The organism is Variovorax boronicumulans, assembly GCF_030812215.1.
Classification (GTDB): Bacteria; Pseudomonadota; Gammaproteobacteria; order Burkholderiales; family Burkholderiaceae_C; genus Variovorax; species Variovorax boronicumulans_C.
The window spans coordinates 1-55595 of sequence record NZ_JAUSSG010000006.1; the positions used below are offsets into that span (position 1 = coordinate 1).

Below are 55595 nucleotides of genomic sequence, written 5' to 3' on the forward strand. Positions count from 1 at the left end.
CGAGGTCGACAGGCTGCTGACCGTGCTGTTCGTGGTGCTCAGGCCCGTGGACAGGCTGGAGATGCCACTGGCCGCAGTGCTCAGGCCGGACGAGGCCGAAGTCGACAAGCTGCCGATGCTGCTGGTCGCCGTGCTCAGGCCGGACGAGGTCGAGGTTGACAGACTGCTGATGCTGCTGGTCGCAGTGCTCAAGCCACTCGAGGCGGAGGTCGACAGGCTGTCGATGCTGCTCGTCGCCGTGCTCAGGCCGGACGACGTGGAAGTCGACAAGCTACTGATACCCGTCGAGGCAGACGTCGACAGGCTGCTGACGCTGCTCGTTGCTGTGCTCAGACCAGAAGATGTCGAGGTCGAGAGGCTATCGATACTGCTCGTCGCCGTACTCAGGCCGGAGGACGTCGAAGTCGACAGGCTGCCGATGCTGCTGGTGGCGGTGCTCAGGCCGGATGACGTGGAAGTCGACAGGCTGCCGATGCTGCTCGTCGCCGTACTCAGACCAGAAGACGTCGAGGTCGAGAGGCTATCGATGCTGCTGGTCGCCGTGCTCAAGCCAGACGATGTCGAGGTTGACAGGCTGCTGATGCTGCTCGTGGCCGTGCTCAGACCACTCGAAGTCGAAGTCGACAAGCTGCTGATGCTGCTCGTAGCCGTGCTCAAGCCGGACGACGTCGAAGTCGACAGGCTGCCGATGCTGCTCGTCGCCGTACTCAGACCAGAAGACGTCGAGGTCGAAAGGCTGCCGATGCTGCTGGTGGCAGTGCTCAGACCACTGGAGGTCGAGGTCGAAAGGCTGTTGACTGTGCTGTTCGTGGTGCTCAGGCCGGTGGACAGGCTGGAGATGCCGCTGGCTGCCGTGCTCAGGCCAGACGATGTGGAGGTTGACAAGCTGCTGATGCTGCTCGTCGCGGTGCTAAGGCCAGACGACGTCGAGGTCGACAGGCTGCTGATGCTGCTTGTTGCTGTGCTCAGACCAGAAGACGTGGAGGTCGAAAGACTATCAATACTGCTGGTCGCCGTGCTCAAACCAGACGACGTCGAGGTCGACAAGCTGGAGATGCTGCTGGTGGCAGTGCTCAGACCGGACGACGTCGAAGTCGACAGGCTGCCGATGCTGCTGGTCGCCGTGCTCAAACCCGACGATGTCGAAGTCGACAGGCTACCGATGCTGCTGGTGGCGGTGCTCAAGCCCGACGACGTGGAGGTCGACAGGCTGCTGATACTGCTGGTCGCGGTGCTCAGACCAGACGACGTCGAAGTCGACAAGCTACCGATGCTGCTGGTCGCCGTGCTCAGGCCAGACGACGTTGAGGTCGACAGGCTGCTGATGCTGCTCGTCGCGGTGCTCAAACCAGAGGACGTGGAAGTCGACAGGCTGCTGATACTGCTCGTCGCAGTGCTCAAGCCAGACGATGTCGAGGTTGACAGGCTGCTGATGCTGCTGGTCGCAGTGCTCAGACCCGACGACGTCGAGGTCGACAGGCTGCTGATACTGCTCGTTGCTGTACTCAGACCAGAAGATGTCGAAGTCGACAAGCTGCCGATGCTGCTCGTCGCAGTGCTCAGGCCAGACGACGTCGAGGTCGACAGGCTGCTGATGCTGCTTGTTGCTGTGCTCAGACCAGAAGACGTGGAGGTCGAAAGACTATCGATACTGCTGGTCGCCGTGCTCAAACCCGACGATGTCGAAGTCGACAAGCTGCCAATGCTGCTCGTTGCTGTGCTCAGACCAGAAGATGTCGAAGTCGAAAGACTTTGGAGACTGCTCTGCGTGGTGCTGGTGACACTGTAGAGCTGGCTACCATTGGTCACGTCCGTGCTGAATTCATTCACCTGACCGGCGGCGACGTTCTGGATGCGGCGTTCGCGGCCTGAATTGCCGACGCTCACCAAGCCCGTGGGCGTTGCGCCCGCGAAGCCGCCGAAAGTGACGCCCCCGACTGTTGCGCTGCCTACGGCGGAAGTACCGGCTGTGTTGCTGGAACTCGCCACGGTGCGGGCGCCATTGCCAAGCGCGACGCTGTTGTTCACGTTTGACACCGAGTCCGCTCCGACAGCAACGGCATTGTCGCTGGAGGCTGCGGCGGACCGACCCAAGGCTACGCTGGCAACGCCGCTGGCCGCCGCCGCAAGCCCAACAGCCGTAGCTCCGACGGCGCTGGTGTTGGCGTTGGTACCCAATGCCGTACCAGCCTGCGCGGTGGAGGCAGCCCCATTGCCGATGACGACGGAGTCCACGGCCGAACCTGAACACCTTGCGATTGCCCCGAAGGTTCCGCTAACGCCGATGACCACGCAACCAGCACCAACTGCCGTCGCACTGCCGATCGAGAAGGTCTGATTGTTCCCAGTGATCGTCGGTTGCCCGAAGGCGTAGGAGGCCATCAGCGAAGGCAGCACTATTGCGCAGACCCACGCAATGGGTCGCACACGCGCGATCTTGATGCGGCTACCGCCCGTAGAGGTGGTCGAAGCCCCGTTGGTCTTCGCGAGTTCGGAAGCCGCTACCCATGCGCCGAGCGCCTGATTCCATACCGTTTGAAAAGTCTTGTTCATTGAAAATCGAAAATCAATCCAGAGGAAAAACGGCGTGCACCGCGGCTGCATCGATCGCAAATGGACAAGAGGAGTGCCGAGAGCGCATATGGAGTCAGCCGTTGCGCTGTGCAGTGCTGAACATCATCCGTAAACAGTTGGCCGCGCAATCGTTCGATGCGCGCATGGCTCTGTTTTGGGGATTTCTCGCACCGGGTGCGAGGCCAAGATCTGCTTCAACCACTCGACTCGCTGACGAGAACCACGGAGCCCGTGGCAGCGATCGAAGGGGGCGAATCTAAATTCGTAAACAGTTGGAGAAGTTCTTCAAATGTCTAGGAAACGACTTTCATATCCGTCGCCGATATGCCAACGTGAACAATTTCCGAATCAATCGCGAGTGCGGAAATGCATGCATTAGCGGGTGAATGCATGAGGGAAACATGTGCTGGCGAACACAGCTCGGCACGACGACGGAATTGATGCAAGCCGTTGTCCGTGCTCACCAGCGCGGAGCAATTTCTAGCCTCGCCATGCCAGGACGGACCGGCGGATTCGGTGGCCAGCTCCCCAACGCTCGACGGGGGCGCTCGCGACGCCCCGCCTGCATGAGGTCTTACAGCGACTGCAGCACCAGTTGAACAGTCACGCCGTACCGATGCGTCAGATTGCAGGTGTGATGGTCGACGATGTTGGTATCGGCAAGTTCGAGATTGAAGAAAGACATTTCCTGCGCATCGAACAACGGCCCGGCATGCCATGTACCGACGTGCAACATCACAGCCACATCGCCCGGGATCAGGAACGCACGGATGTCTTCCAACTGCGGTTCTGCATCGGGCTCGTCCAGGGCGATGGGCGGTGCCACGGCCATCACCCAGTCGAATCCGCCAACGGAGGCCAGCGCCTGGGTCACCGCGCGATGGCGCGTGATTCGATTGAAGCTCAGTCCTCGGCCCGGCAGGCGCATGTTGTAGAAGCGCGGCGTGCCTCTCGAAAGATCCAGCTGCGCATCCTGTGGACCGAAAGGTACACCGTCTTCGGACTTGGAGATGACGGTCCCGAAAGCGGCAAACGCTTCGGCACTCAGCGGCTGCACAGGCAGTTCCATGGTGCGATGGCCGGCAAGGGTGCTGGGGGATGGATGCGGCATGTTCATGGCGATGCAAAGCTCTTCAGAGGGGTCAATGAATGGCTCACCGAAGCGTCGGGAGACGGCAACCAGCAATCGTTTTCGATGCCGTTCGGCAGCACGAGCTCAGGCTCGTCGTAGGCGCGCAGGCCGGGCACGAGTTGGGCGGTCTGGTCCAGAAAAAGCTGCTGGGTCACGCCGCGAACCACGCGCGGCAACGTGTGCTTGTGACCGCTGATCGAGGTGCAGTGCGGCCCGTGGCTGATATGCGAGGCGCTGTTGAAGGCGAACACACGCGACACCCAAGAATCGGCGCTCGGGGCAAGCGGCTGAAACTCGAAGTGGGCACCGAGATAGGGTGCCTCTCCCGCATCCGCCGCAGCCGCCGGCGCATGACGGTCGCGCCAGCGCGAGACAAGCGGAGCCAGGGTCCGCAGTTCCGGGCGGGCCGCCAGATCCAGCGTTTGGCCGGTCGCGCAGATCAGGTGATCGAATCGCAGCGTGCCGTGCGGCGTCTCCACGTCGATCTCCTGCTCCTGCGTCATGCGCACGGTTGTCCACGGACAGGCTGCTCGCATGCGAAAACCCGGCAGCTTCAAGGCCGCATCGAAGCTGCCACGCGGTGGCGGCTGATCGGCGGCGCGGAAATGTTGCGCCACCTGCCAGCGCGTCGCGTCGGGGAGCGCATGAAAGTGCTGCATGAACCCGGCCGTTTCGATATGCCGATGCGGGTTTGCACGCGGCAGCCGGTCGCGGCGAAAGCACAGGTCGACCGATGCGGCTCCTGCGCGCAGTGCAGCCACCGCGTTGTCGAATGCCGACGCGCCGTGCCCGAGGACTCCGATGCGCCGCCCCCGAAGGCGTGCGAAGTCGATGCGATCGGCCGAATGGTTGTAGTGCGTCGATGGCAACGCATCGGAGACGACGGCAGGAACGCGCCAGGCACCCGCGCCGTCAAAGCCCGTGGCCAACACGACCGAGCGCGCCAGGTAGGTCCGCGGGCCGGCCGGCGTCTGCGTGTCGACCGCGATCCATGCACCCGCCGGACGCACGTCATGCACCTGCACCCGGTTGTGCATGGGGAGCGCCAAGGTATGGCGGTACCAACGCAGGTAGTCGGCCCACGCGGTGCGCGGAATGCGATCGATGCGCTCCCAGGCATCGACGCCATGGCGCGCCTGGTACCAGCGCTGCACGCTGAGGCTGGCCAGTCCCAGGTCCATGCCGTTGAGCGTCTTGGGCGTTCGCAATTCGGGCATGCGCGCAAAGTTGTCCCACACGCCTTCGGCCCCTTCTTCGGCCGCATCCAGCATCAGGACACCATCCACGCCATCACGGTGCAGCCGGGCGCTGATCGCCAATGCCGACTGGCCACCGCCAACGATCAGGACATTCAACAAGGCCTGCGTGGCACCGTGTGCTTCCGGCAGGGGCGGGGGCATCACCCAGGAGCGATCCGGATAAGCCAGCAGCGCCATCTCGGCGCGTGCCGTCTGGGCAAGTGCCGCGGTGTTGGCGCACGCGTTCGGTCTCATCTGAAGAGACGATGCGGACGCGTGAGCGGATGGAGAGGGGTTGGGCATGACGCTTGAACCGGGGTTGGGTTGAGAAGCCATCCTTGGTGCGGCCAACGATGGAGATGGAATAGGCCGTCGGTGAGGTCGTCAACGGAATCCTTCATCGCCGCTCCTCCCGCGCACCTTTCATCGGAGTTCGGGAACTGCTGCGAATCTTCACAGCGCAAGAGGCCGCCGAGAAGAAACCAGAAGTCCACGGGGCGTTGCCGTTAAGGCGGCGCTTCGCCAACGCTTTGCCGTACACCGCGAGGCCCCAGAATGCGTGCACTGCGCATTGCGCCGCACGCTTCCCAACCCACTTTCCCGACTGCTCCCGCATGCACTTCCACTGGAACGCGCTCGTCTACTTTCGTGAGTCCGCTCAAAAGAAATCGATGCGCAAGGCCGCCGAATCCCTGGACATCACACCCTCGGCGGTGCATCGCCAGATTCTCAAACTCGAGGAGCAGATGAAGTGCCAGCTGTTCGAGCGCAGCGCCGAAGGCGTGAGCCTCACTGCGGCCGGCGAGACCTTCTACCGGTACGTGCAGCAGACGCATCACGGGCTCGAACGCATGCTCTCGGAAATCGAGGACCTGCGCGGCATACGGCGCGGACACATCAACATCGCCTGCGAGGAAGGCCTGGGCAAGGACTTCCTGCCGCGGATCGTTGCGCCTTTCAGCCAGCAATACCCGGGCGTGAGCTTCAGCGTCAAGGTGACCGACATGCCGACCATCACCGAAGGCACGGCCAAGGGCGACTGCGACATCGGCCTGGCCTTCGACCCGACGCCTCATCCGCAGGTCCAGCGGCGCAAGCAGGTGTCGGTGTCCGTGGGGGCGGTGATGCTGCCCACGCACCGGCTCGCGAAGAACAAGACGGTGCGGCTGGCCGACCTGGTGGGCGAACCCCTGATCGTTCCCGACGCGGGCTACGCGATCCGCCAGATGCTGGACCGCAAGTTCATCAACGAGTCGTCCCGGCACCTGTCGATGCGCGTGGAGTCCAACTCGTTCGAGACCATCAACAGCCTGGTGAAGATGGGCATGGGAACGGCCCTTCGCACACGCGTGGGCATCATGGACGAGATCGAACGCGGCGAACTGGTGTTCGTTCCCCTCGCGGACCCAGGCATGCACACCGACAACGTCGCGATCTGCATCAAGCGCCGACGCCCGCTGCCGGTGGCGGCGTCCATCCTGATCGAACGCCTGGTCTCCGGGCTGGCGGTGCTGGCCGACTGACGGACGACGAGAGTTCCGGCCAGGTCATGCATGTGCGGGGCGGTGCGCGAGACCCGAGCGCGAGTTCACGCGCCTTCCCCACTCACCACTTCACGCGCATGCCCACGCTGGCGTTGATGCCGCTCTTCACGCGCGCGTTGCCGCCCGAGGCGAAGAGCTTGCCCACTTCCGCGTACAGGCTGGTCCGCTCGCCGATGGCCAGGGTGGCGCCGCCTGCAACTTCGGTGCTGGTGCCGCCGGTGCGCGTGCCGATGTCGGTCCAGCCCGCGGGGCCGATGAAGCGCGCCACGTCCGTACCGCTGGAGGTGCGGTAGACGTTCAGCCGCGCATACGGCTGCAGCACGCCGGCCCCGGTGGCGATCTGCCCCTTGACCCGCACGCCCGCGCGAACCGTCCAACCGCTGTCGGTGTCCTGCGAGACGCGGGCGCCGATGAACGTCACGTCGTCCAGGTTCACGCGCTGGTGCACCAGTTGCAGTTGCGGCTCGATCTTCCAGTCGCTGCCGAGCGCGAAGCTCTGGCCCACTTCCAGCGACAGCAGCGTGCTCTTGCCCTTGCCCGAGGCCGACGGCGAGCTGTCGAAGGGACCTGTCGTGTAGCGGTGGCGGCCGCCCTGCAGCACCGCGTCGGCGTAGAAACCGGCGTCGCTCGTGAAGCTGCCGTACAGGCCGAGGTAGTCGCTGCGCAGGTCGTTGCTGCCGACGGCGAGGTCGAACACGCCGCGTGCGAAGCCGCGCGTGCGGGCATCGCCTTCGAGCCGGCCGACATACACGCCGGCGCGCCAGTTGCGGTCGGCCCACAGGTCGGTGCCGGCCTGCAGCCCGGTCAGGCGTCCCTCGCTCCTCGGGCTCACGGTGCCTTGCTGGCTGATGTCGATGTTGGTGCTGATGACGCGGCCCCAGGCACTGCGCAGCGGAGCGCCGGTCTCGTCGCCCGCATCGTTGCGACCGAGCCGGGCATCGTCGTCGCCCGAGCGCACGCGCGAACTGCCCAGCATGGCGAGGTTGCCCTGGCGCAATTGCTCGGGGAGCGCGGCGAGCATCGGGACTTCCGTGCGGTAGGTCGGGATCTGCGTCGTGGGCACGGTGGACCGCAGGTACCAGTTCTCGCCGGCCCCGCTGGCATCGGCCGCATGCAGCCGGTATTCGTAGGCGCCGGCATCGACGTGTCCGCCCGCGAGCGAGAACGCGTCCTTGGTGCTTTGCGCGGTCGTCTTCGCGCCGTTGAGCGCGCTGACGAGTTCGATGCCGTTACCGCTGGTCAGCGCGCCGAGGCCGCCGAGGTTCGTGACCTGCACCGTCGTGCGGCCGCTGGCGCTCGCACCTGCGCCGTCGAGGACCAGCCGGTCGCTCGCGCTGCTGCTGTCGCCCAGCGCGGTGCCCAGACGCAGCGTGCCGTTGTTGCCCACATAGGCACCGGTGATGGTGAGCGTCGTCCCCGGCGCACTGCCGACCAGCGAGACCACACCGCTGTTCGCCAGCGAAGGCAGCTTCTGGCTGAAGCCCGCGAGATCGAGCGTGCCGCCCGTGCCCACGCTGTGCGCCGACGCGCCGCTGAAGGCGTTGACCGCTCCTGCCTTGAGCGTGCCGCCGTTCACCGCGGTGCTGCCCGTGTAGCTGTTCTGCCCGCTCAGCGTCAGCGTGCCAGCGCCGAGTTTTTCAAGGCTGCCTGCATAGACTCGCGTGCTGCGCGCTGCTTCGCGTGCCACGCCGGTCGCGTATTCGCTTCGGTCCGCATCGCTCGCACCGGGTGGCAGGCCTGCGGTCCAGCCGCGCGTCTGCTTCGTCGTTTCCCAGGCGGTGGCCTCGGCGGCGTCCTCGGCACGGCGTGCGCGGATCGCGACATCGGAAATGTCGTTCGACCAGGTGTCGTTCTGCCCCTGCGTGTTGACCGCGAACGGCCCGATGAACTGCCCCGGCCCGTTCATCGCGCGCCGCAGGCTCGGCGTGCCCCAGCCATTGACCACGTCGGGCACCTTCACCTGCTGGCCCGCCTCGGGGTTGGCCATCGTGCCGGTGCCGGCCGCATCGACGATCGTCGCGTTCTGGGTCGCGGTGGTCTTCAGCACGGTGAGCACCTGCTCGTTGGTCATGTAGCTGAAGCGCTCCATGATCAGCGCGAGCGCGCCCGAGGCATGCGGCGCCGCCATCGACGTGCCCGACAGCGAGGCGTAGCCACCAGCCAGCACGGTGCCGTTGATCTGGTAGCCCGGCGCCGTGATGCAGGTCCACTTCGCCACGCCGCACTTGTTGTAGCGCTGCGTGCCCGGCACGTTGACCGAGCCGTCGTCGTTGAAGGTCTGCCCGATATTGCTCAGCGCGGAGACCGCGAGCCAGTTCTTTTCGAGCTCGGGGTTGAAGTACGGCGCGGCCGCCCGCGGGCTGGGGTTGAGCCAGCCGCCGTTGCCCGCGCTGAACACCATCAGCGTGCCGGTCTTCGCGGCATCGAACGCGCCCTGGATCCAGGTGTTGTTGGCCACGTAGTAGCCATTGGCGGTGTGCAGCTGCGCGAGGGTGTTGTACTGCTCGCCGGCCGGCGGGCTGCCCCAGCTGGTGCTGATGATGCGGACGCCCTGCGCGTTCGCCGCCCGGTAGGCATCGGCGATGTGCTGGTTGTCGACCGTGATCACCGGCGAATCGCCGGGCAGCGGCCGGCCGAAGTTGGCGCCGTCGGTCTTGGCCGTGTTGGCGACGAAGAGGTCGGCATTGAAGGCCACGCCGTGCATGTTGGCGGTGGCCGCGCCGCCATCGCGGCTGGCGGCGATGGTGCCGCCGACGTGCGTGCCGTGGCGGTCGTTGTACGCGCCGTCGTAGGCACCGGGAATCGCGCCCACCAGCACGCCGTGATAGCGCGAGGCCGGGAACTCGGGGTGCGAGGCGTCGTAGCCCGAATCGACCTCGCCGATCTTGATGCCCGCGCCGCTCACGCCGGCCGCATACGCGTATTCGGTGCCCATCGCGACGAGGCCCCAGTCGCGCATGAATTCGGCGGTGCGCCAGCTGGCCGGCGCACCGATCATTCCCGGGTCTCCCGCATAGGTCTGGATGGCCCATGCCTGGTGCGTTGCCAGGCCGGCAACGGCCATGGCGAGTGCGAGTCTGTTCATCCGCTTCGAAGTCATTTCGACTTTCCTCCGTGCAGTGTGTTGTTGGAATATTCCGCGTGCGACCCGCTTCCGAAACGCGTGCAAAAAACATTTGCAAGACGCGGACCAGTAGCGAAAAAGTCTGAAGAAAAATGCGGCATCGCGCGGCCACCGAAGCCGTGCGGAAATGCATCGCGGCGCAGTCTAGAAAACAAGTCGCGCGACAAGAACCCCGCGTAAATACCGTGGCGCTAATGCAGCTTTGTTGCATCTGCAGGCTTTCGTCGTACACATCCGCGAGGCTGCGGATAATGGCGAACCTTCGTCATCGCCGTTATCTGCGTAGCAGGATGCAACCATGAACCTGTCCACCTATCTGTTGTTTCTTCCGGCCTGCTTTGCCATCAACATGGCCTTCGGCCCCAACAACCTGCTGTCGGTCACGAACGGTGCGCGGCACGGCGTGTCGCCCGCGGTGATCGCTGCCAGCGGGCGCCTGTTGGCCTTCGCGCTCATGATTGCCGTCGCGGGGCTGGGCATGGGCGCGGTGCTGGTGGCGTCGGAGTTGGCCTTCGATGTCATCAAGTACATCGGCGCGGCGTACCTGGTGTGGATCGGCATTCGCCTGTTGCGCGCACCGGCGCCCACGGCCGACGTCCAGGCGCGCGACGCCGCCGCACCGCCTTCGCTGCGCGCACTGGCGCGGCAGGAGTTCACCGTGGCGGCCGGCAACCCGAAGGCCATCCTGGTGTTCACCGCGTTCTTTCCGCAGTTCGTGGTGCCCGGCGCGTACGCCTCCAGCTACGTGCTGCTCGGCGCGACCTTCCTGGTGTTCGAGCTGGTCGCGATCGCGCTCTACGCGCTGCTGGGTGCGCGCATGCGCCGGCTCGCGAACGGCAGCCGCGCGATGCGCTGGTTCAATAAGGTGAGCGGCAGCATGATGGTCGGCTTCGGGTTGATCCTCGCCTTCACGCGGCGGCCGGCTGCCTGAAGCTTCTCAGGCCTTCAGGTATTCGGCCTTGGTGCCGAGCCAGCGATCGATATGGCGTTGCGCCAATTCGGCGTGCTTCTGGAGCATCACCGGCGCCAGCTCGCGGGCCCAGTCGAGCAGCAGCGTGTCGGTCGTCAGGTCGGCGAAGCGCAACAGCGGCGCGCCGGACTGGCGCGCGCCCAGGAACTCGCCCGGGCCGCGGATCTCCAGGTCGCGCCGCGCGATCTCGAAGCCGTCGCCCGTCTCGGCCATCGCCTTGAGCCGCGCGCGCGCCGCCTCGCCCACGCGGCCGCTGTCGCCCGGCGCGTAGAGCAGCACGCAGGCCGAGGCCGCCGCGCCGCGCCCCACGCGGCCGCGCAGCTGGTGCAGCTGCGAGAGCCCGAAGCGCTCCGCATGCTCGATCACCATCAGCGAGGCATTGGGCACGTCGACACCTACTTCGATCACCGTCGTGCTCACCAGCACCTGGATTTCGTTGGCAGTGAAGGCGGCCATCACCGCCTGCTTCTCGGCCGTCGGCATGCGCGAATGCAGCAGGCCGACATGGATGGCCTCGCCGAGCGTTTCGGCAAGTTCGTCGCGCGTCTCGGTGGCATTGCGCAGGTCCACCGCTTCGCTCTCCTCGATCAGCGGGCATACCCAATAGACCTGCCGGCCCTGCGAAATCTGCGCCTGGATGCGGTCGATGACTTCGTCGCGCCGGTGGTCGGCCACCAGCTTGGTGACGATGGGCGTGCGGCCCGGCGGCAGCTCGTCGAGCGTGGAAACGTCCAGGTCGGCGTAGTAGCTCATTGCGAGCGTGCGCGGGATGGGCGTGGCGCTCATCATCAGCAGGTGCGGCTCGAGGTGGCCCACGGCCTTGCCACGCAATGCGAGGCGTTGCGCGACGCCGAAGCGGTGCTGCTCGTCGATGATCGCGAGCGCGAGGTTCTTGAAGCGCACCTTCTCCGAGATGACCGCGTGCGTGCCGATGACCAGCGCGGCCTCGCCGCTCTCGACCGCGGCCGACATCGCATCGCGCTCTTTCTTCTTCTGGCTGCCCGTGAGCCAGGCCACGCGCAGGCCGCGCTCGGCCAGCAGCGGATCGAGCCAGCCCACGAGCTTGCCGAAATGCTGCGCCGCGAGGATTTCGGTCGGCGCCATCAGCGCGCACTGGAAGCCCGCATCGATGGCACGCGCCGCCGCAAGCGCCGCCACCACGGTCTTGCCCGAGCCGACGTCGCCCTGCAGCAACCGGTGCATCGGGATCTCGCGGCCAAGGTCGCGTGTGATTTCTTCGCCGACGCGCTGCTGCGCACCGGTAAGGCCGAAGGGCAGCACGGCGAGCAACTGCGCATGCAGTGAAGTCGCCACCGGCTCCGGCGATGAAGGCAGCACCGGGGCGCGTTGAGCCGCGCGCTCCATGCGGGCCTGCAACTGCGAAAGCTGCTGCGCGAGGAGTTCCTCGGCCTTGATGCGCTGCCAGGCCGGGTGGCTGTGGTCTTCGAGCGTTGCCATCGCCACATCGGGCGTGGGGTAGTGCAGGAAGGTGAGCGAACTGCGCAGGTCCCAGGCACCGCGCAGGCCGATCTGCACGGGAATCGTCTCGTCGAGCACCGCACGCGCGAGACCCGAGCGCACCTCGCGCCGCAGCACCGGCTGCGCGAGGCCGGCGACGGTCGAATAGACCGGCGTGAGCGCCTCCGGCAGCGAAGTGCCCGCGGCCTTGACCGTGGGATGCATGATCTGCCGCCCCACGAAGCCGCCGCGCATCTCGCCCCGCACACGCACCCGCGCGCCGACCGCAAGCTGCTTTTGCTGCGAGGGATAGAAGTTGAAGAAACGCAGCTGGCAGGTGTCGCTGCCGTCGTCGATGGTGGCGATCAGCTGCCGGCGCGGGCGGTACACCACCTCGCACTCGGTGACCACGCCCTCGACCTGCGCCATGTCGCCGTCGCGCGTGTCGGCGAGCTTCACGATGCGGGTCTCGTCCTCGTAGCGCATCGGGAGGTAGAGGGCGAAATCGATGTCGCGCACGAGGCCGAGCTTGCGCAGGGCGCGCTGCACGAGGCTCAGGCCCGATCCCGGCGCGGCGGGTGCGGCAGCAGGCGCCCCAACGGGCTTTTCAGGGGGCAAGGACTTCGCGGAAGCGGGCATGGGACAATTCTGCCCGGCTCCCGTCTCTTTTTTCTTCTTTCCCATGCCTCCTTGGCACGGGCCCGTCCGGCCCTCAAGCACCATGCGCGCCTTCACGCTTTCCGATTTCGATTTCGACCTGCCACCCGACCTGGTGGCGCAACACCCGGCCTCCGAACGCACATCCTCCCGTCTCCTCGACGGCACGGGCGATGCACCAGCCGACCGCATCTTCAAGGACCTGCCTTCGCTGCTGCGCGCAGGCGACCTGCTGGTCTTCAACGACACGCGCGTGGTCAAGGCGCGCCTCTTCGGCGAGAAGCCGACGGGCGGCAAGCTCGAGCTGTTGGTCGAGCGGGTGCTGCAGGGCCAGGAGATCGTCGCGCACATGAAGGTGAGCAAGAAGCCGCCCGTGGGCACCACGCTCGAGATGGTCGGCGGCTTTCGCGCCACGCTGCTGGGCCGCTGGCCCGAGGAAGACGGCGCGCTGTTCCGCTTCGCCTTCGAGAGCGACACGGGCGAGAACCCCTACATGCTGATGGAGCGCTGCGGCCACGTGCCGCTGCCGCCCTACATCACGCACGCCGATTCGGCCGACGACGAGAGCCGCTACCAGACCGTGTTCGCACGCGTGCCCGGCGCGGTGGCCGCACCCACGGCCGCGCTGCATTTCGACGAGGGCCTGCTGGCCGCGCTGGAAGCCCGCGGCGTGCAGCGCGCCAACGTCACGCTGCACGTGGGCGCCGGCACCTTCCAGCCGGTGAAGACCGAGAACATCGCCGAGCACACGATGCACGCCGAGCGCTACGAAGTGCCCGAGGCCACGCAGCGCGCGATCGCCGAATGCAAGGCGCGCGGCGGCCGTGTCGTCGCAGTCGGCACGACCACCGTGCGCACGCTCGAATCGTGGGCCCAAAGCGGCGAGGCCACGGGCGACACGCGCATCTTCATCACACCGGGCTTCGCGTTCGCGCACGTCGATGTGCTGGTCACCAACTTCCATTTGCCCAAGAGCACGCTGATGATGCTGGTCTCGGCCTTCGCGGGCTACGAGCGGGTGATGGCGCTGTACGCCCACGCCATCGCGAACCGCTACCGCTTCTTCAGCTATGGCGACGCCATGCTGCTGGCACGACAACAAGATTGAAGGCGACCCCCATGCTGAACTTCGAACTCCTCAAGACCGACCCCGACAGCCACGCGCGCCGCGCCACGCTCACGCTCAACCACGGCAAGGTGCAGACGCCGATCTTCATGCCCGTGGGCACCTACGGCACCGTCAAGGGCGTGATGCCGCGCAGCCTCGAAGAGATGGGCGCGCAGATCATCCTGGGCAACACCTTCCACCTGTGGATGCGCCCGGGCCTGGACGTGATGCAGAGCTTCGGCGGGCTGCACCAGTTCGAGAAGTGGGACAAGCCCATCCTCACCGACTCGGGCGGCTTCCAGGTGTGGTCGCTGGGCGCGATGCGCAAGATCAGCGAGGAGGGCGTGAAGTTCGCCTCGCCGGTCAACGGCGACAAGCTGTTCCTCACACCCGAGGTCTCGATGCAGATCCAGACCATCCTGAACAGCGACATCGTGATGCAGTTCGACGAGTGCACGCCCTACGACACCAAGGGCCACATCACGACCGAGGCCGAGGCGCGCATCTCGATGGAGCTGAGCCTGCGCTGGGCCAAGCGCTGCCAGAGCGAATTCGCGCGGCTGGAGAACCCGAACGCCCTCTTCGGCATCGTGCAGGGCGGCATGTTCGAGAACCTGCGCGAGGAATCGCTCGCGGCGCTGGTCGACATGGACTTCCCCGGCTACGCCATCGGCGGCGTGAGCGTGGGCGAGCCCAAGGAAGAGATGCTGCACATCATGGGCCACACGCCGCACCGGCTGCCGGCCAACAAGCCGCGCTACCTGATGGGCGTGGGCACGCCCGAAGACCTGGTGCAGGGCGTGGCCGACGGCGTGGACATGTTCGACTGCGTGATGCCCACGCGCAATGCGCGCAACGGCACGATGTTCACGCGCTTCGGCGACCTGAAGATGCGCAACGCCCGCCACAAGAGCGACCCGCAGCCGATCGACCCGAGCTGCACCTGCCATGCCTGCGCCGGTACGTCGGGCGTGTCGTGGAACGATGGTGGACGCGAAGGCTTCAGCCGCGCCTATCTGCACCACCTGGACCGCTGCGGCGAAATGCTCGGGCCGATGCTGTGCACCATCCACAACCTGCACTACTACCTGAACCTGATGACCGAGATTCGTGCGGCGCTCGACGCAGGCACGTTCACGGAATTCCGCGCACGGTTCAAGTCGGAGCGCGCGCGCGGCGTCTAGGCTCTGCCGGCCTATTTGGCGGCGCCCGGCGGCTTGATCGCAAGGGGCGTGCTGTAAGGCTCGATGCGCAGCAGCTCGTTCCTGAACACGACGATCTGACGCAGCGGCGCCTGCACCAGCGCGCCGCCCTCGCCGTGCTGCGAGGCGTATTGCCAGAGCGTGAGCTGGCCCTTGTCGGCCAACATCGCGGCCAGGCGCTGCACCGGCGGTGCCGTGCCGGCGCCCAACTGGGCCGCCTCGATGCCCACGACGACCTCGTCGCGCGGCGAGACCACCTTGAACAGCAGCACCGGCGCCGCCGCCTGGGCGCGCACCTGCCGCGCCACGATAAAGGCCGGCAAAAGCGCGAAGCTGACGAGGGCGCGGCGATGGAAGGAGTTCATGTCGGCAAGCCTATCCACCCGGAGCCCGCCTGCCCACATGCCGGAAGCCATACGCCGGGTGGAAGCCCGCGTTTCCCCCATGGCGGCCGCATCCGGTACGCTCGTGGCCTGTTTCCATCTTCATCGCCGTCGTCTTCATTCCCATGACCACAGCCACCCCAACCTCCCCCTACACCGCCCGCTATCCGTCGCTGGCCGGGCGCACCGTCTTCATCTCGGGCGGCGCCAGCGGCATCGGCGAATCGCTGGTGCGAGCCTTCCACGCACAGGGCGCGAAGGTCGGTTTCTGCGACCTCGACACGGCCGCCGGCACGGCGCTCGCCGCCGAACTGCAAGGCGAGACGCCCGCGCTGTTCAGCGCCTGCGACGTGACCGATACGGCGGCCCTCGCCGCCACCATCGCCGGCGTGCGCGCCCGCTTCGGCCCCATCGGCGTGCTGCTGAACAACGCGGCCAACGACCGGCGCCACGAGATGGCCGACGTGACCAGCGAGGACTTCGACCGCCTCGTGGCCGTCAACATCAAGCACCAGTTCTTTGCCGCACAGGCCGTGGCCGACGACATGCGCGCGCTGGGCGGCGGCTCGATCATCAACTTCGGCTCGATCAGCTGGCTCATGAAGGGCCGCGGCTACCCGGTCTACCAGGCCTGCAAGGCAGGCGTGATCGGCCTCACGCGCTCGCTGGCGCGAGACCTCGGCAAGCAGAACATCCGCGTCAACACGATCATGCCGGGCTGGGTGATGACCGAGCGGCAGATCAAGCTGTGGGTGAAGCCCGAATCCGCCGCGGAGATCGACGCGGCGCAGTGCCTGCCGGGGCGCGTGATGTCGGAGGACATCGCGGCAATGGCGCTGTTCCTGGCGGCCGACGATTCGCGCATGTGCACCGCGCAGGACTATGTGGTGGATGCGGGCTGGACCTGAAGCCTTCGCCTCCCTTTCTCCTCTTCTTCGAGGCAGGAAACAAGAAAGAGGCAGGAAGCAAAAAAGCCCGGCATGGCCGGGCTTTTTCGTTGGCGTGGTCCGGGGACCGGATCAGTCGCGCAGTTCGGCTGGCAGCGTGCCGCCGTTGGCTGCGATGCGGGTCATCACCTGCTTGTGCAGGCCGATGTTCCATTCGGCCGAACCCGGCTCGCCGTTGCTGTAGAGAATTTCGTTGGCCAGTTCCTTGCGCGCGGCGAGGCTGCTGTCCAGACCCAGCAACTTGAGCAGGTCGACGATCGAGGTGCGCCAGTTCAGGCCGGCGGCACCTGGCATCGCGTCCAGGATGGCTGGCACATCGCCCAGCGGGATCGAGGGCGGCGGTGCCGCAACGGCCGGTGCGCCCGGTGCAGCCGCCGGCGGTGCGGCGACGACTTCAGCGGCGTTGGCCGACGGAAAAATCTTGGAAAAAATCTTGCCGAAAAAGCTCATGGAAGGAGGTCCTCGTCGTGTGTGGTGGAGGCCGGGCGACGCATGAAAGTGAACGCCGGCTGCGTGCGAAATGCAGCGCAGGCCAAGGTTCTAACACTTTGCGGCGACAGCTTCGCCAAAGATGGTCACGCAGCGTGCGGAATACACGCTTGCGGTAGAGAAAGATGCAGCGCCTCCGCGCGCCCTCAGGCCGGCGCGGTGGCGCCACCGGCCCCCGCATGCGCAGAGGTCCCGCAGGCGTGGCAGAACTTCGAAAACGCGCTCTTGCGCGCCTCGCACACGCCGCAGTGATCGAAGAGGCCGATGCCGCAGTGCGGGCAGAAGTCGATCTCGCCGTTCTTCAGGTCCACTGGCCGCTCGCAGCCGGGGCACACACCCTTGCCGAGCCGCGCGAGGGCGACGTCGTAGCTCAGCTCCTCGCGGCGCACCTGGTCGGGCTGCTGCTCCGCGAGCTTCTGGCGCGCAAGGTAGGCGTTGAGCGCAACGATGGCGTAGCGCCCCACGAGCACGGTGAGCACGATGCCCACCACGTAGCGCACATAGCCGCCGTAGCTCGGCAGATAGGGCACCAACTCCACGAAGAACGCGAACAGCGCGAAGAAGATGAAGCCCCAGACGAAGGGCCAGTAGGTGCTCTTGCGCTTCTTCGCGAACAGCCAGCCCGCCACGACCAGCAGCGGCAGCGTGAGCGCCAGGCGATAGGCGAACACGCGCAGCTCGATGCGACGGTACTCGGCATCGAGCTTCACCTGCGCATCGCGCTCCAGTTCCGCGAGCGTCGTGCGGGCGCGCTGCTCGGTCTGGCGCGCGTCGAGCATGATTTTTTGCTGCGCGTTGACCTGGCGCTGGACGACGTCTTCCTTCTGTTTGAACGCATCCAGCGCCTTGGTGCGCGCGATGAGTTCGGTGTCCTGGTCGGGCTGCGCGGTGGCGCGGCGGGTGGCGATCCAGTTGCCGAAGGTCTCGCGCGCATTGGCGCTGGCCTGCTGTGCGGCGTTGAGCTGCAGGCGGATCTGGTCGAGGTCGCGCGCCGCCTGCAGCTCGATGGCCTCCGAGGCCTTGATGGTTTCGCGCAGCGGCTCGGCCGCGCGCAGGTCGATGAAGTCGTCGATGCCGCGCACGCGCTCGACCTGCGGCAGGTCGCCGACAACCGTGCTGCCCAGGCCGATCAGGAAGCTCGCGAACACCAGTGCCACGAGCCAGAGGCCGCGGCGGAACCATTTTTCGGACAGGCGCAATGACTTGCTCATTTCGTTTCCTCTTCCAGGAGTTTTCTTTTCTTCTTACTGCAGCTTGAACGCCACCGGCGCCCCACCCAGCCCCGCGCGCGGCATCCAGGTGAAGACCGAGTCGACCGTCACCGTCTCGATGCGGTCCGAAAACCGTTTCTCGTTCGGGTGATCGTCGAAGGCGATGTTGGCCGAGCCGACACGGCCGCCCAGGCGGGTGAGCGGGCCGAGCTTGAGCGTGGTCGGCTCGTAGCCCTTGAACTGCATCCACGCCTGCGCGTGCGCGCGGGTGTTGATGGTGGCGGGCTCCATGGCCGCGGCCAGCGTCTCGATGGCCCACTGGTTCGACTGCTGGTACTTCTGTCCCCAGGCGTAGCTCACGATGCTGTAGGGCGCCACGTTCAGCCGCACGATGCGCGAGGGCGACTCGTTGAGCGCCGCCAGCAACTGCGCCTGCACCTGCGGCGTGGGAATGACCCAGGCCGCCTCGTAGCGCCAGAGGTCATCGAGGAAGAACTCGCCGAGCCCCTGGCGGTAGACCGCGGCCACGGCGGTGCCGCATTGGTTGAGCTTGTGCACCACGCGCCATGGGCCTTCGTCGGTCTTGTAGGCGATGCCCAGGTGCGAGTAGCGCAAGCCGTATTTGCCCAGGTCCTGCCCCGCACGCGCCAGCAGCACGACACGGGCGCCGCTCGCATCGAGTTGCTGCGACGTGCGCTCGGCCAGCTGCATGCCTTTGACGATGAGTTCCGGGCTCGGCCTGGCCTGCTCGCAGGAGCGGCCGGCCTGCGCCTGCAGCGCCGCGAACGCGAGCAGGCACACCGCAAGCGCGCGCTTCATGACAGCCTCTCGTTGTGCAACAGCGCGCGGCCGATGGCGTTCGGCACGAAGGCCAGCACCTCGCCGGCAGCCGAGAGCACGATGCCGCTGCCGATCACGCTGACCACCACGGCCGTGCCGACCGACGCGGCCGCACCGTTGGCCGCGCGCCCCATCACCTTGACGCTGGCGCGTGCGCCGTCGGACGCGCGTTCCAGCACATAGACGGTGCCGTCAGCCGATGCCTCGACGGCCACCACGGCGAGCGTCGAGCCGCCCACCGACAGCGCCGCAGGCACCGCGACCACGGCGGTGGCGGAAGCACCGACGACAGATGCCGCGCCGATCACCGAGGCAACCGGCATCAGCGAGAGCGCGACCGAAGCATCGCTCTGCGCCTGTGCATGGAGAGGAACCGCGACACCCGCGAACGCGGTGCAGACGGCGAGAGCAAGCGTGGCAATCGACTTTTTCATGACGTTCTTTCGTTGGTTGACGGTGGCTGAAGAATCGGCACTCATTCGGCCGAGGCGGAAGCGGCGGCTTCCTGGCGGGCGGCGCGGCGGCCTTGCAGGCGGGCGTCGATCAGGTCGGCTTCATGGCGGTCGCGCAGCGTCTTGGCCAGCGTGAAGGCCGAGCTGATGAGAAACAGCCAGCTCACACCCAGGAAGGCCTTGTAGGCATCGTTGATCTCCATGCGGACGAGGCCCCAGCCGGTCAGGCCCATCGCGGTGAAGAAGCTGCCCCAGACCACGAGGCGCCACATCGGCACGTCGCGGCTGGCGGCGCCTTCGGCCTGCTGGCTGTCGCGGATGAACTTCGCCAGCATGAAGGCGGTGCTCAGGCAGAACACGTAGCCCATCACCATGAACGCCCGGTCCAGCGCCTCGCCCGGCAGCCAGCTCAAGCCGGTGGCGCAGAGGAAGACGGCGACTGCGAACGACGCCCAGACCTGGAACTGCCAGGCCCGCGTGTCGCGCTGGATCGAAACGGTGGTGGATGAGAAGGGTTGCATGAGTGCCTCGCGGCGTTGTGAAGGTGGGCGAATGATGGTTCGCCACCGCACCGCGGGACTCGAATGCTTCGACCAGTTGCGGTTTTCGCCGCTACTGGTATCTCGTCAGGATACTTTTCAGGCCGTGAGCAATCCGCTCACGCGCTTCTGCAGCGCCTCGGGCTGCACCTCGACCGGCGGCACCGGCAGGCCGACGTTGAGGCCCACGCGGCTGTAGAAACCGCGGCGGAAGGGCTTGGCCATGGCCACCTGCTCGCCGCCGCGCAGCTCGATGCGGCTGAAGTACGAGCCCCAGAGATTGGTCAGCGCCATCGGGATCACCGGCGGTTCGATGCCCTCGGCGCGCGCACTCTCGACGATCTTCATCACCCCGCCCTTGAAGGGCTGCAGGTTGCCGTCGCGCGTGATCGCGCCCTCGGGGAAGATCGCGAGCAGGTCGCCCTCGCGCAGCACGGCCAGCGCCTTGGCGAAGGCCGCTTCGTAGGCCGCCGGATCTTCCTTCTGCGGCGCGATCGGGATCGCCTTGGCCAGCTTGAAGAGCCAGCCCAGCACCGGCACCTTGAAGATGCGGTGGTCCATGATGAAGCGGATCGGCCGCGGGCTCGCCGCCATCAGCAGCACCGCGTCGATGAAGCTCACGTGGTTGCACACCAGCACGGCCGCGCCCTCGGTGGGGATGTGCTCGTCGCCCTTGATGTCGAAGCGGTAGACAAAGCGCGACAGCACCCAGGCCACGAAGCGCAGCAGGTACTCGGGCACCAGCATGAAGATGTAGAACGCCACCACCGCGTTGGCGATGCCGGTGAACAGGAAGATCTGCGGAATCGTGAAGCCCGCGCCCAGCAGCGCGCCCGCGATGACCGAGCTGCCGATCATGAAGAGCGCGTTGAGGATGTTGTTCGCCGCGATGATCCGCGCCCGGTGCGTGGGCTGGCTGCGCAGCTGGATGAGCGCATACATCGGCACGCTGTAGAGCCCCGCGAAGAGCGAGAGCAGCGCCAGGTCGGCCATCACGCGCCAGTGCGCCGCCTGGTGCACGAAGGCGCCCAGGCCCATCTCGGCCACCTTCGGCAGCGCGCGCGAGGCGAAGTACAGATCGATCGCGAACACGCTCATGCCGATGGCGCCCAGCGGCACGAGGCCGATTTCCACCTGCCGGCGGCTCAGCGTTTCGCACAAAAGCGAGCCGACGCCGATGCCCACCGAAAACACCACCAGGAGCAGCGAGGCCACCTGCTCGTCGCCGTGCAGCACTTCCTTGGCAAAGCTCGGGAACTGGCTCAGGAACACCGCGCCGAAGAACCACATCCACGAAATACCCAGCAGCGAGCGGAACACCACCACGTTGCCGTGCGCGAGCTTCAGGTTGCGCCAGGTTTCGCTGAAGGGGTTCCAGTTGATGACCAGCCCCGGGTCGGTGGCCGGCGCCTGCGGAATGGCCTGCGCCACGCCCCGGCCGACCAGCGCGAGCAGCACGCAGGCCACGGCCACGCTCGTGTGGCCGATCTGCGGCACCGCCACCAGCAGGCCGCCCGCCACCTGGCCCAGCAGGATGGCGACGAAGGTGCCCATCTCGACCATGCCGTTGCCGCCGGTGAGCTCGCGCGAATCGAGCACCTGCGGCAGGTAGGCGAACTTGACCGGCCCGAACAGCGTGGAGTGCAGCCCCATGAGGAACACGCAGCCCAGCAGCACCACCGCGTTGGCGGTGACGAAGCCCCAGGCCGCGATCAGCATGATCGCGATCTCCAGGTTCTTGACGAAGCGGATCATCTTCGTCTTGTCGAACTTGTCGGTGAGCTGGCCGGCCGTGGCCGAGAACAGCAAGAAGGGCAGGATGAACAGCGCCCCGATCGCCAGGCCCGCCATGGCCGGCGGCATCCAGCTCAGCTGCAGCTGGTAGGTCACCATGACGGTGAAGGCGAACTTGAAGAGGTTGTCGTTCGCCGCGCCCGCAAACTGCGTCCAGAAGAAAGGCGCGAAGCGCCGCTGCTTGAGCAAGGCGAACTGGTTGGCGTGGGCGTTCGCTTCGTGAGGCGCCACGGGGGTGGCGGCAGCGGCGGGGGTTGTCATTCGAAGAATTCTCCTCAGGCCGTCAAGGCGGCTGCGTCGGGATTGTGCCGCAGCAGATCCTCTTGCCAGCCCTTCTCGAGCGACCTGAGCGCCATCAGAACCGGCAGGCCCGCCAGCGCCGCCGTCAGGTGCTTGAGCGTGTGGCCTGAGACCAGGTGCTGCGTGGCCTCGTAGATCTGCCGGTCGCCCATCTCGAAGGCCTTGGCCAGTGCGTAGAAGAAGATCACCCAGCCCAGCTTGAGCCCCAGGGCACCGCGCATCGGCCGGGCCATCGCCAGCACGAGCACCAGCGTCATGCCGCCGAACTGCACCAGCGCCCAGGGCATGACGTTGCCGGTTTCCTGCGACACCTCGGCCGCCAGCAGGCCCGCCGTCAGGACGAACCACGCGGCCGGCCAGCCGGCGCGCTGGCTCACCCGTTCGCATACCGCGATGCCGATCAGCCCCGCGAAGGCCACGGCCATGCCGGCGCGGTCCGCCGCGAGCCGGGGGGCGTCGGGCATGAGGTGATAGAAGGCCGAGCCGGCGGCCGTGGCGATGAGGCCGGCGAAGAAGAGCCAAGCGCAGTCCAGGGTGTTGTCAGGCGGATCGCTGGCCGGCGGCGCGAGCGGGAATTCGGCCAGCGCCTCCTGGTGCGAACGGTCGATCCGGTTGAGGCGATACAGCCCGAGGAGGCCGATGACCACGAACGGCAGGTTGCTCAGCACATCCATCGCATTGGGCAGCCCGTGCCAGGCCCGGTTGTCTGCGAAGACCGAGGCGAACGCCACGTCGGCAGCCGGCAGCACGGGGCCGAAGAAGGCGAGCAGCGTGAGCAGCGCAAAGGTGAAGAGCAGGGCGCGTTCGCGGCGGCTGAAGGCGGGCAAGAGCATGGCGGTCCTCGGTGGATGGGTAACGAGCCGCGGAATTTAGTTGCCAGCCTCTCTGGAGGCATCGAGAATCGATACGAGGCACTATTTCACACCCAACGGTATCCTTTTTTAATACCCACCCTGCGCCCCGCACCCCTCATGAGCACCACCGTCGACCTCGTACTCGCCCTCAAGAACGAACTCAAGAACGCCCGCATGACCTACGCCGACCTGGCCCGGTCGCTCGACATGGCCGAATCCAGCGTCAAGCGGATGCTGGCCAAGAGCGACATGCCGCTGTCGCGCGTCGATGCCATCTGCCGGGCTCTGAAGATCGATTTCGCCGAACTGGCCCGCCGCGTGGCCGACGCCCAGCCGCTCCTGAAGGAACTCACGCACGAGCAGGAAAAGGCGGTGGTCAAGGACAAGAAGCTGTTGCTGGTGGCCATCAGCGTGCTGAGCCAGTGGACGCTGGAACAGATCGTGGCCGCCTACCGCATCAGCGAGGCCGAGTGCATCGGCTGCCTCGCGCAGCTGGACCGCATCGGGATCATCGAGCTGCGCCCGCTCAACCGGTATCGCCTGAAGCTCGCCAAGACCTTCCGCTGGCGGCCGCACGGCCCGGTGATGGAGTTTTTCCGCGAGAACGTGGTGCTCGACTACTACCGCGGCGGCTTCGACGGCCCGGCCGAGGGCCTGCTGCTGGTGCACGGCTCGATCAGCCGCTCGCTGGCGCCGGCCTTCCTGGAGCGCCTGCAGCGCGTGGCGCAAGACTTCGCGCAGCAGCACCAAACCGACCAGAAGCTGTCGGCCAAGGACCGCGAGGGCTACACGCTGCTGCTGGGGATGCGGAACTGGGAGTTCGAGCTCTTCACCCGGCTTCGCCGAGCCTGAAGCTCAGGGCTTGGCGGCTTCGAGCGCGTCGCGGGTGGCGCGCGCGGCGTTCTTGGCCGCATCCGCGAAGTCTTCGCCCGACGAGGCGTAGATGATCGCCCGCGACGAGTTCACGATGATCGGCGCATCGGCCTTCCAGCCGGCGCGCACCGTGGCGACCGCATCGCCGCCCTGGGCGCCGACGCCCGGGATCAGCAGCGGCACCGTCGGTGCAAGCTCGCGCACCCGCTCGATTTCCGCCGGATAGGTCGCGCCCACCACGAGGCCGAGCTGGCCGTTGAGGTTCCACGGCCCTTGCGCCAGCTTGGCGACGTGTTCGTAGAGGAAGGGCTGGCCCTCGATGTCCGCCAGCCGCTGGCCCTGCAGGTCGGCGCCGCCCGGGTTGCTGGTGCGGCACAGCAGGAAGGCGCCCTTGCCTTCGTGCTTGAGGTACGGCGCCACCGAATCGAAGCCCATGAAGGGCGAGAGCGTCACCGCGTCGGCGCCATAGCGCTCGAAGGCTTCGATGGCGTATTGCTCGGCGGTCGAGCCGATGTCGCCGCGCTTGGCGTCCAGGATCACGGGCACGTGAGGCGCGTTGCGACGCATGTGCTCCATGAGTTTTTCGAGCTGGGCTTCGGCACGGTGCGCGGCGAAATAGGCGATCTGCGGCTTGAAGGCGATGACCAGGTCGGCCGTCGCGTCGACGATGCGCGCGCAGAAGTCATAGATGCTGGCGGCGTCGCCCTTGTATCCCCCGGGGAACCTGGCCGGCTCGGGATCGAGCCCCACGCAGAGCATCGAACCGTTTTTTTGCTGTGCGGCGGCCAGCTTGTCGAGAAAAGTCATGGGGCCCGATTTTAAGGACCCCATTTGGCAGCCTTACTTCGACGATGCCTGCTGGTCGGCGGCGAGGCACAGATCGGCCCAGGCACGCGCCTTGTCGGCTGGGTTTCGCAGCAGATACGCCGGGTGGTAAGTCGCCACCACCGGCACGCCGCCAACCACACCAGGTACCGACGCCAGCGGGACCGCGCGGCCGCGCAGCTTGCCGAGCGGATCGCCGCTCTGCATCAGGCTTTGCGCGGCCAGCGGGCCCATCGCCAGCACGACGCTCGGCGCGAGCGCGGCGGCGTGTTCTGCGAAGGATTCCGCCATCGCGCGCGGACTGCCGGGCTGGCCGGCGGCTACGCCGCGGTGCGTGCGCATCAGGTGCACCGGCGTCTTGCCGTCGTGCAGCTTCAGGGCGCGCAGCATGTTGTCGAGCAGCCGGCCGGCATCACCCGAGAACGGCTCGCCGTGGCGGCCGTCGGCCTCGGGGGGCATGTCGGCCACGACGAGCCAGCCGCCTTGCGGGGAGGCCGGGGTTTCGGCCGCGTCGGCATAGAGGCGGCAGGGCGCTTCAACCAGCACGGCGGCGCCTTGCGTGGCGGGCGTCGTGGCAGGCCGGGCAACCGGGGCGGGAGCCACCGGTCGGACAACGGGCGCGGGCGTTGGCGCGGCGACCGGCGCTTCTGCCACGTACCGCTCGGCGACCGGTTCCGGCGCTGCTGCGACCGCTTCTTCGACCACCGGCGCAGCCTCGGCCACCTCGGCCACTTCAGGCATCGGCCACCAGACCTTCACCCCCATCTCGTCGAGCATCGCGCGCTGGCGCGCATCGAGCTTCAATGTCTGCACGGCGGTCATTACTTCAGGGCTCCCCAGGCGGAGCCTGTTTCGTTCAAACGCAAACTCATCACGACCGCGTCTTCGCGCTTGCCTTCGAACGCCGGGTAGTAGCCCTTGCGCACGCCGACGCTGCGAAAGCCCTGGCGCGCATAGATCTCCAGCGCGCGCCGGTTGCTCTCGCGCACCTCCAGCCAGAGCCACTGCGCGCCCTCGGCGCGCGACCAGCCGGTGAGCGCCTCCAGCATCAGCGGCGCCCAGCCCTGGCGCTGGAAGGCCGGCGCCACGGTGATGTTGAGCAGATGCACCTCGTCCACGCCCTTCATGGCGACGAAATAGCCAATGAGCGTTTCGCCCAGGCTGGTGACCGGCGAGGTCACGCCCTCCGCGAGGCCAGGCGCCAGCAGGCATTGGCAGTGGTAGCCGACGGCCATCGAATCGGTGAAGTTCGCGCGCGTCCAGGGGTGCGTGTAGGCCGTCTGCTCGACTGCGCAGACGGCGTCGATCCGCTCGATGGTGAACGGCTCGAGGCGGGCTTCGACGGGCTGGAGGACAGCGCTCATGCGGTGGTGGGTGGCGTAACGGTGGCAGCAGCCGCCTTGATGGCGGCGCGCTCCTCGGTGGTTTGCGCCACTTTATCGCGAACATAGAGCGGCCAGGCCTGTGCGGCTGGCACGGTCCGCCCGGCGGCAAGCAGCGCGGGCGCCAGCCGCAGCATCGCGGTGGCGGTGGGCAGCGCTTCGCGACGGGCGGCGGCCGTCGCAAGGCGCGGACCGTAGGCGGCAAAGGCGTTGCCGGCGAGCGACCAGCCGGCGGGCACTTCGAGCGCCTCGGGAGACAGCAGCAGCGGCTCGTCGTCGCCGCCGAGCGGGCCGGCCGCGTCGAAGTCGTAGCGCGCGGCGTAGAGCTGGTCCATGCGCGCATCGAGCACGGCGACGACCTGCCGGGCGCCGAAGGCGTGGCGCGCCTCCTCGGCCACGGCCAGCAGCGTATCGACCGGCAGCAGCGGCACGTTGGCGCCGAAGGCCAGGCCCTGCGCCACCGAGCAGGCCGTGCGCAGCCCCGTGAACGACCCGGGTCCGCGGCCGAAGACGATGGCATCGAGATCGCCCAGCGCCAGCCCGGCATCGGCCAGCAATTGCTGGATCAGCGGCAGCAGCGTGGTCGAGGCCTGTGCGCCGCCGACGCCGTTGTGTGCGAGCAGCTGCTCGCCGTTCTGCACGGCCACCGACAGGTGCTCGGTGCTGGTGTCGAAGGCGAGGAGGCGGGACGCGATGGGCATCCCCCGATTATCGAGGGCGCCCCGAGGCGATGTCCGCGCGGGGATGTATCAGCCGGCCCCCGGATCGTCGCTCCGCAGAATCGCGAGCCCCGCGTTGCGCAACGGCGCCAGCGCCTTCGCGGGCGCGTCCGGCGATACCAGCAGGCTGGTCGCCGCGGTGACGGGGTTGATCACCCAGGCCGACGCCGCGCCGAGCTTTTCGGACGAGGCCAGCACCACGGTCTCGGCCGACGCGGCCATCAGCGCGCGCTTGATCTCGGCCTCCTCGATGTCGCCGGTGGTCAGCCCCGCCTCGGCATGCACGCCCGCGACACCCATGAAGTACGTGTCGGCGTGCACGCGCGCGATGGCGCCCATGGCCGCGGCGCCCACCGCCACCAGCGAATGCTTGAAGAGGCGACCGCCGATCAGCACCACCTCCAGCTGCGTGTGCGAAACCAGCTCGATCGCCACCGAGGGGCTGTGCGTCACCACCGTCGCCTGCAGGTTCCTGGGCAAGTGGCGCGCGAGCTGCACGGCCGTGGTGCCGCCGTCGATGAAGACCACCTGCCCGGGCTTGACGAGGCGCGCGGCGGCGCGGCCGATGGCCACTTTCTCGTCGGGCGCGAGCTGCTGACGGCTCGCGAAATCGGTGTCGGCCGGCGCAATGGGCAGCGCGCCGCCGTGCACGCGCTGCAAAAGCCCTTCGGCCGCCAGTTCGCGCAGGTCGCGGCGGATGGTGTCTTCGGAAAGCGCGAGTTCTTCGCTGAGCGACTTGGCGACGACATTGCCGTCACGCTGCAGGACCGAGAGGATGTGTTGCTTGCGCTGGCGGGTGAGCATCGGCCGATGGTAGCTGGCTTGCACGCTTTCTGCACGAATTTTCTTGTTATTGCACGAATCTGCATTCGCACCTATGCTCACCGCCATGACCCTCCAAGACCGCGTCCGGGTGCACGAAGTCACCCTCCTTTCCGACAACTGGTACACGCTCAAGACCACGCGTTTCGAGTGGCGGCGCAACGACGGCCAGTGGCAACGCATGGACCGCGAGACCTATGACCGCGGCAACGGTGCGACGCTGCTGCCCTACAACCTCGCGCAGCGCACGGTGCTGCTGACGCGGCAGTTCCGCTACCCAGCCTTCGTCAACGGCCACGACGACCTGCTGATCGAAGCCGCCGCGGGCCTGCTGGACAACGCGGCGCCGGAGGAGCGCATCCGCGCCGAAGTGGAAGAGGAGTTGGGCTACCGGCTCGGCACCGTGCAGAAGATTTTCGAGAGCTTCATGAGCCCGGGCTCGGTGACCGAGAAGCTGCACTTCTTCATTGCGCCCTACGAGCCCGCGATGCGCATCGGCGACGGCGGCGGACTGGCCGAGGAGGGCGAGGACATCGAGGTGCTCGAACTGGGCATCGACGAAGCGCTCGCGATGGTGGCGGACGGCCGCATCGCCGACGCCAAGACGGTGATGCTGCTGTATCACGCGAAGCTGCACGTCTTTGCCACCTGAACGGCAGATGAGCGGCAGATGAGCGGCAGGCACGCCCGGGATAATCGCCGGATGCCCTTCGCCCCTCGCCTGATCCCCTCCCTCTTCGTCTCCCTCGCCACGCTGGCTGCGGCCAGCGCCTTCGCCCAGCAGGCCCTTCCCACCGGCATGGATGCCGCCCTGGCGCGCGCCAAGGTATCGCGCGAGACGGTGACGATGCTGGTGGTCGATGCCGACGGCACCCGCCCGCCGCGCCTGGCCTGGCGCACGCAGGTGCCGGTGAACCCGGCATCGATGATGAAGCTGGTCACCACCTACGCGGCGCTCGACCTCCTCGGCCCGGCCTACAGCTGGAACACGCCGGTGTACGTCGAGGGCACGGTGAACAACGGCGTGCTCGACGGCAACCTCTACATCAAGGGCCAGGGCGATCCGAAGCTGGTGCTCGAGCGCGTGTGGCTGATGCTGCGCCATGTGCAGGGCCTGGGCATCACCACGGTGAGCGGCGACATCGTGATCGACCGCAGCGCCTTCGAGAACACGGCCGAGAACGACCCGAGCGCCTTCGACGGTGAGCCGCTGCGGCCCTACAACGCCTCGCCCGATGCGCTCTTGATCAACTTCAAGTCGGTCAACATGACCTTCGCGCCCGACCGCGCCGGGCAGATCGCGCGCGTGAGCTACGAGCCACCGCTCGCGAGCGTGGCGATGCCGGCCACGGTGCCGCTCGTGCCCGGCGAATGCGGCGACTGGCGCACCGCGTTGCGCACCGATTTCAGCGACGTCAACCGCATCCGCTTCAACGGCGGCTTTCCGGCCGCCTGCGGCGAGAAGAGCTGGGCCGTGGCCTACGGCGATCCGCGCACCTACAGCCTGCGCGCGCTCGGCGGCATGTGGGCCGAGATGGGCGGGCGCGTCGGCGGGCAGATGCGCGAAGGCCGCGTGCCCGCGGGCCTGAAGCCAGCCTTCGATTTCGGCTCGCCGCCGCTCGCCGAGGTGATCCGCGACATCAACAAATACAGCAACAACGTGATGGCGCAGCAGGTGTTCCTCACCATCGGCCTCACGCAGAAGAACCGCGGCACTTTCGAGGCCTCGCGCAGCGCGCTGGGGCAATGGTGGCGCGACCGCATCGGCACTGGCGAGGCGCCGCCGGTGTTCGAGAACGGTTCGGGCCTCTCGCGCGACGAGCGCATCAGCGCGGCCGCGCTCGGCAAGATGCTGCAGGTGGCGTGGCGCTCGCCGGTGATGCCGGAGCTGATGTCCTCGCTGCCCGCCTCGGGCGTCGACGGCACGCTGAAGAAGCGCGCGCTGCGCTCAGGCGGCGCCGCGCACCTGAAGACCGGCACGCTGCGCGACGCCTCGGGCGTGGCCGGCTACGTGCACGGTGCGAGCGGCCGGCGCTACGTGCTGGTGGCCATCGCCAACGGCGAGAACGCGGGCGCCACGCGCGCCGCGTTCGACGCGCTGGTCGACTGGGCTGCGCAGGACAACTGACCTGGCGGATGCACGGCCGCACATCACGGGCCGTCTATTGAGATCTCTTGTTGACAATTGCCGGCTTGCGCGCGGCCAGGGCGCCGAACAGAATCGGACGGTCGTTCTATTCCAAACAGGTCCATAGGGATCATCCAACGCAGGAGACACGCCTTGAAGAAGCCCCAATTTCCCTCGCCCAACCCGATGCGCAAGACGGCCGCCCTGACGGCGCTCGCCGGCGCAACCTTGTTGCTGCTCGCCGCCTGTGGCGGCGGTGGTGACGGCGGCGGGGGCATAGGCGTGATCATTCCTCCCCCGCCCGCGCCCGACAACGGCCGGGGCTCGGTGGTCACCAGCCCGCCGGAGCAGACCGCCAAGCTGTCGGCCGACCAGTTCCGCGCCAGCCTGCAGGCCAGCGACCAGGGCAAGGCGCTGCTGCAGGTGGCGGGCACGCCCAAGTGCGGCGTCGACCTGCGCTACCTCGAATACCGCACCGTCGGCGGAAAAAGCGAAGCCACCAACGCCACCGCCGCGATCATGGTGCCCACCGGTTCCGACACGGCCTGCAGCGGCCAGCGGCCCGTGGTGCTTTACGCCCACGGCACCACCGCCGCCAAGAGCTACAACCTGGCCAAGTGGACCGACACCTCTCAGCCGGCCGCCGGCGAGGGCCTGATGGTCGCCGCCATGTTCGCGGCGCAGGGCTATATCGTGGTCGCGCCCAACTATGCGGGCTACGACAAGTCGACGCTGCCCTACCACCCGTACCTCAACGGCGACCAGCAGGGCAAGGACATGGTCGATGCGCTCACCGCGGCGCGCAAGACCTTCTCGGACATCGGCGCGAACGCCGCCAGCTCGCTGTTCATCACCGGCTACTCGCAGGGCGGCTACGTGGCGATGGCGGCGCACCGCGAGATGCAGGCCACGGGCAAGACCGTGACCGCCTCGGCGCCGCTGTCGGCGCCCTCGGCCATCAGCCTCCTGACCGACTACACCTACCAGGGCTGGCCGGCGCTGGGCGCGACGCTGTTCGTGCCGCTGCTGTCGACCAGCTGGCAGCAGCAGTTCGGCAACGTCTACAACGCCACCAGCGACGTGTACGAAGCGCAGTACGCCACCGGCATCGACACCCTGCTGCCGAGCCCCACGCCGGGCACGCTGTTCTCCAGCGGCAAGCTGCCGCAGCTGGCGCTGTTCCCGGCGAACGCCACGCCGGGGCCGGTGAGCCCCGAGCTGTCGATCTTCTACGGCGCGAACAACCTCATCAAGCAGAGCTTCCTCACGCAGGCGGCCGGCGATATCCAGGCCACGCCCTGCCCTGGCAATGCGCTGCCGGCCACCCCGGCGTCGCTGGGCTCGGCCTCGCCGCTGGACTGCAGGCCGGCCACCGGCTTCCGCAAGGCGGCATTGGCCAACGACCTGCGCAACTGGGTGCCGACCCGGCCGATGCTGATGTGCGGCGGTGCCAACGACCCAACGGTGAACTTCGTGAGCACCCGCGCCACGTCCGGCTATTTCCGCGCCAAGGGCGTGCCGGCCGCCGCGCTGGCGGTGGTGGACCTGGAAGATTCGGCCGCGATCGACGCCTACTCGGCCGCCCGTGCCGGCTTCGCGCAGGCCAAGGACCTGCTGGCACAAAGCACGCCCGGCAGCGCGGCCGACAAGGCACAAGCGGTGACGCTCGCCTACCACGGCACGCTGGCGCCGCCGTTCTGCCTCGCGTCGGCACGCGGCTTCTTCCAGGGTGTGTTGGCTTCCGGGGGCTGAGGCCAAGGCTTGCCCCAGGCTGGGCGGCACCTCGTGTCCGCTTCGCCCTCCCCCTGCCTCGGGGGGCAACACCTGAGGCCCGGCAAAGCCGGTGCCTCGGTGTTCCGGATCAGGCGGCCGAAGCTCGCTGAAGGCGGTCGCGCACGCCTTCCCATTCGGGCGTGTCGGGCGGCGTCTCGACCCAGATCAACTTGACGCCCTGCGCGTCGAACTCGCGCAGTACCGCGAACAGCTGGTGCGCGCTGGCGGCCGCGTCGTCGGGCATGCGCCGCTGCAGCACGCGCTGCGAACGGCAGCGCAGGCTGGTGCGCGACCAGACGGCGATGTGCGCGGCATTGGCGCCGAGCACGTCGAGGCCCGTCTGCAGCGCCTTGGCATCCATCAACCGCACCTTGGCGTTCGGCGCGTAGTGCGCCTCCAGCGTGCCCGAGGCGCGCGGGTCGGGAGTTTCGAGCACGTCGCGGTCGCTGAGCTTTTCGCCGCAGGCCGCTTCGATCTGGGCGCGCGTGATGAGGCCGGGGCGCAGCAGCACGGGCGCGCCGCGGCTGCAGTCGACGATGGTCGATTCGATGCCGACCTCGCAGGCGCCGCCATCGACCACCGGCACCGCCTCGCCGAACTCCTCGTACACATGCTGGGCAGTGGTCGGGCTCACCCGGCCGAAGCGGTTGGCGCTCGGCCCCGCGACGCCCGGCACGCCCTGCTCGGCGCAGGCTTCGAGCAGCGCCTGGGCCACGGGATGCGAGGGGCAGCGCAGGCCGATGGTGTCCTGCCCACCCGCCGCCGCGGCGCCCACGCCGGGCTGGCGCGTGACGATCAGCGTGAGCGGACCGGGCCAGAAGGCCTGCACCAGCTTCTGCGCGAAGAGCGGCAGCGGCTGGGCAAAGCGCGAGAGCGCCTCGGTGCCCTTGATGCCGGCCGCGACATGCACGATCAGCGGATGGTCGGCCGGCCGCCCCTTGGCCTTGAAGATCCCGGCCACGGCCATGTCGCTGCTCGCGTCGGCGCCCAGGCCGTAGACGGTCTCGGTCGGGAATGCGACGAGGCCGCCCGCGCGCAGCACGCGCACGGCCTCGGCAATGGCTTCGGGGGATTGGCCGTCGAGGATCATGCGAGGCCGGTCACTTCCACCGGCGGCAGTCCCAGCAGCAGCGCAGCCTGCGAGGCATTGGCGCGTACGCTCTCCAGCGTGGCGCCGGTGAGGGTCAAGTGGCCCATCTTGCGGCCGGGCCGCGGCTCGATCTTTCCGTAGAGGTGCAGGTGCACGCCGGGCAGCGCGAGCACGTCGCTCCAGCGCGGCGAGACCGGCTTTTCTTCACCCGAGGTGAACCACAGGTCGCCCAGCAGGTTCAGCATGATCGCGGGGCTGTGCTGGCGCGGCGCTGCGAGCGGCAGCCCGGCGAGCGTGCGCACCTGCAGCTCGAACTGCGACACGTCGCAGGCTTCCATCGTGTAGTGGCCGCTGTTGTGCGGGCGCGGCGCCATTTCGTTAACGACCAGCGAGCCGTCGGCCAGCGCGAAGAACTCGACGCACAGCACGCCCACGTAGCCCAGGCCGTTGGCGATGCTTTTCGCGGAATTGACCGCGCCCTGCGCCACCGTCTTGGGCATGTTCAGCGCATGCACCTCGGTGACGGCCAGGATGCCGTCGCGGTGCAGGTTGCGCTGGGGCGGAAAGTGCACGACCTGCCCGTCGCGCCCGCGCGCGAGGATCACCGAGCACTCGAATTCGAGCGGCAGCAGCTTCTCGAGCACGCAGGGCACGCAGCCGGTGGCCTGCCAGGCCTCGACCAGCTCGGCGCGCGTCTTCACGCGCTGCTGGCCCTTGCCGTCGTAGCCCAGCCGCGCGGTCTTCAGGATGCCGGGCAGGAGGTGGTCTTCGACGGCGGCGAGCTGGGCCGCGGTCTCGATGGCCGCATAGGGCGCGCAGGGCACGCCGCAGCGGGTGAAGTGCGCCTTCTCGGCGATGCGGTTCTGCGCGATGGCGATGGCCGAGGCGTTGGGCGACACGGGACGCGCCACGGCCAGGTGCTCCAGCGAGGGCGCGGGCACGTTCTCGAACTCGGTCGTGACCGCATCCGCCAGGCCGGCGAGACGGGCGAGGCCGTCGACATCGGCGTAGTCGGTGTGGATGTGGTGGTGGCTCACCCGGCCGGCAGGGCTGTCGGCGTCGGGGTCGAGCACCGCGGTGAAGTAGCCCATGCGCTGGGCGGCATGCGCGAACATGCGGCCCAGCTGGCCGCCCCCGAGCACGCCGAGCGTGGCGCCCGGGAGGATGGGCAGGTCGCCGTTCTTGGTCACAGGGCACCTCCGCCTTGCGGCGAGAAAGGGGAAACCGCAGGGGCCTCGCCGGCGGGGGCCGGCGGCAGCGTCATGGCTTCGGCGGCGGCCGTCTGGGCCGTGCGGAAGGCGTCGAGCTTCGCGCGCAGCGCCGGGTTGTTCACCGCCAGCATCGCCACCGCGAACAGCGCCGCATTGGCCGCGCCGGCGTTGCCGATCGCAAAGGTGGCCACCGGCACGCCCTTGGGCATCTGCACGATGCTGTAGAGGGAATCGACGCCCTGCAGGTGGCGGCTGGCGACCGGCACGCCGAGCACCGGCACCGTGGTTTTCGAGGCCAGCATGCCCGGCAGGTGGGCCGCGCCGCCCGCGCCCGCGATGATCGCGGTGAGCCCGCGCCCGGCGGCGCTTTCGGCGTACGCGAACAGCGCATCGGGCATCCGGTGGGCCGAGACCACCTTTGCTTCGTGCCCGATTCCGAATTGCTGGAGAATCTCGACCGCGTTGCGCATCGTCTCCCAATCGGAGCTCGAGCCCATCACTACACCGACCTGAATGGTTTCGTTCATGGTTTCAATTTTACGTTTCACCCCCAGTTGGTTCCGATGATCGACATCACTCTCGAAAATTTCCAGGCCGAGCTGATCGAAGGCTCCGTCGCCACGCCGGTGCTGCTGGACATCTGGGCCGAATGGTGCGGCCCCTGCAAGCAGCTCGGACCGGTGCTCGAAAAGCTCGAGGTCGAGTACGCCGGCCGCTTCACGCTGGCCAAGCTGGACGCCGACAAGGTGCCCCAGATTTCGTCGCAACTCTCCGAGATGTTCGGTGTGCGCAGCATCCCGTTCTGCGTGATGTTCAAGGACGGCCAGCCGGTCGACGGCTTCGTCGGCGCCATTCCGGCCGAGAAGATCCGCGAATTCCTCGACAAGCACGTGCCCGGCGCCGACGAGGCCGAAGCCGCTTCGGAAGAAGCCGCTGCGCAGGAAGCGCTGGCCGAGGGCGACACCGAGGGCGCGCTCGAGAAACTGCAGCATGCCGTGGCCACCGATCCGGCCAACGACGACGCCCGCTTCGACTACATCAAGCTCTTGCTGCAGGAAGGCCGCGTCGATGACGCCAAGGTCGCCTTCGCGCCGGTGATCGCCAAGACCGGGCTGGTGCGCCGTTTCGATGCGCTGCAGCGCTGGATGGACGCCATCGATTTCGCGGTGCCGGTTTCGGGCCCTGCGCCCGCGATCGCCGAGTTCGATTCGAAGATCGCCGCCAACAAGCGCGATTTCGACGCCCGCTTCGGCCGCGCCCGCCTCCTGATGGCCGAACAGCGCTGGACCGACGCGATGGACGAGCTGCTCGACATCCTGATGCGCGACAAGACCTGGAGCGAAGACCTCGCCCGCAAGACCTACATCGCGATCCTCGATGTGATCGAGCCTCCGAAGGTGAAAGTGGCCGACGGGCAGATTCCGCCGGACGATCCGGTCGTGGCCACCTACCGCCGCCGTCTCAGCAGCGTGGTGCTGAGCTGAAAGTAGAAAATGCGCAGCTTGATGCGCATTGAATTTAAAAAGCGACCTAAGGGTCGCTTTTTTATTGCCTGTTTATCCCCAAATAGATAGCATTGCTACTCAATCTGAAGAAAAAGCGTACGCCAATGCTCCAACTCACCGAAGAACTTGAAAAAGCCCGCAAGGCCGGCGGCCTGAGCCAGGAAGCGCTGGCCACACAGGCCGGCCTCTCGCGCATGACGGTGCAGCGCATCGAAAGCGGCCAGATCGATCCGCGGCTCTCGACGTTGCTCGAAATGGCGCGCGTGCTGGGGCTCGAGCTGATGCCCGTGCCCGCCACCTTGCGCCCGCAGCTCGAAGACTTCGTGCGCTCGGGAGGCCGCCTGCTCGGGCAGCCGGCAGGCGTGGGCGCACCGCCCTCCATCGCGCAGAGCCTGGCCGACGAAAGCCGGTGAGCACCCGCGCCGCTTTCAACACCGGCATCCGCTACCTGCGGATGCATCTGCATGCGCCTAACGGCGGGCGGCGCGCCATCGGCTATCTCTCGCAGTACGGCGACATCCTGCGCGTGTCGTTCGACGAGGCGTACATCGCCGACGCCGGCCGCCCGACGCTGTCGCTCGCCTACCGCGGTGCGGATGAAGCCGCGACCCGCGCGATCCTGGCCTCGGCGCGCGACGCCCGCGTCTCGCGCAGCGACGGCCATTGGCCGAGCTACTTCCAGAACCTGCTGCCCGAAGGCCACAACCGCGAGCGCCTCGCGCAGCAGCGCGGCTGCGCGGCCGACGACGAGTTCGAGCTGCTGGCAGCAGCCGGCCACGACCTGATGGGTGCGCTCGAGGTCGAGCCGGTGCCCACGGCCGAAGGCATTCCCGACACCGTGCGCCACTGGCACACGGCGCTCGGCCTGGACGTGCTGGAGCCCGGCTTCGTCGAGATGCCGGTGGAAGACGCCGCCGCCATTCCCGGCGTGGTGACCAAGTTCTCGGCCGTGCAGGACGGGCGGCGCTACGTGGTACGCCGCCACGGGGCAGCGGGCTCTTTCATCCTCAAGCTGCCGAGCACGCGGCATCCGGACCTGGTCGACAACGAATTCACCGGCTATCGCCTCTGCGGCGCGCTGGGCCTCGATTGCGCCGAAGCCAGCGTGATCGGCCGCGCCGACGCCGACCTGCCCGAGCAGGTGCGCTTCGAGCAAATACTCGCGGTGCGGCGCTTCGACCGTACCCCGGAGGGCGGGCGCATCCACATGGAGGAGTTCGCGCAGGTGCTGCAGTACGAGCCCCGGCAGAAATACGGCCGGGGCCTGGCGGTCGACTGGCCCGCGATGCTGCGCGTGCTCGACCGGCTCTCGCCCAACCCCGTGGCCGACGTGCGCGAGTGCGTGCGGCGCATCGTCGCCTTCATCCTGCTAGGCAACAGCGACGCGCACCTGAAGAACTGGGCGCTGCGTTACCCCGATGGCGTGGCGCCGGTGCTGGCGCCGCTGTACGACCCGGTCTGCGTGGCCGCCTTCTTCGAGGATGTGCCGGCCGGCGACTACGCCGTGAACCGCGCGATCGACGCGAAGCTGTGCGCCTTCGACTGGCCGGCGCTTGACGCCTTGCTGCGCTCGGCCGGCTTGCTGCGCCCCGCGCGACTCATGGCGATTGCCCGCGACACGGTGCGCCAGGCACAAGCCGAATGGCCCGCGCTGCTCGCCCAGGACGGCACGCCGGCCAGCGTGCGGCGCTGCGTGGAGGCCCGGCTGGCGGGCGGTGTGGCGCTGGCGTCATTGGCGAGCTAGGCCACCTCGCATACGATGGCGCCCGATTCAACTTGTTGCAGATGCAAAAGGAAAGACTGGCCATGCGTTCCTTCGCCCGCCACATTGCGCTCCCCGTTCTTGCAACGGCCGCGCTGCTGACCACCTTGACCGGCTGCGGGAGCGGCATCAGCCTGGACGAACCCATCGAAGGCCCGGTGTGGCGCCTCGCGCAGCTGGGCGACGAACCCATTGCGCCGGGCGGCGATGCGCAGATCCAGTTCGACCGCAGCAGCGGGCGCGTCAGCGGTTCGGGAGGATGCAACCGCGTGTCGGGCACTTTCACGCGCAGCGGCATCACGCTGAAGATCGGGCAACTGGCGTCCACGCGCATGGCCTGCGCCGACCCGGTGCGCGGCGCCAACGAGGCGCAGTTCCTTTCGGCCCTGCAGAGCACGACGAGCTACAGCCTCGCGCCGGGGCGGCTGGCGCTGCTGGATGCGGGCGGGCGGACCGTGGCGACGTTGAGCTCGGGGACGCGCTGAAGAAGATCAGCCCGTGAGGCGCTCCAACGCCTCGCGGTACTTGGCCGCAGTCTTTTCGATCACCTCGGCCGGCAGGCGCGGCGCCGGCGGCGTCTTGTCCCAGGGCTTGCCGTTGATCTTGGTGGCCTCGAGCCAGTCGCGCACGAACTGCTTGTCGTAGCTCGGCGGGTTGGTGCCGGCGGCCAGCGCGGCCTCGTAGCCTTCGACGGGCCAGTAGCGCGAGCTGTCGGGCGTGAGCACTTCGTCCATCAGCACCAGCGTGCCGGCTTCGTCCAGGCCGAACTCGAACTTGGTGTCGGCAATGATCATTCCCTTGGTGAGGGCGATCTGCGCGGCGGTTTCGTAGATGGCGATGCTGGTCTCGCGGATCTGCTGCGCCAGCTTGGGGCCGACGATCTCGACCACGCGGTCATAGCTGATGTTCTCGTCATGCTCACCGGCCGCAGCCTTGGCGGCGGGCGTGAAGATCGGGCGCGGCAGCTTGCTCGCGTTGGTCAGGCCCTCGGGCAACGGCACGCCGCAGACCGAGCGCGATTCCTGGTATTCCTTCCAACCACTGCCGGCCAGGTAGCCGCGCACCACGGCTTCGACCGGAATCGGCTTCAGGCGCTTGACCAGCATCGAGCGCTTGGTGACCTGGGGCACTTCCTCGGCGGTAACCACGCTCTCGGGCGCATCGCCGGTCAGGTGGTTGGGGCACAGCTGGCCGAGCCGCTCGAACCACCACAGCGCCATCTGCGTGAGGATCTCGCCCTTGCCGGGAATCGGCTCGCCCATGATCACGTCGAAGGCGCTTAGCCGGTCGCTCGCGACCATCAGGATGCGGTCCTCGCCGACGGCGTAGTTGTCGCGCACCTTGCCGCGCGCAAGCAGGGGCAGGCTCTGGATGGAGGAGGTGTGGACGGTGGTCATGGAAACAGAGGGAAAGAGAGGCTGTGGGGAAACGGGTGACGGGAAAGCGGATTGTGCGCGCAGAAAAAAGCCACCGCGAACGGTGGCCTTCGAATCGCGGGAGAAGTTCCTAGACGACTTCCTGGGCCAGTTCGCCCTTGGCGTACTTGGCAGCTACGACCTGCAGCGTGTCGCCCTTGATCTTGGCGCCCTGGCCTTCGCAGCCGAACTCGATGTAGCGCTGCTTGCAGATCAGCTTGGCGGCTTCGCGCGCGGGCTTGAGCCACTCGCGGGCGTCGAACTTCTCGGGGTTCTCGGCCAGGAACTTGCGCACCGCGCCGGTCATGGCCAGGCGGATGTCGGTGTCGATGTTGATCTTGCGCACGCCGTGCTTGATGGCTTCCTGGATTTCCTTGACCGGCACGCCGTAGGTTTCCTTCATGTTGCCGCCGTACTGGCGAATGATTGCCAAGAGCTCCTGCGGCACGCTCGACGAGCCGTGCATCACCAGGTGGGTGTTGGGAATGCGGCGGTGGATTTCCTTGATGCGGTCGATCGCCAGGATGTCGCCGGTGGGCTCGCGGGTGAACTTGTAGGCGCCGTGGCTGGTGCCGATGGCGATGGCCAGCGCGTCGATCTGGGTGCGCTTGACGAAGTCGGCGGCCTGCTCGGGGTCGGTCAGCAGTTGCTCGCGCGTCATGGTGTCGTCGGTGCCGTGGCCGTCTTCCTTGTCGCCCTTCATGGTTTCGAGCGAACCGAGGCAGCCGAGCTCGCCTTCGACGGTCACGCCCAGGCGATGGGCCATGTCGGACACCTTCTTGGTGACGTCCACGTTGTAGTCGTAGCTGGCGATGGTCTTGCCGTCGGCTTCGAGCGAGCCGTCCATCATGACCGAGCTGAAGCCCAGGTCGATGGCGCCCTTGCAGACGTCGGGGTTCTGGCCGTGGTCCTGGTGCATGACCAGCGGGATGTTCGGGTACTGCTCGATCGCGGCCTGGATCAGGTGCTTGATGAAGGCTTCGCCTGCGTATTTGCGTGCGCCTGCACTGGCTTGCAGGATGACGGGCGCGCCGGTTTCCTTGGCGGCCTCCATCACGGCCTGGACCTGTTCGAGATTGTTGACGTTGAAGGCCGGAATGCCGTAGCCATTGGCTGCGGCGTGGTCCAGCAGTTCGCGCATCGAGACGAGTGCCATGAGAAATACCTCGCGGGAATTAGGGGAAAAAGAAGGCTGAAAGACGAGAAAAACTGCCGTAATTCTACCGAGCCCCCTTGTGGGACAGGACTGACGCCAACCCGAGGAAGTCCATGACCGGCGGCAGCACCGGACCACCCAGCCACTGCAACGGCTTGCCGAACGCGCCGATCAACGTGACGTGGCTGAGGTTGTCGAACAGCTGCACCTGCACCGGAACCCCGGCGGCGCGCAGTGCCGCGGCCATCTGGCCGGTGTTGCGGTCGGGGTAGACGAGGTTGTCCCTGGACGCCGCCATGAGCAGTGCGCGGGGCGACGCGGCGCTTGCATGCGCGAGCGGCTGCGAGTCGCGCGGCGTGTTCGGCCAGTTGAAGGCGGCTTGCGCCCGCGGGTCGCCGATGGGCAGGAAGTCGTAGGGGCCGGCCAGGCCGATCCAGCCCGCGAGCTGCCCCGGGCTCGCGCCGAGTTCGCCGAGCCAGCGATCGTCCAGCGCCACCATCGCGGCGTTGTAGCCGCCCGAGCTGTGGCCCATGACGTAGACCTGCTTCGGGTCGGCGCCGAGCTGTGCGGCGTTGTCGAGCGCCCATTTGACGGCCAGCGCGCTGTCGCGCACGAAGACCGGGTAGGTGAAGGCGGGCGAGAGGCCGTAGTCGGGAATCACGACCACCGCGCCGCGGGCGGCCAGCGCCTCGCCGACGAACTTGTAGCTGGCGCGGTCGCCGGTGGTCCAGGTGCCGCCGAAGAAGAACACCACCAGCGGACGGCTGCCGCGGGCCGGCGGCGTGGCGGGCAGCGGCTGGTAGACGTCGAGCTGCTGCCGGGGCGCGGCGCCATAGGTCATGCCGCCCTGGAACTGGTAGGTGTCTTCCGGCACCAGCCCGTTGAGCACCTTGATGGGGGAGCAGGCCGACAGCACGGCGGCTGCGGTGACCGTGAAGGCGGTGGCAATGGCGCTGCGGCGCCGGCGCAGGGAAGCGAAAGTGGGAAAGCTCATCGCATCAGTACGCACGCAGACGAGCCGCGGTTTCGTCAGATGGGAAGCTGCGTCGTCGACAGCACCTGCTTCAGGACCACGAAGGTGCGGATCTGCCGTACGCCCGGCAAGTACAGCAATTGCTCCGCGTGCAGACGGTTGAAGCTGTCGTTGTCACGGGTGCGCACCAGCATGAAGTAGTCGAACTCCCCCGAGACCACATGGCATTCGAGACAGCCCGAGACCTTCTGCGCGGCCTTCTCGAAGTCGGCAAAGGAGTCTGGTGTGGAGCGGTCGAGCACCACGCCGATCATCACCAGCATGCCGACCTCCAGCGCGTCCGGATCGAGCAGCGCGACGATGCCCTTGATGAACCCGGCCTCCTTCAGCCGCTCGACGCGGCGCAGGCACGCGGGGGCACTGAGATTGACCTTGGCGGCCAGCGCCACATTCGACACCGAGGCATCGCGCTGCAGCGCGCGCAGGATGGCGCGATCGGTGCGATCGAGCTCCATCGAGGGACGCAACTTTGTTGTGCTCATCGACCAATCCTTGAACTGAAAGTCATCCAACGGCATATCTTGCCTTCTTTTTTCAAGAAATTACCTTGAATTTCGCAAGCACGTTGCAGCCCCTTCTTTCTACGATCAATGGCTTCAACCCCCTCGGAGCCGCGTCGATGAACCTGAAGAAATTTCCCCGCCACGCCCTGACCTTCGGCCCCACGCCGATCCATCCGCTCAAGCGCCTGAGCGCGCACCTGGGCGGCAAGGTCGAGCTCTACGCCAAGCGCGAGGACTGCAACAGCGGCCTCGCCTTCGGCGGCAACAAGACCCGCAAGCTCGAATACCTGATCCCCGAGGCGCTCGAAGGCGGCTACGACACGCTGGTGTCCATCGGCGGCATCCAGTCGAACCAGACGCGGCAGGTCGCCGCGGTGGCGGCGCACCTGGGCCTGAAGTGCGTGCTGGTGCAAGAGAACTGGGTCAACTACTCGGACGCGGTGTACGACCGTGTCGGCAACATCGAGATGTCGCGCATCATGGGCGCCGACGTGCGCCTGGACGCAGCCGGCTTCGACATCGGCATCCGCAAGAGCTGGGAAGACGCGATGGAAAGCGTGCGCCAGGCCGGCGGCAAGCCTTTTCCGATTCCGGCGGGTTGCTCCGAACATCCGAGGGGCGGCCTGGGCTTCGTGGCCTTCGCCGAAGAAGTGCGCCAGCAGGAAGCCGAACTCGGCTTCAAGTTCGACTACGTCGTGGTTTGCGCCGTGACCGGCAGCACGCAGGCCGGCATGGTGGTCGGCTTCGCGGCCGATGGCCGCGCCGACCGCGTGATCGGCATCGACGCCTCGGCCAAGCCGCAGCAGACCTTCGACCAGATCCTGCGCATCGCCAAGAACACGGCCGAGCTGGTCGAACTGGGCCGCGACATCACCGAAAAAGACGTGGTGCTCGACCGCCGCTTCGGCGGGCCGGAATACGGACTGCCGAACGAAGGCACGCTGGAGGCGATTCGCCTGAGCGCGCGCTTCGAAGGCATGCTGACCGACCCTGTGTACGAGGGCAAGTCGATGCACGGGATGATCGAGAAGGTGCGACTCGGAGAGTTTCCGGCCGGATCGAAGGTGCTGTATGCGCACCTGGGCGGTGTGCCCGCCCTGAACGCCTACAGCTTCCTGTTCAGGAACGGCTGATCGATCAGCTCGCGCGGCAAATCTTGAGCATGTTGGTGCCGCCCGGGGCACCCATCGGCTCGCCGCAGGTGATCGCGTAGACGTCGCCGCTCTGCACGATGCCGCGCTTCTTCAGATGGTTCTCGGCCTGCTGCAGCGCGGTGTCGCGATCGCTTTCCGAATCCATCAGGAGCGGGCGCACGTTGCGGTACAGCGCGAGCTTGCGCTGCGTGGCCAGGCGCGAGGTCAACGCGTACATCGGGATGTGCGCGCGGTGGCGGCTCATCCAGAGGATGGTGGAGCCCGATTCGGTCAGCGCCACGATGGCCTTGGCGCCCAGGTGATGCGCCGTGAAGAGCGCCCCCATGGCGATCGACTGGTCGATGCGGCTGTAGGTCTTGCCGCTGAAGTCGGCATCGAGCGTCTTGTCTTCCGCGGCTTCGGCGGCTTCGCAGATGCGGCTCATCTCCTGCACGGTTTCCAGCGGGTAGCGGCCCGAGGCGGTTTCGGCGGAAAGCATCACGGCATCGGTGCCGTCGAGCACGGCGTTGGCCACGTCGCTCACCTCGGCGCGGGTGGGCACGGGGTTGGTGATCATCGACTCCATCATCTGGGTCGCGGTGATCACCACCTTGTCCATGTCGCGCGCCATGCGGATCATCTTTTTCTGCAGCGCGGGCACGGCGGCATTGCCGACTTCAACGGCGAGGTCGCCGCGGGCGACCATGATGCCGTCGCTGGCGCGCAGGATCTCTTCGAGCTTCGGAATGGCTTCGGCGCGCTCGATCTTGGCGATCATGCCGGGCTTGTGGCCGTATTCGGCGGCCGCCACGTTGCACAGCTGGCGGGCCATTTCCATGTCGGTGGCATTCTTCGGGAAGCTCACCGCCACGTAGTCGGCCTGGAAGCTCATCGCGGTCTTGATGTCTTCCATGTCCTTGGCGGTCAGCGCCGGGGCGGTGAGGCCGCCGCCCTGCTTGTTGATGCCCTTGTTGTTCGAGAGCTCGCCGCCCAGCTTGACGACGGTGTGCACCGCCTCGCCCTTGACGGCTTCGACCGTCAACACGATGAGGCCATCGTTCAGCAGCAGCTTGTCGCCAGGTTTCACGTCGCGCGGCAGGTCCTTGTAGTCGAGGCCCACGGCGTCGACGTCGCCCAGTTCGGTGCGCGAGGCGTCGAGCACGAACTTGGCACCTGCTTCGAGCAGCACCTTGCCCTGCGCGAACTTGCCCACGCGGATCTTCGGACCCTGCAGGTCGGCCATGATGGCCACTTCGCGGCCCGCCCTGCGGGCGGCTTCGCGCACCATGGTGGCGCGGTCGATGTGGTCCTGCGCGGTGCCGTGGCTGAAGTTCAGGCGCACCACGCTGACCTTGGCCTGGATCATCTTTTCCAGCAATTCGGGGGTGCTGGACGCCGGGCCGAGCGTGGCAACGATCTTGGTGGCGTGGCGGGGGATGCGATCCGTGCTCATGAAGTTGGTCTCCGTTTTGTATTCTCTACTGTATACACTTTGTGTGTCTGACGGAAGTCACCCTCACGAGATTCCCCGCCGCCGAGGTCAACCGGCCGCGCGTTTGCTGAGGATTTCGAAGGCCGGCAGGGTCTTGCCCTCCAGCACTTCGAGGAAGGCGCCGCCGCCGGTCGAGATGTAGCCGACCTGCTTCTCGATGCCGTACTTGGCGATGGCCGCCAGCGTGTCGCCGCCGCCGGCAATCGAGAACGCGCTGCTCTCGGCGATCGCCTGCGCGATGGCCTTGGTGCCGCCCGCGAAGGCATCGAACTCGAACACGCCGACCGGCCCGTTCCAGACGATGGTGCCGGCTTCGCGCAGCTGCGCCGAAAGAATGGCGGCCGTTTTCGGGCCGATGTCCAGGATCAGGTCGTCGTCGGCGACGTCGCTCGCGTCCTTGACGGTGGCGGGCGCATCGGCCGCGAAGGTCTTGGCCGTGACCACGTCCACGGGAATCGGCACATCGGCGCCGCGCGCGCGCATGGCTTCGATCACCGCCTTGGCCTGGTCGACCAGGTCGGGCTCGGCCAGCGACTTGCCGATCGAAAGGCCCGCGGCCAGCATGAAGGTATTGGCGATGCCGCCGCCGACGATCAGCTGGTCCACATTGGCCGACAGGCTCTTGAGGATGGTGAGCTTGGTGCTGACCTTCGAACCCGCCACGATGGCCACCAGAGGCCGCTTGGGCTGGGCCAGCGCCTTGGTGATGGCGTCGATCTCGGCCGCGAGCAGCGGGCCGGCGGCTGCGATCTTGGCGAATTGCGCGATGCCGTAGGTGGTGGCCTCGGCTCGGTGGGCGGTGCCGAAGGCGTCGTTCACGTAGATGTCGGTGAGCGCGGCGAGCTTGCGGGCCAGGCCCTCGTCGTTCTTCTTCTCGCCCTTGTTGACGCGGCAGTTCTCGAGCAGCACGACCTGGCCAGGCTTCACGTCGACGCCGTCGACCCAGTTGGCGACCAGCGGCACGTCGCGGCCCAGCAGCTCGCCCAGGCGCTTGGCCACGGGGGCGAGCGAGTCTTCGGGTTTGAACTCACCCTCGGTCGGTCGGCCCAGGTGCGAAGTGACCATCACGGCCGCGCCGGCGTCGAGCGCCAGCTGGATGCACGGCACCGAGGCGCGGATGCGCGTGTCTTCGGTGATGTTGCCTTGGTCGTCCTGCGGCACGTTGAGATCGGCGCGGATGAAGACGCGCTGGCCGGCGGCCTTGCCCTGCGCGCAGAGGTCGGTGAATCGAATGACGTTCATGGGTCTCTGGAGATAGTGGAAAACAGGTCGTCTTGCATTGTAGGTATCGCCCCAGGGCGGCTCTATGCGCCTCTTGCAGCGTTCCGATGCTTTTCAACCCTTCGGCTGCGCCTTGGCGAAGCGCTCCAGGAGCTCGACGAAGCTCGCCGCGGCCGGCGAGAGCGCGCGCCGCCCCGCGCTGTAGACGCACACCTCGCGGTGGAAGTCGGGCGACTCGAGCCGCACCATCTGCAGCCCGTGGGCCCGCACCAGCGGCGCGGAGTACGTCGGGCACACGGTGAGCCCCAGCCCCGAGGCGACCATGCCGAGCGCGGTGGTCATGTACGACACCTCCTGGGTGCCGGGGCGCAGCATGATTTCGCGCTCGGCAGGGGCCAGTTCGGGCAGCACGCGCTGGCGGAAGTCGCGCGTGGGCGCGATGAAGGTGTAGGGGCCGAGCTCGTGCCAGCGCACCTTGCGGCGCCTGGCGAAGGCGTGGTCGGGCGAGCAGATCAGCCAGTGCCGGTCGCGAAACAGCGCGCGGCGCTCGATGGCGCCGTCGACCGCCACGTCCTGACCCACCGCGAGTTCCACGTCCCCGGCCGCGACGCCGGCCAGCAGGTGCTCGGGCAGCGTGTCGGCCAAGCGTACATCGACATCGGGGTATGCCTGGCGGTAGGCCGCGATCACGCGCGGCATCAGCGTGCAGGCCATGAGCTGCGGCGCCGCAAGGCGTAGCACGCCTTTCTTCTTGTCACGCAGATCGGTCACGCCAGCCACGGCATTCGTCAGGTCGCCGAGCAGCCGGTGCACCGAGGGCAGGAATTCGCGCCCCGCCTCCGAAAGCTGCACGCGACGCGTGTGGCGGTCGAGCAGCTGCACGCCCATCTCGCGTTCGAGCTCGCGCACCAGCACGCTGAGTGCCGACTGCGTGAGATGCAACTGCTGCGCCGCGGCAGTGAAGCTGCCGGCTTCGGCGACGGCGGCGAAGGCGCGCAGCTGGCGCAGGGTCAGATTCATATGGCTATTTCATCAATCGATGAATTAATTTCGATTGCATCATAGGACTCGGCATCGCCCAATCACGGCTTACAGGAACCAAGCCATGCCGACGACTGCCCCACCCATCCGCGGACTGCACCACTTCGCCTGGCGCTGCCGCGACAGCGAAGAGACCCGCCACTTCTACGAGGACCTGCTGGGCCTGCCGCTCGCGCACATCATCCAGAGCGACCACGTGCCCAGCACCGGCGAGTACTGCCCCTACGTGCACATCTTTTTCCAGATGCGCGACGGCTCGTACATCGCCTTCTTCGACCTGGGCGACGACACCGCCGCGCTGCCTTCGCCGAACACGCCCGCATGGGTGAACCACATCGCGCTGCGCGTCGATTCGGTGGACGACCTGTTGGCCGCCAAGGCGCGGCTCGAGGGCGCGGGCGTCGAGGTGCTGGGGGTGACCGACCACCACATCATCGAGTCGATCTACTTCTTCGACCCGAACGGCATTCGCCTCGAACTGACGACGCCGACTGTGCCGCAGGCCGAGATGGATGCGCATGCGTTGCGCGCGCGTGCGGACCTGGATGCATGGACCGCGCGCAAGGCAAAACTGCGTGTAGCAAAGGATGCGTCGCATGCCTGAGTTGCAACTCGCCGTCATCGACGTGAAGCCCGGCGCGGCGATGGAAAGCCAGTCGGGCCTGCAACTGCTGCGCCCGCGCATCTACGGCGCCTTCCGCGCGCCACCGGGTCCGAAGAAGGTCGCGGCCATCGTGATGCATCCGACCAGCAACTTCATGGGCCACTACCTGATCGGGCCGCTGGCCGAGCGCGGCATCTGCTGCATGGGGTTGAACTCGCGCTATATGGGCAACGACACGGTGCTGCTGATGGAGCGCGCCATCCAGGACCTCGGCGCCGGCGTGCAGTACCTGCGCGCGGCCGGCTACGAGAAGGTGCTTCTCGTCGGCAACTCCGGCGGCGCGGCGCTTGCGGCCTTCTACCAGGCGCAGGCCGAGCAACTCACCGCCACGCACCTGCCCGACGGCGACCCGACGCACCTGCACGCCAGCGACCTGCCGCCGGTGGACGGCATCGCGCTGTGCGCCGCGCACCTGGGCCGCACGCGGTTGATGCGCGACTGGATCGACCCGTCGGTCACCGACGAACACGACCCGCTCTCGGTGGACCCCGAGCTCGACATGTACGACCCGCGCCATCGCGTGCCTTACGACCGCGACTTTCTCGCGCGCTTCAGTACAGCGCAGAAGGCGCGGCTGGATCGCATCGAGCAGTGGTGCCTCGGCCGCCTCGCGCTGCTGCGCAGCACACCGGGCGCGCCGCGCGACCAGACCTTCGTCGTCTATCGCACGCATGCCGATCCGCGCTGCGTGGATTTGTCGCTCGATGCAAACGATCGCTTGCCCGGCAGCGTGTGGGGCGACGCGCGCCAGGTGAACTACGCGGCGAACGCGATGGGCCGCACGACCTCGCTCACCGCGTTCCTCTCGCAATGGTCGTCGCGCTCGCAGGCCGACGGGCCGACCAACCTCGCGCGCACCACGGTTCCCAAGTTGCTGCTGACCTACACGGGCGACCAATCGACTTTCCCGAGCACACGCGATGCGTGGATGACGGCGGGCGGCGCGCGCATCCGCAATGTCGACATCGTGGGCGGCAACCACTATCTGGCGGGGCAGCCCGAATTGATCCCGAAGGCAGCCGACGCCATCGCCGAATTCGCCCACGTGCTGTAGGTGCGCAGCAGGCGCGCCGTGGAAATCGCCGCGCTACCAGCCCAGCCAGAGGTGCAGCGGCAGGTACACCGCCATGCCCGCCAGCATCGTGCCGAGCACGCCACGACGCCAGAAGTAGTAGGCGCCGCCGACCACGGCCGCGTACAGGCGCGCATCGTGCAGCGTGGTGATCAGGTGGCCCTGCGTCATCACGATCTCGGGCGCGATCACGCCGGCCAGCGCGGCAGCCGGCGCGTAGTGCAGCGCGCGGTGCGCCCAGTCGGGCAGGCCCCAGGGCCGGTCGAGGATGAAGAAGAAGCAGCGCGTGAGTACCGTGACGAGTGCCAGGCCGGCGATCACGCCCAGCGTCCAGAGGTCCGTGCCCCTCACTTGTCGTCCTCCGTGTCGGGGTCGAGCCCGAACTGCTTCTCGAGCCAGAAGCACAGCAGCACCGCGGCGCCGATGGCCACGACGATGTTGAGCTTGAGCGGCAGCGCATAGGCCGCGACCGCGGTGGCGCCGGCAATCAGCGCGGCCAGGATGCGCAGCGGCGTCGTCGCCATCGAGCAGACGATCGCCACCAGGCTCAGCACGCCGGCGAAACCCAGGCCCCAGGTCTGCGGGATGAGGTTGGCAAGCGCGATGCCCAGGAGGCTCATGCCCATCCACGAGCACCAGGTCACGAAGTAGTTGCCGGTGAGGTAGGCCTCCTGCGACTGCTGCTCGGCGACGGTCACGGGCGGCACCGGATACTGCTTCGTGAAGAGCGCGTAGCTCAGGTCCGCCGTCAGGTAGCCGTGCGTGAGGCGCCGCCACCGCGGCATGTGCATGAGGTAGGGCCGCAGGTGCAGGCTGAAGACCACGAAGCGCAGGTTGACGCAGAAGCCCGTCGCCAGGATCACCCAGGCCGGCGCACCCGCGAACAGCAGCGGAATGGCCGCGAGCTGGGAGCTGCCGGCGTAGACGAACAACGTCATGGCCACCGCCTCGACCACGCTCATGTTCGACTTGACCATGGCCACGCCGGTCATCAAGCCCCAGGCGCCGATGCCCAACGCGGCCGAGGACATGTCGCGGATGCCCTTGCGGAATTCGGGGCGCTCGCGGATTGCCGATGAAAGAAACATCAGCCGAACACCTGCCCGGGCTTCAGGTCGAAGCCGCGCAGGAAATCGGCCACGGGCAGGCGCTTGCCGCCCGGACGCTGGAGCTCGGTGAGCATCACGCCCGCATCGCCGGCAGCCACCTCGACGCCGGTGTCCGAGACGGCCAGGATCGTTCCGGGCGCGGCGGACACGCCGGCGGGCACCGCGTGTGCGGTCCAGAGCTTGATCGTCTCGCCGTCGAGCGGGCTGTTGGCGCCCGGGAACGGGTCGAAGGCCCGAATGCGCCGCACGATGGCGTCGGCGGGCTGGGCCCAGTCGATCAGGGCTTCGTGTTTTTCGACCTTGTTGGCGTAGGTGACGCCTTCGGCGGGCTGCGGCGTGCGCACGAGCTTGCCGATGTTCGCCAGCGCCTCGACGATCATCCGGCCGCCGAGCGCGGCCAGGCGATCGTGCAGGCGCGCGGTGTTGTCGGCGCCGATGTCCACCGCTTCGCGCAGCAGCATGTCGCCGGTGTCCAGGCCCGCGTCCATCTGCATGATGGTGATGCCGGTCTCTGAATCGCCGGCCTCGATGGCGCGATGGATCGGCGCCGCGCCGCGCCAGCGCGGCAGGAGGCTCGCATGGATGTTCAGGCAGCCGTGCGCCGGCAGGTCGAGCACCCACTGCGGCAGGATGAGCCCGTAGGCGGCGACCACCATCACGTCAGGCCGGGCCTGCAGCAGGGCATCGCGGCCGGTGGCGGCTTCGTCCGGGTACTTGCCGTCCAGGCGCAGGCTGCGCGGCTGCGCCACCGGCCAGCCATTGGCGACCGCGCACTGCTTGACGGGGGAAGCCTGCAACTTCATGCCGCGGCCCGCGGGCCTGTCGGGCTGGCTCAGCACCAGCACGACCTCATGGCCGGCGCCGGCAATGGCCTCCAGGGCGACGCGCGCGAACTCGGGCGTACCCGCAAAAGCGACCTTGAGCGCGCTCAATCCCGGATCCGTTCGAATTCGAGGTCATCCCCCGTGTGATAGCGACGGACCACGCCGGTGGGGTCGATATAGATATAGAGCATGCGGCGCTCGTTCACGGCCTTGTAGCGCCAGGTCCAGACCACGCCGTCGAAGGAACTGACGCGGTCGATCTGATAGGGCCGGCCGTAGAACGCCAGGACATCGTTCTGACGCCACTGGTCGACCTTGATGTCGTAGCCGAAGCGCGCTTCGCTCAGCACCTGGGTCACTGAAACGACCTTGCCGGCGGCGTCCACGTCGATGTCGGTGACCTCGAAGCCGGCCGGCATGCGCGAATACTGGAGGCGTTCACCGCCGTTGTTGAGCGGATAGCGGCCGGTCGGCGCACCCAGGCGCTGCAGGGTTTCGGCGGCGCTGGTGCCGGGCTGGATGCGGGTGGGTTCGGCCGCGCAGCCGGCGAGCACCGCAAGCGCCGCCGATGCCGCGAGGGGACCGAGGCTGCGCAAGGTCATGGGGTTCATCAAGCCCGCTCGCGCGTTTCTTCGCGCTGTTGCTTGAGCAGCTTGCTCTTGATGCGGTTGCGCTTGAGGGGCGAGAGGTATTCGACGAACACCTTGCCGAGCAGGTGATCGAGCTCGTGCTGGACGCACACGGCCAGGAGGCCTTCGGCCTCGATGGTGCGCATTTCGCCGTTTTCGTCGAGCGCCTGGACCTTGACCGAGGTGGAACGCATCACGCCGTCATAGATGCCCGGCACCGAGAGGCAGCCCTCTTCATTGAGCACCTTTTCGTCGCTGGCCCAGGTGATTTCGGGGTTGATCAGCACGATCGGCTGGTTGCGCTCTTCGGAAACGTCGATGACCACCAGCCGCTCGTGCACGTCGACCTGGGTCGCGGCCAGGCCGATGCCATTGGCGTCGTACATGGTCTCCAGCATGTCGGCGACCAGGGCCTTGACGCGCGCATCGACGCCCTGCACCGGCTTGGCCACCGTGTGCAGGCGCTTGTCCGGGTAACTCAGAATGATTCGTTTGGCCATGAAATCGGGGGGAAGTTGTGGCTATTTTCGCCAATTCCGCGACGCGAGGCCGCCTCCGGGCCCGAAAACGTTGCCCTCTCAAGGGCTTCGGGCGCAGAATTCGTAGCAAATTGTGAGATTCGTATGCGCAACGATACGTCGTGCGCTCACCCATCCAGACATGAAAAAGCTCAGATCCACCGAACGCCAGCGCCCCAATCTCCTCGCCACGCTGACCGCCCTGGCGGTAATCGGCAGTTGCGGCGCCACCACGGCCTGGGCTCAAAACTACCCCGTCACGCCGCAGCAGCGCGCCACGGCCCAGCAGACCGCCCAGGCGGGCGTGCCGTTGAGCGAGCTGTCGCCAAAGGCGCCCGACGAGTACACGGTCAAGCCTGGCGACACGCTCTGGGCCATCTCCCGCCTCTACCTGCTGCGCCCCTGGCGCTGGCCGGAGCTGTGGGGCATGAACATCAACGAGATCGCCAACCCCCACCGCATCTACCCCGGCCAGGTTCTCTACCTGGACAAGAGTGGCGGCCGGGCGCGCCTGACCACCCGTCGCGGTGGCGTGAGCGGCGACGGCGGCACCATCAAGCTCTCGCCCCGCACCCGTTTCGACTCGCTGGCCGGCATGGCCCTGCCCACGCTCAACCCAAGCCTGATCGAGCCGTTCCTGAGCGAACCGATCGTGGTGGACGCCAACACGCTCGAAAGCGCGCCGCGCATCGTCGCCGGCAACGACAGCCGCGTGCTGCTGTCGCGCGGTGACCGGGCCTACGCCCGCGGCAACCCCGAGTCGCCGCTGGTCGAAGTGCCGGGTCCGATCCAGAACTTCCGCATCTTCCGCAACGCCACGCCGCTCAAGGACCCGGGCACGGGCGAAATCCTCGGCTACGAGGCGCAGTACCTGGGCAAGGCCCAGCTGCAGCGCGGCGAATCGACCACCATCGAGACGGTCGAGGACAAGGACATCATCACGGTCGTTCCCGCCAGCATCGACATCGTGGCCTCGCGCGAGGAAATGCGCGCCGGCGACCGCCTGCTGCCCGAACCGCCGCGCCAGCTGCTGAGCTACGCGCCGCGCGCACCTTCGACGCAGGTCGACGGCCGGATCATCTCGGTCTACGGCAACGCGGTGCAGTTCGCGGCGCAGAACCAGGTGGTCGCCATCAACAAGGGCACGCGCGACGGCATCGACAGCGGCCATGTGCTGGCCATCCTGAAGAACGGCGAAACCATCCTCGACCGCACCGGCGCGCGCAAGGAAACCATCAAGCTGCCGAACGAACGCATCGGCCTCCTGATGGTGTTCCGCACCTTCGAGAAGGTGTCCTACGCCCTGGTGCTCGAGATCAACGACACCCCGAAGGCGGGCGACTTCCTCGTCAACCCCTGACCGGCTTTCCGGCGCTCACGTCCTCGCCCGCACCCGTTTGGAACGCGCAGAACTCGCAGGCTGGCTGCGGCTTTCACTGACGCCGGGCATCGGCGACGGCGCCGCGCGCAAGCTGCTCGCGGCCTTCGGCCTGCCCGAAACGGTCTTCGCACAGACCGACGCCGCGCTGCGCCAAATCGTCAGCCATGCACAGGCGGAGGCGCTGCAGCAAACGCCCCTGGCCCTCCAGGCATCGGTCGACCAAACCTGGCAATGGCTGCAAGCGGCCGAGGCCAATGGCGTGAGCCGCCGCCTCGTCACGCTGGGCGATGCCGGCTACCCGGCGTCGCTGCTCGAAATGGCCGACCCACCGCTGATGCTCTACGTGCTCGGCGCCTCCGACTTCGACCTGACGCAGTTGCGGAACAGCATCGCCGTCGTCGGCAGCCGCAATCCGACGCCGCAAGGCGCCACCAACGCGCGCAGCTTTGCGCGGGCGCTGGGCGATGCGGGCCTGCCGGTGGTGTCCGGGCTCGCGCTGGGTGTCGATGGCGCAGCCCACCAGGGCGCCCTCGATGCAGCCGGCGACGCACGGCGGCTCGCCACGGTGGCCGTGGTCGGCACAGGTCTCGACCGCGTGTACCCCGCGCGCCATCGCGACCTCGCGCACCGCATCACCTTGCAGGGGCTGATCGTGAGCGAGCTGCCGCTCGGCACGCCGCCTCTCACGCAGAATTTTCCGAAGCGCAACCGGCTCATCGCGGGGCTGGCGCGCGGCACGCTGGTGGTCGAGGCCGCCTTGGCGTCGGGTTCGCTCATCACCGCGCGGCTCACCTCGGAGCAGGGCAAGGAAGTGTTCGCCATTCCAGGCTCGATCCACTCGCCGCAATCGCGCGGCTGCCATGCATTGATCCGCCAGGGCGCGAAGCTGGTCGAGTCGGTGGCCGACATCCTCGAGGAGCTGCCGCCGCTGCGCACAAGCGGTACAGCCAACGCCGCGCTGTCGAACGGCCAAGTCGGCAACGACGCATCGGCCTCCGAAGACCCGCTGCTCGACGCACTCGGCTTCGAGCCCGTGAGCCTCGATGCCCTCAGCGCCCGCACCGGATGGAGTGCCGCGGCGTTGCAGGCCAAGATGCTCGAGCTTGAACTGGACGGGCACATTTCACGCCTGCCCGGCGGCCTGTTTCAGCGAACGGCATCTACCTAGCCGGCCTTGCACATTCGTGGGCTATATTGGGCCCATGTTCGAAGTGCTTGTTTTTGTCTACGAAAACTATTGGCGCGGCGATGCCTGCCCCGAACCCGAACAGCTGGGCCGCAAGCTCAGCGCCCACGGTTTCGAGGCAGACGAGATTCGCGATGCCCTGCACTGGCTCGACGGCCTGAGCCTCGCAACGCAGGGCATGCAGCTGGAACTCGACGCCGACGACGATGCCTCCGCAACGGTCACCTTCCGCGGCGCACCCGAAGCCTCGCTGCCCCAGTCGGACGACGCCATGCGCGTCTACTCCCAGGCAGAGCAGGAACACCTGGGCGCCGAATGCCTTGGCTTCATCCGCTTTCTCGAATCGTCGAACGTGCTGCCGTGTGGATTGCGCGAGATCGTGATCGAACGCGCGATGGCGGCACCGGGCGATCCGGTGGCGCTCGACGAACTCAAGATCATCGTGCTGATGGTGCACTGGAGTACCGGCATCGAGCCCGATGCCTTGGTGCTCGACGAGCTCTGCGAGAGCCGCGAAGGCCGCATCGCGCACTAAGCTCACCCCCACCAGGCTGCGCGCACGCACTTCGTGTCGCTGCGCCACCCCCCTTCCGGGGGCAGTGCCTGCGGCCCGGCGAAGCCGGTTCCGCGGCACTCTCGAAAAGGGAACCGCAGCGCGCTAGTTCAGCAAACGCTCGGGGTTGGCATCGAGCTTTGCCAGCGCCTCGCGCGTGGCGCGCACCGTGAGCGTTTCTTCCTCGGCCGGCACCAGGAGGCCCGCCTGCAGGTACGTTGCCAATCGCCCCGCCTGGATCAGGAAGCTTCGACCGTCCGCCGTAGCGAACAGATGCAACTGCTTCCTGTCGCTGCGCCAGACGAACTGCACCTGGCTCACGCGGTCGTTGTGGTCCAGCATGAACCAGTTGCCCACCTGCAACTCGTGCGCCCAGGCCAGCATGTCCTCGGGCACCTGCACGCCCGCAGCATCGGGCACCACCTCGATCGAGGCCGCGTCTACGCCCAGCAGCAGTTCGATGCTGTGGGCATCGAGCGGCAGGTCGGCGGTGCCGCCGATGTCGCTCACGAAATCTTCCAGGTGCGCCAGGCGCTCGGCCATGGCTTCGATCTTGGCCTGCGGGATGGCCTCGGTTTTCGACAGGAAGGCATCGGACAGCGTGGCGCCGATGGTCTTGATGTGCGCCTCCTGCGGCTCGTCGACGATGCCCAGCAGCGCCATGCCCTGGCGCAGGCGCTGCAGCAGTTGCGGCAGGTCTTGAATCACGCGCGCGCGGTCGGTGCGGTTGGGCTTGGCGCTCGCGGCCCAGACCAGTTCGGAGGCCACGCGCTTCAACATCACGGTCTGCTCGCCCTGCGCGCCGTAGCGCAGCGCGGCGATCGCCAGCACCTCGGCCCAGACCTTGAACAGGAATTCGCGGATCTCGTCGCGCACCGGCATGTCGTTGAGCATCTTGCGCAACTCGATGGTGTACTGGATCGCCATCGTTTCCTTCTGCTCGACCTGCTGCGCCACGCTCATCACGCGCTGCGTGGTGTCGCTCTGCGTGAGGTAGCGGTTGAGGAAGGCGACGAACTCGTCGAACACCAGCTTGAACACGCGCTGGCCGGTCTCGGGGTATTGCTCGATCACCTGCACCACGCGGCGGATCTCGCCTTCGAGCGCGCTGCCGGTGATGGCGGCCGCATCGAAACCCATCACGCAGGAGCCCATGCGGTCGATCAGCATGCGCGCGGGGTGCTGCAGCGTGCCGAAGAACTCTGGCTCGGCGATGGCCACGCGCAGCACCGGCATCTGCAGCCGTGCGAACCACACGCGCGCCGAGAACGGGATGCGCTCCTCGGCCAGGATGGCTTGGAACATGAGCGCGACGATTTCCACGGTGGCCTTGTCGGCCGTGGTGGGCGCGCGCTTCTTGAGTTCGGTGCTGCGCCGGCGCAGGTCGACTGCCGTCTGCTGGATCACCGTGGCCTGCTCGCCCGACGCGTCCATGTACTGCGTGGCGGCCATGCGGTAGGCCGCCTCGGCTTCGGCGATGACGCCGGCAAAGGTCCGGGAGAACTGCCGCGGGGCGGTGTTGCCGCCAGTGCCCGGCGTGCCGCCGCCGGGACCCGTCGCGCGGCCCATCGGCGCGGTGCCGGTGATCGAATTCTGAGCGGCGACGGTGGTGGTGGTGTCGCCGCCAATGCGCGCCGTGACGAATCGCTTGAGGCTCAGCAGCGCGGTCTGGGCACGCTGCCGCGCGATCATCAGCGGCGAGCCGCCGATCGTCGACGTGGCGGCGGGCATCGGCACGGATGCTTGCGGTTGCGACTGC

Annotated in this window: 53 protein-coding genes (1 of these 53 running past the window's edge); 19 read left to right on the forward strand and 34 right to left on the reverse strand. The window is 67.5% G+C overall.

The window, feature by feature from the left end; translation table 11 throughout:
• From J2W23_RS16645 to J2W23_RS16655, 3 genes are all read right to left on the reverse strand, one after another.
• A partial coding sequence (locus J2W23_RS16645) for an ESPR domain-containing protein (RefSeq protein ID WP_307649792.1) occupies positions 1-2604 on the reverse strand: 2604 nt, incomplete at its 3' end.
• Positions 2605-3148: 544 nt separating this feature from the next.
• The gene (locus J2W23_RS16650; protein WP_307649510.1) at positions 3149-3643 is read right to left on the reverse strand and encodes an ureidoglycolate lyase; all 495 of its coding nucleotides are present in this window, start codon (positions 3641-3643) and stop codon (positions 3149-3151) included.
• 44 nt (positions 3644-3687) lie between these two features.
• Complete coding sequence (locus tag J2W23_RS16655; protein ID WP_307649511.1) at positions 3688-5199, reverse strand: SidA/IucD/PvdA family monooxygenase; 1512 nt, start codon at positions 5197-5199, stop codon at positions 3688-3690.
• Between the two features lie 359 nt (positions 5200-5558).
• Here J2W23_RS16655 and J2W23_RS16660 point away from each other — a divergent pair, with 359 nt between their 5' ends.
• A complete protein-coding gene (locus tag J2W23_RS16660) occupies positions 5559-6467 on the forward strand; it encodes a LysR family transcriptional regulator (protein ID WP_176661344.1) in 909 nt (302 codons plus the stop codon).
• 82 nt (positions 6468-6549) lie between these two features.
• Here J2W23_RS16660 and J2W23_RS16665 read toward each other — a convergent pair whose 3' ends face one another.
• Positions 6550-9573 carry an autotransporter outer membrane beta-barrel domain-containing protein gene (locus J2W23_RS16665; RefSeq protein ID WP_307649512.1) on the reverse strand — a complete coding sequence of 1008 codons (3024 nt, stop codon included), beginning with the start codon at positions 9571-9573 and terminating at the stop codon, positions 6550-6552.
• Positions 9574-9910: 337 nt separating this feature from the next.
• Here J2W23_RS16665 and J2W23_RS16670 point away from each other — a divergent pair, with 337 nt between their 5' ends.
• Positions 9911-10543, forward strand: coding sequence for a LysE family translocator (locus J2W23_RS16670; RefSeq protein WP_176661342.1), 633 nt, complete (start codon positions 9911-9913; stop codon positions 10541-10543).
• A 6-nt stretch (positions 10544-10549) separates the two neighbouring features.
• On the opposite strand, the gene recG is transcribed toward J2W23_RS16670, so the two are convergent.
• Positions 10550-12679 carry an ATP-dependent DNA helicase RecG gene (recG, locus tag J2W23_RS16675; protein WP_307649513.1) on the reverse strand — a complete coding sequence of 710 codons (2130 nt, stop codon included), beginning with the start codon at positions 12677-12679 and terminating at the stop codon, positions 10550-10552.
• A gap of 82 nt (positions 12680-12761) precedes the next feature.
• Between recG and queA the strand changes: the two genes are divergently transcribed.
• Together queA and tgt are read left to right on the forward strand one after the other, a co-directional pair.
• On the forward strand, positions 12762-13805 hold the full coding sequence (gene queA / locus J2W23_RS16680; protein WP_307649514.1) for a tRNA preQ1(34) S-adenosylmethionine ribosyltransferase-isomerase QueA: 1044 nt from the start codon (positions 12762-12764) through the stop codon (positions 13803-13805).
• Between the two features lie 11 nt (positions 13806-13816).
• The gene (tgt, locus tag J2W23_RS16685) at positions 13817-14989 is read left to right on the forward strand and encodes a tRNA guanosine(34) transglycosylase Tgt (RefSeq protein ID WP_307649515.1); all 1173 of its coding nucleotides are present in this window, start codon (positions 13817-13819) and stop codon (positions 14987-14989) included.
• A gap of 11 nt (positions 14990-15000) precedes the next feature.
• Here tgt and J2W23_RS16690 read toward each other — a convergent pair whose 3' ends face one another.
• Positions 15001-15372, reverse strand: coding sequence for a hypothetical protein (locus J2W23_RS16690; RefSeq protein ID WP_307649516.1), 372 nt, complete (start codon positions 15370-15372; stop codon positions 15001-15003).
• A 143-nt stretch (positions 15373-15515) separates the two neighbouring features.
• On the opposite strand from J2W23_RS16690, the gene J2W23_RS16695 reads away from it, so the two are divergent.
• Positions 15516-16298: an SDR family NAD(P)-dependent oxidoreductase gene (locus J2W23_RS16695; RefSeq protein WP_307649517.1), complete on the forward strand. Its 783-nt coding sequence runs from the start codon at positions 15516-15518 to the stop codon at positions 16296-16298.
• Between the two features lie 111 nt (positions 16299-16409).
• Here J2W23_RS16695 and J2W23_RS16700 read toward each other — a convergent pair whose 3' ends face one another.
• The 7 genes from J2W23_RS16700 to J2W23_RS16730 form a co-directional block, all read right to left on the reverse strand.
• Positions 16410-16787, reverse strand: a complete 378-nt coding sequence (locus tag J2W23_RS16700) for a DUF3597 domain-containing protein (protein WP_307649518.1) — start codon at positions 16785-16787, stop codon at positions 16410-16412.
• 185 nt (positions 16788-16972) lie between these two features.
• Complete coding sequence (locus tag J2W23_RS16705) at positions 16973-18037, reverse strand: zinc ribbon domain-containing protein (RefSeq protein WP_307649519.1); 1065 nt, start codon at positions 18035-18037, stop codon at positions 16973-16975.
• Positions 18038-18070: 33 nt separating this feature from the next.
• Positions 18071-18856 carry a DUF2145 domain-containing protein gene (locus tag J2W23_RS16710; RefSeq protein ID WP_307649520.1) on the reverse strand — a complete coding sequence of 262 codons (786 nt, stop codon included), beginning with the start codon at positions 18854-18856 and terminating at the stop codon, positions 18071-18073.
• Positions 18853-19311: a hypothetical protein gene (locus J2W23_RS16715; RefSeq protein ID WP_307649521.1), complete on the reverse strand. Its 459-nt coding sequence runs from the start codon at positions 19309-19311 to the stop codon at positions 18853-18855. Before J2W23_RS16715 ends, J2W23_RS16710 begins: the two co-directional genes overlap by 4 nt.
• 41 nt (positions 19312-19352) lie before the next feature.
• The gene (locus J2W23_RS16720) at positions 19353-19850 is read right to left on the reverse strand and encodes a YiaA/YiaB family inner membrane protein (protein WP_307649522.1); all 498 of its coding nucleotides are present in this window, start codon (positions 19848-19850) and stop codon (positions 19353-19355) included.
• Positions 19851-19967: 117 nt separating this feature from the next.
• Positions 19968-21923, reverse strand: a complete 1956-nt coding sequence (locus tag J2W23_RS16725) for an MFS transporter (protein WP_307649523.1) — start codon at positions 21921-21923, stop codon at positions 19968-19970.
• A 14-nt stretch (positions 21924-21937) separates the two neighbouring features.
• Positions 21938-22795: a hypothetical protein gene (locus tag J2W23_RS16730; RefSeq protein WP_307649524.1), complete on the reverse strand. Its 858-nt coding sequence runs from the start codon at positions 22793-22795 to the stop codon at positions 21938-21940.
• A gap of 138 nt (positions 22796-22933) precedes the next feature.
• Between J2W23_RS16730 and J2W23_RS16735 the strand changes: the two genes are divergently transcribed.
• Entirely contained in the window at positions 22934-23668 is a 735-nt protein-coding gene (locus J2W23_RS16735; RefSeq protein ID WP_176661327.1) for a helix-turn-helix domain-containing protein, read from the forward strand.
• Positions 23669-23671: 3 nt separating this feature from the next.
• Here J2W23_RS16735 and pyrF read toward each other — a convergent pair whose 3' ends face one another.
• From pyrF to J2W23_RS16760, 5 genes are read right to left on the reverse strand one after another with little or no spacing between them, the layout of a single operon-like run.
• Entirely contained in the window at positions 23672-24496 is an 825-nt protein-coding gene (gene pyrF, locus J2W23_RS16740) for an orotidine-5'-phosphate decarboxylase (RefSeq protein ID WP_176661326.1), read from the reverse strand.
• Positions 24497-24529: 33 nt separating this feature from the next.
• Complete coding sequence (locus J2W23_RS16745; protein ID WP_307649525.1) at positions 24530-25336, reverse strand: uracil-DNA glycosylase family protein; 807 nt, start codon at positions 25334-25336, stop codon at positions 24530-24532.
• Positions 25336-25878: a ribosomal protein S18-alanine N-acetyltransferase gene (rimI, locus tag J2W23_RS16750; protein WP_176661324.1), complete on the reverse strand. Its 543-nt coding sequence runs from the start codon at positions 25876-25878 to the stop codon at positions 25336-25338. Before rimI ends, J2W23_RS16745 begins: the two co-directional genes overlap by 1 nt.
• Positions 25875-26597, reverse strand: a complete 723-nt coding sequence (gene tsaB, locus J2W23_RS16755; protein ID WP_307649526.1) for a tRNA (adenosine(37)-N6)-threonylcarbamoyltransferase complex dimerization subunit type 1 TsaB — start codon at positions 26595-26597, stop codon at positions 25875-25877. The genes rimI and tsaB overlap by 4 nt, the downstream gene beginning before the upstream one ends.
• Before the next feature lie 48 nt (positions 26598-26645).
• Positions 26646-27419, reverse strand: a complete 774-nt coding sequence (locus tag J2W23_RS16760; protein ID WP_307649527.1) for a DeoR/GlpR family DNA-binding transcription regulator — start codon at positions 27417-27419, stop codon at positions 26646-26648.
• Between the two features lie 85 nt (positions 27420-27504).
• Between J2W23_RS16760 and J2W23_RS16765 the strand changes: the two genes are divergently transcribed.
• The 3 genes from J2W23_RS16765 to J2W23_RS16775 all read left to right on the forward strand — a co-directional run bounded on the left by J2W23_RS16765 (position 27505) and on the right by J2W23_RS16775 (position 31317).
• Positions 27505-28089 carry a GDP-mannose pyrophosphatase gene (locus tag J2W23_RS16765; protein ID WP_307649528.1) on the forward strand — a complete coding sequence of 195 codons (585 nt, stop codon included), beginning with the start codon at positions 27505-27507 and terminating at the stop codon, positions 28087-28089.
• Positions 28090-28140: 51 nt separating this feature from the next.
• Positions 28141-29565, forward strand: coding sequence for a D-alanyl-D-alanine carboxypeptidase/D-alanyl-D-alanine endopeptidase (dacB, locus tag J2W23_RS16770; RefSeq protein WP_307649529.1), 1425 nt, complete (start codon positions 28141-28143; stop codon positions 29563-29565).
• Positions 29566-29751: 186 nt separating this feature from the next.
• Positions 29752-31317, forward strand: coding sequence for an alpha/beta hydrolase family protein (locus tag J2W23_RS16775; protein WP_307649793.1), 1566 nt, complete (start codon positions 29752-29754; stop codon positions 31315-31317).
• A 109-nt stretch (positions 31318-31426) separates the two neighbouring features.
• On the opposite strand, the gene J2W23_RS16780 is transcribed toward J2W23_RS16775, so the two are convergent.
• Genes J2W23_RS16780 through purE form a run of 3 tightly spaced genes read right to left on the reverse strand, consistent with a single transcriptional unit; the run spans position 31427 to position 34166 of the window.
• The gene (locus J2W23_RS16780) at positions 31427-32428 is read right to left on the reverse strand and encodes an L-threonylcarbamoyladenylate synthase (RefSeq protein WP_176661320.1); all 1002 of its coding nucleotides are present in this window, start codon (positions 32426-32428) and stop codon (positions 31427-31429) included.
• A complete protein-coding gene (locus tag J2W23_RS16785) occupies positions 32425-33618 on the reverse strand; it encodes a 5-(carboxyamino)imidazole ribonucleotide synthase (RefSeq protein WP_176661319.1) in 1194 nt (397 codons plus the stop codon). Before J2W23_RS16785 ends, J2W23_RS16780 begins: the two co-directional genes overlap by 4 nt.
• Positions 33615-34166: a 5-(carboxyamino)imidazole ribonucleotide mutase gene (gene purE, locus J2W23_RS16790; RefSeq protein ID WP_206176169.1), complete on the reverse strand. Its 552-nt coding sequence runs from the start codon at positions 34164-34166 to the stop codon at positions 33615-33617. The genes J2W23_RS16785 and purE overlap by 4 nt, the downstream gene beginning before the upstream one ends.
• Before the next feature lie 36 nt (positions 34167-34202).
• Here purE and J2W23_RS16795 point away from each other — a divergent pair, with 36 nt between their 5' ends.
• The 4 genes from J2W23_RS16795 (at position 34203) to J2W23_RS16810 (ending at position 37391) form a co-directional block, all read left to right on the forward strand.
• Positions 34203-35123: a tetratricopeptide repeat protein gene (locus J2W23_RS16795; RefSeq protein WP_307649530.1), complete on the forward strand. Its 921-nt coding sequence runs from the start codon at positions 34203-34205 to the stop codon at positions 35121-35123.
• 125 nt (positions 35124-35248) lie between these two features.
• Complete coding sequence (locus J2W23_RS16800; RefSeq protein WP_013544157.1) at positions 35249-35557, forward strand: helix-turn-helix domain-containing protein; 309 nt, start codon at positions 35249-35251, stop codon at positions 35555-35557.
• A gap of 41 nt (positions 35558-35598) precedes the next feature.
• Positions 35599-36888 (forward strand): type II toxin-antitoxin system HipA family toxin, encoded by a 1290-nt coding sequence (locus J2W23_RS16805; RefSeq protein ID WP_307649794.1) that lies wholly within the window; start codon positions 35599-35601, stop codon positions 36886-36888.
• 62 nt (positions 36889-36950) lie between these two features.
• On the forward strand, positions 36951-37391 hold the full coding sequence (locus tag J2W23_RS16810) for an META domain-containing protein (RefSeq protein ID WP_307649531.1): 441 nt from the start codon (positions 36951-36953) through the stop codon (positions 37389-37391).
• 6 nt (positions 37392-37397) lie between these two features.
• Here the strand turns inward: J2W23_RS16810 and J2W23_RS16815 are convergent, their stop codons facing one another.
• From J2W23_RS16815 to J2W23_RS16830, 4 genes are all read right to left on the reverse strand, one after another.
• Entirely contained in the window at positions 37398-38303 is a 906-nt protein-coding gene (locus tag J2W23_RS16815; protein ID WP_042577435.1) for a phosphoribosylaminoimidazolesuccinocarboxamide synthase, read from the reverse strand.
• Between the two features lie 109 nt (positions 38304-38412).
• Entirely contained in the window at positions 38413-39477 is a 1065-nt protein-coding gene (gene fba, locus J2W23_RS16820; protein ID WP_013544161.1) for a class II fructose-bisphosphate aldolase, read from the reverse strand.
• Positions 39478-39541: 64 nt separating this feature from the next.
• A complete protein-coding gene (locus tag J2W23_RS16825; protein WP_307649532.1) occupies positions 39542-40471 on the reverse strand; it encodes an alpha/beta hydrolase in 930 nt (309 codons plus the stop codon).
• Positions 40472-40506: 35 nt separating this feature from the next.
• The gene (locus J2W23_RS16830) at positions 40507-40992 is read right to left on the reverse strand and encodes an Lrp/AsnC family transcriptional regulator (protein WP_307649533.1); all 486 of its coding nucleotides are present in this window, start codon (positions 40990-40992) and stop codon (positions 40507-40509) included.
• A 137-nt stretch (positions 40993-41129) separates the two neighbouring features.
• Here J2W23_RS16830 and J2W23_RS16835 point away from each other — a divergent pair, with 137 nt between their 5' ends.
• Entirely contained in the window at positions 41130-42146 is a 1017-nt protein-coding gene (locus tag J2W23_RS16835; RefSeq protein ID WP_307649534.1) for a 1-aminocyclopropane-1-carboxylate deaminase, read from the forward strand.
• Positions 42147-42150: 4 nt separating this feature from the next.
• Here the strand turns inward: J2W23_RS16835 and pyk are convergent, their stop codons facing one another.
• The 3 genes from pyk to J2W23_RS16850 form a co-directional block, all read right to left on the reverse strand.
• Positions 42151-43599: a pyruvate kinase gene (gene pyk, locus J2W23_RS16840; RefSeq protein ID WP_176661311.1), complete on the reverse strand. Its 1449-nt coding sequence runs from the start codon at positions 43597-43599 to the stop codon at positions 42151-42153.
• Positions 43600-43686: 87 nt separating this feature from the next.
• Positions 43687-44880: a phosphoglycerate kinase gene (locus J2W23_RS16845; protein WP_307649535.1), complete on the reverse strand. Its 1194-nt coding sequence runs from the start codon at positions 44878-44880 to the stop codon at positions 43687-43689.
• A gap of 93 nt (positions 44881-44973) precedes the next feature.
• Entirely contained in the window at positions 44974-45879 is a 906-nt protein-coding gene (locus tag J2W23_RS16850; protein ID WP_307649536.1) for a LysR family transcriptional regulator, read from the reverse strand.
• Positions 45880-45964: 85 nt separating this feature from the next.
• Here J2W23_RS16850 and J2W23_RS16855 point away from each other — a divergent pair, with 85 nt between their 5' ends.
• Entirely contained in the window at positions 45965-46504 is a 540-nt protein-coding gene (locus J2W23_RS16855) for a VOC family protein (protein WP_307649537.1), read from the forward strand.
• Entirely contained in the window at positions 46497-47618 is a 1122-nt protein-coding gene (locus J2W23_RS16860; protein ID WP_307649538.1) for an alpha/beta hydrolase family protein, read from the forward strand. Before J2W23_RS16855 ends, J2W23_RS16860 begins: the two co-directional genes overlap by 8 nt.
• Before the next feature lie 33 nt (positions 47619-47651).
• Here J2W23_RS16860 and J2W23_RS16865 read toward each other — a convergent pair whose 3' ends face one another.
• Genes J2W23_RS16865 through def form a run of 5 tightly spaced genes read right to left on the reverse strand, consistent with a single transcriptional unit; the run spans position 47652 to position 50698 of the window.
• Positions 47652-47987 carry an AzlD domain-containing protein gene (locus J2W23_RS16865; protein WP_176661306.1) on the reverse strand — a complete coding sequence of 112 codons (336 nt, stop codon included), beginning with the start codon at positions 47985-47987 and terminating at the stop codon, positions 47652-47654.
• A complete protein-coding gene (locus J2W23_RS16870; RefSeq protein WP_307649539.1) occupies positions 47984-48724 on the reverse strand; it encodes an AzlC family ABC transporter permease in 741 nt (246 codons plus the stop codon). The genes J2W23_RS16865 and J2W23_RS16870 overlap by 4 nt, the downstream gene beginning before the upstream one ends.
• Positions 48724-49677, reverse strand: coding sequence for a methionyl-tRNA formyltransferase (fmt, locus tag J2W23_RS16875; protein WP_307649540.1), 954 nt, complete (start codon positions 49675-49677; stop codon positions 48724-48726). The genes J2W23_RS16870 and fmt overlap by 1 nt, the downstream gene beginning before the upstream one ends.
• Positions 49674-50171 (reverse strand): hypothetical protein, encoded by a 498-nt coding sequence (locus tag J2W23_RS16880; RefSeq protein ID WP_307649541.1) that lies wholly within the window; start codon positions 50169-50171, stop codon positions 49674-49676. Before J2W23_RS16880 ends, fmt begins: the two co-directional genes overlap by 4 nt.
• 8 nt (positions 50172-50179) lie before the next feature.
• Positions 50180-50698: a peptide deformylase gene (def, locus tag J2W23_RS16885; protein WP_307649542.1), complete on the reverse strand. Its 519-nt coding sequence runs from the start codon at positions 50696-50698 to the stop codon at positions 50180-50182.
• A 160-nt stretch (positions 50699-50858) separates the two neighbouring features.
• Between def and J2W23_RS16890 the strand changes: the two genes are divergently transcribed.
• The 3 genes from J2W23_RS16890 to J2W23_RS16900 are packed head-to-tail and all read left to right on the forward strand — an operon-like array spanning position 50859 to position 53818.
• Complete coding sequence (locus tag J2W23_RS16890) at positions 50859-52076, forward strand: LysM peptidoglycan-binding domain-containing protein (RefSeq protein ID WP_176661301.1); 1218 nt, start codon at positions 50859-50861, stop codon at positions 52074-52076.
• A 37-nt stretch (positions 52077-52113) separates the two neighbouring features.
• On the forward strand, positions 52114-53265 hold the full coding sequence (gene dprA / locus J2W23_RS16895) for a DNA-processing protein DprA (protein WP_176661300.1): 1152 nt from the start codon (positions 52114-52116) through the stop codon (positions 53263-53265).
• 34 nt (positions 53266-53299) lie between these two features.
• The gene (locus J2W23_RS16900; protein WP_176661299.1) at positions 53300-53818 is read left to right on the forward strand and encodes a DUF494 family protein; all 519 of its coding nucleotides are present in this window, start codon (positions 53300-53302) and stop codon (positions 53816-53818) included.
• A gap of 123 nt (positions 53819-53941) precedes the next feature.
• Here J2W23_RS16900 and J2W23_RS16905 read toward each other — a convergent pair whose 3' ends face one another.
• Positions 53942-55595 carry the 3' portion of a DUF1631 family protein gene (locus tag J2W23_RS16905; protein ID WP_307649543.1) on the reverse strand. The gene runs 815 nt beyond the window's last position, so 1654 of the gene's 2469 nt are visible here — the last part of the coding sequence; its start codon lies off the right edge, out of view — the gene reads right to left on this strand; its stop codon occupies positions 53942-53944.

Bases quoted from the DNA above. Each gene is read 5' to 3' on its own strand.
- J2W23_RS16745 (WP_307649525.1), bottom strand. From the start codon at position 25,336: ATGACCGCCGTGCAGACATTGAAGCTCGATGCGCGCCAGCGCGCGATG.
- J2W23_RS16810 (WP_307649531.1), top strand. From the start codon at position 36,951: ATGCGTTCCTTCGCCCGCCACATTGCGCTCCCCGTTCTTGCAACGGCC.
- J2W23_RS16775 (WP_307649793.1), top strand. From the start codon at position 29,752: ATGCGCAAGACGGCCGCCCTGACGGCGCTCGCCGGCGCAACCTTGTTG.
- J2W23_RS16660 (WP_176661344.1), top strand. From the start codon at position 5,559: ATGCACTTCCACTGGAACGCGCTCGTCTACTTTCGTGAGTCCGCTCAA.
- J2W23_RS16850 (WP_307649536.1), bottom strand. From the start codon at position 45,879: ATGAATCTGACCCTGCGCCAGCTGCGCGCCTTCGCCGCCGTCGCCGAA.
- tgt (WP_307649515.1), top strand. From the start codon at position 13,817: ATGCTGAACTTCGAACTCCTCAAGACCGACCCCGACAGCCACGCGCGC.
- J2W23_RS16690 (WP_307649516.1), bottom strand. From the start codon at position 15,372: ATGAACTCCTTCCATCGCCGCGCCCTCGTCAGCTTCGCGCTTTTGCCG.
- J2W23_RS16760 (WP_307649527.1), bottom strand. From the start codon at position 27,419: ATGCTCACCCGCCAGCGCAAGCAACACATCCTCTCGGTCCTGCAGCGT.
- J2W23_RS16845 (WP_307649535.1), bottom strand. From the start codon at position 44,880: ATGAACGTCATTCGATTCACCGACCTCTGCGCGCAGGGCAAGGCCGCC.
- J2W23_RS16835 (WP_307649534.1), top strand. From the start codon at position 41,130: ATGAACCTGAAGAAATTTCCCCGCCACGCCCTGACCTTCGGCCCCACG.
- J2W23_RS16860 (WP_307649538.1), top strand. From the start codon at position 46,497: ATGCCTGAGTTGCAACTCGCCGTCATCGACGTGAAGCCCGGCGCGGCG.
- J2W23_RS16765 (WP_307649528.1), top strand. From the start codon at position 27,505: ATGACCCTCCAAGACCGCGTCCGGGTGCACGAAGTCACCCTCCTTTCC.
- J2W23_RS16700 (WP_307649518.1), bottom strand. From the start codon at position 16,787: ATGAGCTTTTTCGGCAAGATTTTTTCCAAGATTTTTCCGTCGGCCAAC.
- J2W23_RS16670 (WP_176661342.1), top strand. From the start codon at position 9,911: ATGAACCTGTCCACCTATCTGTTGTTTCTTCCGGCCTGCTTTGCCATC.
- J2W23_RS16725 (WP_307649523.1), bottom strand. From the start codon at position 21,923: ATGACAACCCCCGCCGCTGCCGCCACCCCCGTGGCGCCTCACGAAGCG.
- rimI (WP_176661324.1), bottom strand. From the start codon at position 25,878: ATGAGCGCTGTCCTCCAGCCCGTCGAAGCCCGCCTCGAGCCGTTCACC.
- J2W23_RS16870 (WP_307649539.1), bottom strand. From the start codon at position 48,724: ATGTTTCTTTCATCGGCAATCCGCGAGCGCCCCGAATTCCGCAAGGGC.
- J2W23_RS16825 (WP_307649532.1), bottom strand. From the start codon at position 40,471: ATGAGCTTTCCCACTTTCGCTTCCCTGCGCCGGCGCCGCAGCGCCATT.
- dacB (WP_307649529.1), top strand. From the start codon at position 28,141: ATGCCCTTCGCCCCTCGCCTGATCCCCTCCCTCTTCGTCTCCCTCGCC.
- queA (WP_307649514.1), top strand. From the start codon at position 12,762: ATGCGCGCCTTCACGCTTTCCGATTTCGATTTCGACCTGCCACCCGAC.
- J2W23_RS16795 (WP_307649530.1), top strand. From the start codon at position 34,203: ATGATCGACATCACTCTCGAAAATTTCCAGGCCGAGCTGATCGAAGGC.
- J2W23_RS16665 (WP_307649512.1), bottom strand. From the start codon at position 9,573: ATGAACAGACTCGCACTCGCCATGGCCGTTGCCGGCCTGGCAACGCAC.
- def (WP_307649542.1), bottom strand. From the start codon at position 50,698: ATGGCCAAACGAATCATTCTGAGTTACCCGGACAAGCGCCTGCACACG.
- J2W23_RS16900 (WP_176661299.1), top strand. From the start codon at position 53,300: ATGTTCGAAGTGCTTGTTTTTGTCTACGAAAACTATTGGCGCGGCGAT.
- J2W23_RS16890 (WP_176661301.1), top strand. From the start codon at position 50,859: ATGAAAAAGCTCAGATCCACCGAACGCCAGCGCCCCAATCTCCTCGCC.
- J2W23_RS16805 (WP_307649794.1), top strand. From the start codon at position 35,599: ATGCATCTGCATGCGCCTAACGGCGGGCGGCGCGCCATCGGCTATCTC.
- pyrF (WP_176661326.1), bottom strand. From the start codon at position 24,496: ATGACTTTTCTCGACAAGCTGGCCGCCGCACAGCAAAAAAACGGTTCG.
- J2W23_RS16650 (WP_307649510.1), bottom strand. From the start codon at position 3,643: ATGGAACTGCCTGTGCAGCCGCTGAGTGCCGAAGCGTTTGCCGCTTTC.
- J2W23_RS16655 (WP_307649511.1), bottom strand. From the start codon at position 5,199: ATGAGACCGAACGCGTGCGCCAACACCGCGGCACTTGCCCAGACGGCA.
- J2W23_RS16815 (WP_042577435.1), bottom strand. From the start codon at position 38,303: ATGACCACCGTCCACACCTCCTCCATCCAGAGCCTGCCCCTGCTTGCG.
- J2W23_RS16695 (WP_307649517.1), top strand. From the start codon at position 15,516: ATGACCACAGCCACCCCAACCTCCCCCTACACCGCCCGCTATCCGTCG.
- pyk (WP_176661311.1), bottom strand. From the start codon at position 43,599: ATGAGCACGGATCGCATCCCCCGCCACGCCACCAAGATCGTTGCCACG.
- J2W23_RS16705 (WP_307649519.1), bottom strand. From the start codon at position 18,037: ATGAGCAAGTCATTGCGCCTGTCCGAAAAATGGTTCCGCCGCGGCCTC.
- J2W23_RS16720 (WP_307649522.1), bottom strand. From the start codon at position 19,850: ATGCAACCCTTCTCATCCACCACCGTTTCGATCCAGCGCGACACGCGG.
- J2W23_RS16800 (WP_013544157.1), top strand. From the start codon at position 35,249: ATGCTCCAACTCACCGAAGAACTTGAAAAAGCCCGCAAGGCCGGCGGC.
- fba (WP_013544161.1), bottom strand. From the start codon at position 39,477: ATGGCACTCGTCTCGATGCGCGAACTGCTGGACCACGCCGCAGCCAAT.
- J2W23_RS16730 (WP_307649524.1), bottom strand. From the start codon at position 22,795: ATGCTCTTGCCCGCCTTCAGCCGCCGCGAACGCGCCCTGCTCTTCACC.
- J2W23_RS16780 (WP_176661320.1), bottom strand. From the start codon at position 32,428: ATGATCCTCGACGGCCAATCCCCCGAAGCCATTGCCGAGGCCGTGCGC.
- recG (WP_307649513.1), bottom strand. From the start codon at position 12,679: ATGCCCGCTTCCGCGAAGTCCTTGCCCCCTGAAAAGCCCGTTGGGGCG.
- purE (WP_206176169.1), bottom strand. From the start codon at position 34,166: ATGAACGAAACCATTCAGGTCGGTGTAGTGATGGGCTCGAGCTCCGAT.
- tsaB (WP_307649526.1), bottom strand. From the start codon at position 26,597: ATGCCCATCGCGTCCCGCCTCCTCGCCTTCGACACCAGCACCGAGCAC.
- J2W23_RS16715 (WP_307649521.1), bottom strand. From the start codon at position 19,311: ATGAAAAAGTCGATTGCCACGCTTGCTCTCGCCGTCTGCACCGCGTTC.
- J2W23_RS16855 (WP_307649537.1), top strand. From the start codon at position 45,965: ATGCCGACGACTGCCCCACCCATCCGCGGACTGCACCACTTCGCCTGG.
- J2W23_RS16735 (WP_176661327.1), top strand. From the start codon at position 22,934: ATGAGCACCACCGTCGACCTCGTACTCGCCCTCAAGAACGAACTCAAG.
- J2W23_RS16880 (WP_307649541.1), bottom strand. From the start codon at position 50,171: ATGACCTTGCGCAGCCTCGGTCCCCTCGCGGCATCGGCGGCGCTTGCG.
- J2W23_RS16830 (WP_307649533.1), bottom strand. From the start codon at position 40,992: ATGAGCACAACAAAGTTGCGTCCCTCGATGGAGCTCGATCGCACCGAT.
- J2W23_RS16710 (WP_307649520.1), bottom strand. From the start codon at position 18,856: ATGAAGCGCGCGCTTGCGGTGTGCCTGCTCGCGTTCGCGGCGCTGCAG.